The sequence below is a fragment of the Bradyrhizobium oropedii genome, assembly GCF_020889685.1.
GTDB classification, from domain to species: Bacteria; Pseudomonadota; Alphaproteobacteria; order Rhizobiales; family Xanthobacteraceae; genus Bradyrhizobium; species Bradyrhizobium oropedii.
The window spans coordinates 1-56,379 of the sequence record NZ_JACMYO010000028.1 but is presented as its reverse complement, the minus strand read 5'-3'; the positions used below and the strand labels follow the sequence as shown (position 1 = coordinate 56,379).

General features: G+C 65.1%; 55 protein-coding genes and 3 pseudogenes (1 of these 58 only partly in view). 19 read left to right on the top strand and 39 right to left on the bottom strand.

What is annotated here, in order from left to right:
- Together H8A95_RS10845 and H8A95_RS10840 are read right to left on the bottom strand one after the other, a co-directional pair.
- A protein-coding gene (locus H8A95_RS10845) for an alpha/beta fold hydrolase (RefSeq protein ID WP_229183162.1) crosses the window boundary here: on the bottom strand, positions 1-822 show its 5' portion. 27 nt of this gene lie to the left of the window's left edge; the window shows 822 of its 849 coding nt (coding positions 1-822); it begins with the start codon at positions 820-822; the stop codon falls past the left edge of the window.
- Positions 819-1,187, bottom strand: a complete 369-nt coding sequence (locus H8A95_RS10840) for a hypothetical protein (protein WP_229183161.1) — start codon at positions 1,185-1,187, stop codon at positions 819-821. Before H8A95_RS10840 ends, H8A95_RS10845 begins: the two co-directional genes overlap by 4 nt.
- A gap of 507 nt (positions 1,188-1,694) precedes the next feature.
- Between H8A95_RS10840 and H8A95_RS10835 the strand changes: the two genes are divergently transcribed.
- On the top strand, positions 1,695-1,946 hold the full coding sequence (locus H8A95_RS10835; RefSeq protein ID WP_229183160.1) for a hypothetical protein: 252 nt from the start codon (positions 1,695-1,697) through the stop codon (positions 1,944-1,946).
- 62 nt (positions 1,947-2,008) lie between these two features.
- On the opposite strand, the gene H8A95_RS10830 is transcribed toward H8A95_RS10835, so the two are convergent.
- From H8A95_RS10830 to H8A95_RS10815, 4 genes are all read right to left on the bottom strand, one after another.
- Positions 2,009-2,332 carry a DUF6719 family protein gene (locus H8A95_RS10830; protein WP_229183159.1) on the bottom strand — a complete coding sequence of 108 codons (324 nt, stop codon included), beginning with the start codon at positions 2,330-2,332 and terminating at the stop codon, positions 2,009-2,011.
- Positions 2,333-2,453: 121 nt separating this feature from the next.
- Entirely contained in the window at positions 2,454-3,173 is a 720-nt protein-coding gene (locus H8A95_RS10825) for an outer membrane protein (RefSeq protein ID WP_229183158.1), read from the bottom strand.
- A 307-nt stretch (positions 3,174-3,480) separates the two neighbouring features.
- The gene (locus tag H8A95_RS10820; RefSeq protein ID WP_229183157.1) at positions 3,481-3,921 is read right to left on the bottom strand and encodes a hypothetical protein; all 441 of its coding nucleotides are present in this window, start codon (positions 3,919-3,921) and stop codon (positions 3,481-3,483) included.
- A 197-nt stretch (positions 3,922-4,118) separates the two neighbouring features.
- Complete coding sequence (locus H8A95_RS10815; protein ID WP_229183156.1) at positions 4,119-4,466, bottom strand: His-rich protein BRANT; 348 nt, start codon at positions 4,464-4,466, stop codon at positions 4,119-4,121.
- A 283-nt stretch (positions 4,467-4,749) separates the two neighbouring features.
- On the opposite strand from H8A95_RS10815, the gene H8A95_RS10810 reads away from it, so the two are divergent.
- The gene (locus H8A95_RS10810; protein WP_229183155.1) at positions 4,750-5,301 is read left to right on the top strand and encodes a tetratricopeptide repeat protein; all 552 of its coding nucleotides are present in this window, start codon (positions 4,750-4,752) and stop codon (positions 5,299-5,301) included.
- Positions 5,302-5,448: 147 nt separating this feature from the next.
- Here the strand turns inward: H8A95_RS10810 and H8A95_RS10805 are convergent, their stop codons facing one another.
- The 13 genes and pseudogenes from H8A95_RS10805 to H8A95_RS10745 all read right to left on the bottom strand — a co-directional run bounded on the left by H8A95_RS10805 (position 5,449) and on the right by H8A95_RS10745 (position 18,835).
- Positions 5,449-5,727: a hypothetical protein gene (locus tag H8A95_RS10805; RefSeq protein WP_229183154.1), complete on the bottom strand. Its 279-nt coding sequence runs from the start codon at positions 5,725-5,727 to the stop codon at positions 5,449-5,451.
- A gap of 197 nt (positions 5,728-5,924) precedes the next feature.
- Complete coding sequence (locus H8A95_RS10800; RefSeq protein WP_163160784.1) at positions 5,925-6,227, bottom strand: copper-binding protein; 303 nt, start codon at positions 6,225-6,227, stop codon at positions 5,925-5,927.
- A 29-nt stretch (positions 6,228-6,256) separates the two neighbouring features.
- On the bottom strand, positions 6,257-6,718 hold the full coding sequence (locus H8A95_RS10795) for a cupredoxin domain-containing protein (RefSeq protein WP_229183153.1): 462 nt from the start codon (positions 6,716-6,718) through the stop codon (positions 6,257-6,259).
- Between the two features lie 56 nt (positions 6,719-6,774).
- Positions 6,775-8,127 carry a multicopper oxidase family protein gene (locus tag H8A95_RS10790; RefSeq protein WP_229183152.1) on the bottom strand — a complete coding sequence of 451 codons (1,353 nt, stop codon included), beginning with the start codon at positions 8,125-8,127 and terminating at the stop codon, positions 6,775-6,777.
- A 13-nt stretch (positions 8,128-8,140) separates the two neighbouring features.
- Complete coding sequence (locus H8A95_RS10785; RefSeq protein WP_229183151.1) at positions 8,141-9,562, bottom strand: TolC family protein; 1,422 nt, start codon at positions 9,560-9,562, stop codon at positions 8,141-8,143.
- Between the two features lie 9 nt (positions 9,563-9,571).
- Positions 9,572-9,883 (bottom strand): hypothetical protein, encoded by a 312-nt coding sequence (locus H8A95_RS10780; RefSeq protein ID WP_229183150.1) that lies wholly within the window; start codon positions 9,881-9,883, stop codon positions 9,572-9,574.
- Between the two features lie 76 nt (positions 9,884-9,959).
- Complete coding sequence (locus tag H8A95_RS10775; protein WP_229183149.1) at positions 9,960-10,385, bottom strand: hypothetical protein; 426 nt, start codon at positions 10,383-10,385, stop codon at positions 9,960-9,962.
- Positions 10,386-10,547: 162 nt separating this feature from the next.
- Positions 10,548-13,716, bottom strand: a pseudogene (locus tag H8A95_RS10770) (efflux RND transporter permease subunit).
- Positions 13,713-15,164: an efflux RND transporter periplasmic adaptor subunit gene (locus H8A95_RS10765; RefSeq protein WP_229183148.1), complete on the bottom strand. Its 1,452-nt coding sequence runs from the start codon at positions 15,162-15,164 to the stop codon at positions 13,713-13,715. The pseudogene H8A95_RS10770 and the gene H8A95_RS10765 overlap by 4 nt, the downstream one beginning before the upstream one ends.
- Positions 15,165-15,175: 11 nt before the next feature.
- Positions 15,176-15,577 carry a FixH family protein gene (locus H8A95_RS10760; RefSeq protein WP_229183147.1) on the bottom strand — a complete coding sequence of 134 codons (402 nt, stop codon included), beginning with the start codon at positions 15,575-15,577 and terminating at the stop codon, positions 15,176-15,178.
- Positions 15,578-15,678: 101 nt separating this feature from the next.
- Complete coding sequence (locus H8A95_RS10755) at positions 15,679-16,110, bottom strand: hypothetical protein (protein WP_229183146.1); 432 nt, start codon at positions 16,108-16,110, stop codon at positions 15,679-15,681.
- Positions 16,111-16,192: 82 nt separating this feature from the next.
- A complete protein-coding gene (locus H8A95_RS10750; protein WP_229183145.1) occupies positions 16,193-18,370 on the bottom strand; it encodes a xanthine dehydrogenase family protein molybdopterin-binding subunit in 2,178 nt (725 codons plus the stop codon).
- Between the two features lie 3 nt (positions 18,371-18,373).
- The gene (locus tag H8A95_RS10745; RefSeq protein ID WP_229183144.1) at positions 18,374-18,835 is read right to left on the bottom strand and encodes a (2Fe-2S)-binding protein; all 462 of its coding nucleotides are present in this window, start codon (positions 18,833-18,835) and stop codon (positions 18,374-18,376) included.
- Positions 18,836-19,018: 183 nt separating this feature from the next.
- Here H8A95_RS10745 and H8A95_RS10740 point away from each other — a divergent pair, with 183 nt between their 5' ends.
- On the top strand, positions 19,019-19,900 hold the full coding sequence (locus tag H8A95_RS10740; RefSeq protein ID WP_229183143.1) for a LysR substrate-binding domain-containing protein: 882 nt from the start codon (positions 19,019-19,021) through the stop codon (positions 19,898-19,900).
- A 239-nt stretch (positions 19,901-20,139) separates the two neighbouring features.
- Here the strand turns inward: H8A95_RS10740 and H8A95_RS10735 are convergent, their stop codons facing one another.
- On the bottom strand, positions 20,140-21,714 hold the full coding sequence (locus H8A95_RS10735) for a S10 family peptidase (protein ID WP_229183142.1): 1,575 nt from the start codon (positions 21,712-21,714) through the stop codon (positions 20,140-20,142).
- A gap of 162 nt (positions 21,715-21,876) precedes the next feature.
- Here H8A95_RS10735 and H8A95_RS10730 point away from each other — a divergent pair, with 162 nt between their 5' ends.
- From H8A95_RS10730 to H8A95_RS10720, 3 genes are all read left to right on the top strand, one after another.
- Entirely contained in the window at positions 21,877-22,656 is a 780-nt protein-coding gene (locus tag H8A95_RS10730; protein WP_229183141.1) for an NAD kinase, read from the top strand.
- Positions 22,657-22,770: 114 nt separating this feature from the next.
- Positions 22,771-23,316 carry a response regulator gene (locus H8A95_RS10725; RefSeq protein WP_163162672.1) on the top strand — a complete coding sequence of 182 codons (546 nt, stop codon included), beginning with the start codon at positions 22,771-22,773 and terminating at the stop codon, positions 23,314-23,316.
- 9 nt (positions 23,317-23,325) lie between these two features.
- Positions 23,326-23,904 carry an Hpt domain-containing protein gene (locus H8A95_RS10720; RefSeq protein WP_229183140.1) on the top strand — a complete coding sequence of 193 codons (579 nt, stop codon included), beginning with the start codon at positions 23,326-23,328 and terminating at the stop codon, positions 23,902-23,904.
- Positions 23,905-23,972: 68 nt separating this feature from the next.
- Here the strand turns inward: H8A95_RS10720 and H8A95_RS10715 are convergent, their stop codons facing one another.
- From H8A95_RS10715 to folE, 10 genes are all read right to left on the bottom strand, one after another.
- Positions 23,973-25,154, bottom strand: a complete 1,182-nt coding sequence (locus H8A95_RS10715) for a DUF2336 domain-containing protein (RefSeq protein ID WP_229183139.1) — start codon at positions 25,152-25,154, stop codon at positions 23,973-23,975.
- Positions 25,155-25,317: 163 nt separating this feature from the next.
- Entirely contained in the window at positions 25,318-26,322 is a 1,005-nt protein-coding gene (locus tag H8A95_RS10710; RefSeq protein ID WP_229183138.1) for a transglycosylase SLT domain-containing protein, read from the bottom strand.
- A 90-nt stretch (positions 26,323-26,412) separates the two neighbouring features.
- Positions 26,413-27,204 (bottom strand): c-type cytochrome, encoded by a 792-nt coding sequence (locus tag H8A95_RS10705; RefSeq protein ID WP_229183137.1) that lies wholly within the window; start codon positions 27,202-27,204, stop codon positions 26,413-26,415.
- Positions 27,201-28,826 (bottom strand): cbb3-type cytochrome c oxidase subunit I, encoded by a 1,626-nt coding sequence (locus tag H8A95_RS10700; protein WP_229183136.1) that lies wholly within the window; start codon positions 28,824-28,826, stop codon positions 27,201-27,203. Before H8A95_RS10700 ends, H8A95_RS10705 begins: the two co-directional genes overlap by 4 nt.
- On the bottom strand, positions 28,816-29,379 hold the full coding sequence (locus H8A95_RS10695) for a cupredoxin domain-containing protein (RefSeq protein WP_229183135.1): 564 nt from the start codon (positions 29,377-29,379) through the stop codon (positions 28,816-28,818). Before H8A95_RS10695 ends, H8A95_RS10700 begins: the two co-directional genes overlap by 11 nt.
- Positions 29,379-29,558: a hypothetical protein gene (locus tag H8A95_RS10690; RefSeq protein WP_229183134.1), complete on the bottom strand. Its 180-nt coding sequence runs from the start codon at positions 29,556-29,558 to the stop codon at positions 29,379-29,381. The genes H8A95_RS10695 and H8A95_RS10690 overlap by 1 nt, the downstream gene beginning before the upstream one ends.
- Before the next feature lie 9 nt (positions 29,559-29,567).
- On the bottom strand, positions 29,568-30,818 hold the full coding sequence (locus H8A95_RS10685; RefSeq protein WP_229183133.1) for a c-type cytochrome: 1,251 nt from the start codon (positions 30,816-30,818) through the stop codon (positions 29,568-29,570).
- A gap of 13 nt (positions 30,819-30,831) precedes the next feature.
- Complete coding sequence (locus tag H8A95_RS10680) at positions 30,832-31,443, bottom strand: c-type cytochrome (protein ID WP_229183132.1); 612 nt, start codon at positions 31,441-31,443, stop codon at positions 30,832-30,834.
- Positions 31,444-31,648: 205 nt separating this feature from the next.
- Positions 31,649-32,077, bottom strand: coding sequence for a phosphoribosyl-AMP cyclohydrolase (gene hisI / locus H8A95_RS10675; RefSeq protein ID WP_229183131.1), 429 nt, complete (start codon positions 32,075-32,077; stop codon positions 31,649-31,651).
- Between the two features lie 28 nt (positions 32,078-32,105).
- Positions 32,106-32,801: a GTP cyclohydrolase I FolE gene (gene folE, locus H8A95_RS10670; protein WP_229183130.1), complete on the bottom strand. Its 696-nt coding sequence runs from the start codon at positions 32,799-32,801 to the stop codon at positions 32,106-32,108.
- 239 nt (positions 32,802-33,040) lie between these two features.
- Between folE and H8A95_RS10665 the strand changes: the two genes are divergently transcribed.
- The gene (locus H8A95_RS10665) at positions 33,041-33,487 is read left to right on the top strand and encodes an iron-sulfur cluster assembly scaffold protein (protein WP_163155998.1); all 447 of its coding nucleotides are present in this window, start codon (positions 33,041-33,043) and stop codon (positions 33,485-33,487) included.
- 20 nt (positions 33,488-33,507) lie between these two features.
- On the opposite strand, the gene H8A95_RS10660 is transcribed toward H8A95_RS10665, so the two are convergent.
- Positions 33,508-34,425, bottom strand: a complete 918-nt coding sequence (locus H8A95_RS10660; RefSeq protein WP_229183129.1) for a COG3904 family protein — start codon at positions 34,423-34,425, stop codon at positions 33,508-33,510.
- A gap of 282 nt (positions 34,426-34,707) precedes the next feature.
- On the opposite strand from H8A95_RS10660, the gene yidD reads away from it, so the two are divergent.
- Complete coding sequence (gene yidD, locus H8A95_RS10655; protein ID WP_163156002.1) at positions 34,708-35,019, top strand: membrane protein insertion efficiency factor YidD; 312 nt, start codon at positions 34,708-34,710, stop codon at positions 35,017-35,019.
- A gap of 115 nt (positions 35,020-35,134) precedes the next feature.
- Complete coding sequence (locus H8A95_RS10650) at positions 35,135-35,302, top strand: hypothetical protein (protein WP_229183128.1); 168 nt, start codon at positions 35,135-35,137, stop codon at positions 35,300-35,302.
- A 9-nt stretch (positions 35,303-35,311) separates the two neighbouring features.
- Here H8A95_RS10650 and H8A95_RS10645 read toward each other — a convergent pair whose 3' ends face one another.
- Both H8A95_RS10645 and H8A95_RS10640 read right to left on the bottom strand, forming a co-directional pair.
- Complete coding sequence (locus H8A95_RS10645) at positions 35,312-36,445, bottom strand: MFS transporter (RefSeq protein WP_229183166.1); 1,134 nt, start codon at positions 36,443-36,445, stop codon at positions 35,312-35,314.
- Between the two features lie 106 nt (positions 36,446-36,551).
- The gene (locus tag H8A95_RS10640) at positions 36,552-37,853 is read right to left on the bottom strand and encodes a COG3904 family protein (protein ID WP_229183127.1); all 1,302 of its coding nucleotides are present in this window, start codon (positions 37,851-37,853) and stop codon (positions 36,552-36,554) included.
- 227 nt (positions 37,854-38,080) lie between these two features.
- On the opposite strand from H8A95_RS10640, the gene thrS reads away from it, so the two are divergent.
- Both thrS and H8A95_RS10630 read left to right on the top strand, forming a co-directional pair.
- Complete coding sequence (gene thrS, locus H8A95_RS10635; RefSeq protein WP_229183126.1) at positions 38,081-40,129, top strand: threonine--tRNA ligase; 2,049 nt, start codon at positions 38,081-38,083, stop codon at positions 40,127-40,129.
- A gap of 84 nt (positions 40,130-40,213) precedes the next feature.
- Positions 40,214-40,776: pseudogene (locus tag H8A95_RS10630) on the top strand (nitroreductase family protein).
- Positions 40,777-40,925: 149 nt separating this feature from the next.
- On the opposite strand, the gene H8A95_RS10625 reads toward H8A95_RS10630, so the two are convergent.
- Positions 40,926-43,424, bottom strand: a complete 2,499-nt coding sequence (locus H8A95_RS10625) for a putative bifunctional diguanylate cyclase/phosphodiesterase (RefSeq protein WP_229183125.1) — start codon at positions 43,422-43,424, stop codon at positions 40,926-40,928.
- A gap of 281 nt (positions 43,425-43,705) precedes the next feature.
- A complete protein-coding gene (locus H8A95_RS10620; protein ID WP_229183124.1) occupies positions 43,706-44,776 on the bottom strand; it encodes a hypothetical protein in 1,071 nt (356 codons plus the stop codon).
- Positions 44,777-45,044: 268 nt separating this feature from the next.
- Here H8A95_RS10620 and H8A95_RS10615 point away from each other — a divergent pair, with 268 nt between their 5' ends.
- Positions 45,045-46,091 carry a patatin-like phospholipase family protein gene (locus H8A95_RS10615; protein WP_229183123.1) on the top strand — a complete coding sequence of 349 codons (1,047 nt, stop codon included), beginning with the start codon at positions 45,045-45,047 and terminating at the stop codon, positions 46,089-46,091.
- Positions 46,092-46,094: 3 nt separating this feature from the next.
- Here the strand turns inward: H8A95_RS10615 and H8A95_RS10610 are convergent, their stop codons facing one another.
- Both H8A95_RS10610 and H8A95_RS10605 read right to left on the bottom strand, forming a co-directional pair.
- Positions 46,095-46,523, bottom strand: coding sequence for a CBS domain-containing protein (locus H8A95_RS10610; RefSeq protein WP_092115142.1), 429 nt, complete (start codon positions 46,521-46,523; stop codon positions 46,095-46,097).
- Positions 46,524-46,712: 189 nt separating this feature from the next.
- Positions 46,713-47,510: a rhomboid family intramembrane serine protease gene (locus H8A95_RS10605; protein ID WP_229183122.1), complete on the bottom strand. Its 798-nt coding sequence runs from the start codon at positions 47,508-47,510 to the stop codon at positions 46,713-46,715.
- Positions 47,511-48,000: 490 nt separating this feature from the next.
- On the opposite strand from H8A95_RS10605, the gene H8A95_RS10600 reads away from it, so the two are divergent.
- The 5 genes and pseudogenes from H8A95_RS10600 to H8A95_RS10580 all read left to right on the top strand — a co-directional run bounded on the left by H8A95_RS10600 (position 48,001) and on the right by H8A95_RS10580 (position 54,558).
- Positions 48,001-48,555, top strand: coding sequence for a PAS domain-containing protein (locus tag H8A95_RS10600; RefSeq protein ID WP_229183121.1), 555 nt, complete (start codon positions 48,001-48,003; stop codon positions 48,553-48,555).
- Positions 48,556-48,684: 129 nt separating this feature from the next.
- Positions 48,685-50,417 (top strand): annotated as a pseudogene (locus H8A95_RS10595) (adenylate/guanylate cyclase domain-containing protein).
- Between the two features lie 346 nt (positions 50,418-50,763).
- The gene (locus H8A95_RS10590; protein WP_229183120.1) at positions 50,764-51,369 is read left to right on the top strand and encodes a tetratricopeptide repeat protein; all 606 of its coding nucleotides are present in this window, start codon (positions 50,764-50,766) and stop codon (positions 51,367-51,369) included.
- Positions 51,370-51,621: 252 nt separating this feature from the next.
- Positions 51,622-53,979, top strand: coding sequence for an Orn/Lys/Arg family decarboxylase (locus H8A95_RS10585; RefSeq protein ID WP_229183119.1), 2,358 nt, complete (start codon positions 51,622-51,624; stop codon positions 53,977-53,979).
- Positions 53,980-53,997: 18 nt separating this feature from the next.
- On the top strand, positions 53,998-54,558 hold the full coding sequence (locus H8A95_RS10580) for a GNAT family N-acetyltransferase (protein WP_229183118.1): 561 nt from the start codon (positions 53,998-54,000) through the stop codon (positions 54,556-54,558).
- A 242-nt stretch (positions 54,559-54,800) separates the two neighbouring features.
- Here H8A95_RS10580 and H8A95_RS10575 read toward each other — a convergent pair whose 3' ends face one another.
- Positions 54,801-55,022 (bottom strand): dodecin, encoded by a 222-nt coding sequence (locus H8A95_RS10575; RefSeq protein ID WP_163156030.1) that lies wholly within the window; start codon positions 55,020-55,022, stop codon positions 54,801-54,803.
- Between the two features lie 238 nt (positions 55,023-55,260).
- Here H8A95_RS10575 and H8A95_RS10570 point away from each other — a divergent pair, with 238 nt between their 5' ends.
- Complete coding sequence (locus H8A95_RS10570) at positions 55,261-55,842, top strand: HdeD family acid-resistance protein (protein ID WP_229183117.1); 582 nt, start codon at positions 55,261-55,263, stop codon at positions 55,840-55,842.
- 77 nt (positions 55,843-55,919) lie between these two features.
- On the opposite strand, the gene H8A95_RS10565 is transcribed toward H8A95_RS10570, so the two are convergent.
- Complete coding sequence (locus H8A95_RS10565) at positions 55,920-56,126, bottom strand: hypothetical protein (protein ID WP_229183168.1); 207 nt, start codon at positions 56,124-56,126, stop codon at positions 55,920-55,922.
- On the opposite strand from H8A95_RS10565, the gene H8A95_RS10560 reads away from it, so the two are divergent.
- On the top strand, positions 56,116-56,379 hold a 264-nt coding region (locus tag H8A95_RS10560; RefSeq protein WP_338027821.1), incomplete at its 3' end, for a hypothetical protein. The genes H8A95_RS10565 and H8A95_RS10560 overlap by 11 nt on opposite strands.

Below are 56,379 nucleotides of genomic sequence, written 5' to 3'. Positions count from 1 at the left end.
CGGCAGCAGATGCCTTGCGAACTCGCCGGGGTTCTCGCTCATCGGAAAATGACCGAGACCTTTCATGATGGTGGCCTTGGCTCCGGCGATGCTGTTCGCCACCGCGAGCGTCTCCTCCGGCGTGCAGGAATAATCGTACTCGCCGGACAGCAGGAACAGCGGGCAGCGTTTGGTGTCGATCTCGGCGACGCGGGCGCGGATATCGCCGTCGATCTTGTAGAAATAGAGGTCGCCCTTGAACACGCCGGGCCCGCCTTGCATGTAGTGCCAGAGCGTTTCCCATCTCTCCTTGTCGGGCGCATCGGGCCCGACGAGGCCCGAGACGATGGCGGCTGCGACCTCGCCGCCATGCACGTCCGGCCGGTGCAGGAAATTCAGGTCGTAATAGGGATCGACATGCGCGCCGGCCTGCAGGCCGATGATGGCGCGGAAGCGCTCGGGGTGCTCGAGCGCAAGATGCAGCGCGATCCGGCCGCCGATCGAGCAGCCGATCACGATCGGCTTGTCGAGGTCGAGCGCGTCGACCACGGCCAGGATCATCGCGGTGTATTGCGCCGAGGTGAGCTGGTACTCCTCGTCGTGCCAGCCTTGCGGCGGCGACGACTTGCCGTGCCAGGGCATGTCGAAGGCAATGACGCGATGGTTGCGGGTGATGCGCTCATCGTTCATCAGGCCGCGATATTGCCGCCCGTCGGCGCCCGCGGTGTGCAGGCAGAGCAGCGGCGTGCCCTCGCCCGCCTCCTCGACATAGACGCGATGCGGACGGCCCGACAGTTCGAGATGCATGTAACGGCCGATGATCGGCTCGAACCTGGCGCTCATGCGGCCGCTCCCTCGCGACGCAGCTTGCCGAGCGCCTCCTTGAAGTAACGCAGGTTCGCCATAAAGATTTGCAGCTCGCCCTCAGCCTTCAGCACGCGGCGCTTGATCAGCGCCATCAGGTCGTTGGAGCCCGGCGGCGGCCGCCGTTCACAGAACTTGTCCCACTCCTCATCCGAGGTGCGCAGCGCGAACGACGACGACGGCATCACGAACGGGCCCTTGGTCACCGCGACGATCCGGCCCTCATGGATCGCAATCAGCCAGGAAGCCTTGCCGATCTCGAGCAGGAATGTCGTTGTGAGATAGCGGCCGCGCCGCACCAGGCCGGCGTCGCAATTGACCCGTTCCTTCAGCATCTCGATCATATCGGCTCCGCCCGGTAGCAGCCCGTCCGCCGGCGCAGCGGGCATTTGTTCTACCGGCAATGATGGAAGGAATGCGGGTGCCGTCAATCGGTGCCGGCGTCGCGCGGCCACGGCGTTTTCGCGCGGGCCGCCACATACAGATTTTGGCTGGAGCCGGGAGATCTAAAGCCAGGACCAGACCAGCGCCACGTTGGCGGCGCAGGCCGCGAGCAGCACAACCGCAAGCGCGAGCTGCACGCGTTCGTAGGGGGGCTGGTGGATCGCTCTCATAGGCCGGAGCATCCGGCGATTCTACCCGGAGAGTCCCGGGGATTCTTTTTTCCGGGATTTACCACCCGTTAAAGACTCAGGCCCCTCCGCTAAAGGGCCGAAATGACTCATATTTTCAGATGCTTGCTCCGGATGCTTGCCTGGAGCTTGCTCACGGTTCCGTGATTGGAACGGCGAATTCGCAGGAAACCCGGAACCGGTGCCGGCGTTGTCGTCGGTTGTTTGGGGAAACGACGAATGCCGTACGCACTGTTCTATCAAGACGCCAAGCTCAGCAAGGCGTATCCGACCGAGGCCGATGTCTGGAAGCTCGCCAGGAAATCCGGGCTGGTGGTGGATACCATCTCGGAAGAGGAAAACTCCTCGCCCCGTCCGGTGCTGGACAATGATTATGAGATCCGCGCCTGCCAGCTCGAACCCAACGAGGACCCGGTCAAGAACAAGGCCGATGCCGATCGGGAGGCGCGCCTTGAGCCGCGGTTGAATTAGCGACGCTGGTCCGGCCCGGCCCGCGTGGCGGGCCGGGTGCCGATAATACGATCACCCCTTGCCTACGGCGTCGCCGTCGCCAGCGAGGCCTGTTCGGCGGCGAGCGAAACGCAAATCTTCCGCCGATGCAGACCCCGGATCGACCCCGTCACCTTGAGCACCTTGCCGGCAGAGCAGGACGCGTCCTGCACCAGCACGACTTCATACGGCGCGAGAACCAAGGGTTCGGATTTGAGGATCGTCTGGGCAACGCACGGCACAGCGACCGCAGAGAGGATCAGCCCTAACGCAAAGCTACGCATGTTTGTTTGTCCACCAGCCCCGGCGTTCCCATAATAACGCATCACGATGAAAGTTCCGTGCGATGCAGGAATTATTTTTTGCATTGCACGATCAGGCGTGAATGCCGGCTGAACAAGCAAACGTCAGGCCAACAAAAACATCAGGCCAACGAAAAAGGCCGACCCGAAGGCCGGCCTTTCGATGTCGCCGTTATAGCGATCTGGATCAGTAGCGGGAGCCGACCGGACCGCCCCAGCCGAAGCGGTAGTTGACCCCGAGCTTGACGGTATGCTCGTCGTTCCGGAAGCTCGTGCCGACAAGGTCGGCGGGGCCGCTGGTGAAGTTGGTCTTGCCGAAATTGTAGTACTGGTACTCGGCCTTGGCCGACCAATTCGGGGCGAACATGTATTCCAGGCCCGCGCCGACCGTGTAGCCGTCCTTGTGGCCACCATCGGTGGTGAATGCCGCCGGCACGCCGCCGACCGTCGCCGTGATGTTGTTGTTGTCGCGCCAGGCATAGCCGCCCTTGGCGTAGAGCAGCGCCGGACCCCAGGTGTAGCCAAGGCGGCCGGTCACCGAACCGAGCTGGTCGGTGTTGCCGTTGACCAGCGTTCCGCCGGGGAGCAGCACGCCATTGCTCGAGGAGCTCGGCAGCCAGGAGTACTGCGCCTCGACACCCGTCACCCAGTTGGGAGCGAACTGATAGTCGAAGCCACCCTGCACGCCACCCATGAAGCGCGCATCGCTGCCCATCAGGTTGTTGCCGTCGGTGAACGCGCCGCCGACATGGCCGCCGATATAGAAACCGGTCCAGTTGTAGACGAGCGCCGGTGCAGTATAGGGCGGCGGTGCCTTGGTATAGGTCCGCGCCGGGATGTCAGCCGCAAACGCCGGGCCCGCAATAAAGGCGGCCAGCGCGGCTGTGCCGAGCAAAAACTTCTTCATCTCTGATCCCCGTTACGAACGCTGCGCTGTTAAACCAAACAACGTGACGCCAATTAGGTTGCTTTGGGGCAGTGCCGGACCCGTGATGTTTCTGAGCTGTGACGGGGTCGCAACAACGCCCGTTTGTTCCCTGGCACAGAAGGTTTTTTCACCGGTTAAGCAGCCGCATTTCGGCTGGATGTATGTCGCAAACGGCAAAGTTGAAGTTCAATGCTCCGCGAAAAGTGATCGGATTTCGCTAAGGATTCGATCAGGCTGCCAGTCAGGCCCGCTGGACAAGCCGCCGCGCCCTTTTCCGGATCATGCCTTAACGCGACATCTTCTCCAGATCCGGAAATGCCGCGTAGGACGCACCGGCGCAGGACTCGGCGGCGTTGTCGAGGATGCGGTCGAGCCGGCCGTCGACGAACATGACGCCCCGCTCCCGGGCCGGGCGGTAGTTGCCGTCGGTTTCCTTCGCGCTGTAGCGCAGGCACACCACGTAGCGCAGCCGGCCGCCGACCGTGCGCTGCACCGGCTCGGCGATCCCGGCCTCGCGGACCCCAACCGGGTTGTTCAGATAGGTCCGCATGAAGGCAAGGATCTGGTCGCGGTACCTGTCCGGGAACGGCTGGTTGGCGACGCCGCGATCATCGGTGAAGGTGGTCGGCCCGCCGCCGTCATCGCTGGTGAGGCAGCCGGCGAGCGGGATCGAGAGCAGCGCGATCGCCGCCAGTTTTGATGAAGTCCGCAAAGTCAGCTGTTTCATGTTGCCCCGGCCGCGTCTCATAGACCGACAGGCCGCGAAAGGGAATTCGCAACTCGGTTATTCCCGCGGGTCACAACTGAAGCCCGGACGCACTCCGGCCCGCCGCCATTGGGGAAGCAATGGACGGGCGGGCCGGTTCTGCATCCAAGGAACGCAGCGGGGCAATGTGGATCGAAACTGAGCCCCTCGGATCAGGTTCAGCCGCGCTTGGCCGGCACGACGTGCTTGGTCGCGATCTTCGCCGACACGTGCTTGGAGGCGTGCTTGGTCGCATGCTTCGGCGACTTCACCTTCAGCATGCCCATGTGCTTGTGGTGGCGATGATGGCGATAGTGCTCGTGGTGCATCTTGGCGTTGGCGTTGCGCACCTTCGAGGGCAGCTGCTCGCTCTTGATCACGGGGGCAGCCTTGGTCGCCGGAGCAGTCGTCGCCGGGGCGGTCGTGGTTGCCGGCGCGGGGGTTGCGGTCTTGCCGGTTTCGGCGGCGAGCGCGGGCGCTGCGATCACGGACATGGCGAGCAGCGCGGCGGAAATGGTCTTCAGCATGGTGGTCCTCCTCTGGGATCGAGAGGTCTCCGGCCGGATGGTCGGCCTCACCGATCAATGCACGCGACCTTAGGGGCCGCGCACTGAACCCGTTCTGAAGGGCGCTGACGGAATTCATTCATGTGAATGACATCTTGGTCATGTTGCCCGCCGCGCCGATCGATCGCGGGATCACGCAATCGTGGGACCGGGCGGGAATGTTCGGCAGCCCCGGGTGTTCAAGTCATCAGGCTTCGGTGTAGGATTACCGAGCACGATCAGGAACGATCAGGAGCAATCAGGAATGAGCAAGACGACGAAGTTTTTGGGCCTCGCAGTGCTCTCGATGACGCTCGCCGCCGGGCCGGTCATCTCGGCCTACGCCGCAGGCAGCGACAATCCCTCGCCGCCGGCTTCCGACAGCGGCAGCAGCAAGGGCAAGAAGGCGGCCAAGAAGGACAAGAGCTCCGCGATCGACGATCAGAAGTTCCTGGCCGGCTATCACGCCGCCTATGCCACGATCTACGACAAGCACGACTACACCGCCGCGATCGAGCAGCTGAAGGCGCTCGGCCAGGACGACCGTGCCGACGTCGCCAACCTGATCGGCTACTCCTATCGCAAGCTCGGCGACTACAAGGTCTCGCAGATCTGGTACGAGCGTGCGCTGAAGGCCGACCCGGCCCATGTGCGCACCTGGCAGTATTACGGCCTCTGGCAGGTCGAACAGGGCAACCGCGATCAGGCGCAATACCACCTGAACCGCATCGCGCAGCTCGCCGGCACCAGCAGCGACGAATATCGCTCGCTCGCCGCGGCGCTGGAGAAGCCCCCGGGCACCGGCCTGGTTTACTGAGCAAAGCGAACCGTTCAAAACATCAAGCCGGCGCAGTCATCATGACGCGCCGGCTTTTTGCTGCTGCCGCGTCGCATGACGATATCAAGACTGACGCCGACCAAGCCGGCTCAGGACCTGCGGCATCCCCAGGATCGCGGGGCGGGCTTACGGGTAGTGCTCGAGGCGCCGGTCGGGCTTTTGCGTACGGTTGGCGCCGACCGTGTTGCCGGCCGCAGCTTCCCCCGGCTTCGCCCGGCGGACGGTCTTCTCGATCGGCGGTCCGCTGTCGCCGGTCTTCTTGCTGTTGTTCAGCGCCTGGCCGGTGGTGATCAGATTGGCGGCCTGCCCGCCCCCCGTCGAACCGGCCGACGGACCGGAGCTCTGCGCCAACACGGTTCCGGACAGCACCAATGCTGCCATCAGTATTGCCGCGTTGACTGTCATGGAGGGGGCCTTCTGCACACGAATGATGCACAGCAACGCGCCGCTGCCACAGACGTTCCTCCGGCTCCATCATTTAAGGTAAATACGTGGCGAACTCCCGGGCCCTGCCCCGGCCTGCGGCAGGAACACACAGGCGGATTGCCGGGGCTGCCGGCCGCTTTCAACCGACAGCCCATCGTGCCCGGAATGGCGATCCCTTATTTCGCCTTCTGGATCGCCGTGACGGTGTAGCCGCCGTCGCCCTCCTGAGCCTCGAACCTGACCTTGTCGCCGACCTTCACCTGCTTCAGCAACGCGGGATCCTTGACCCGGTAGACCATCGTCATCGGCTCCTCCATGCCAAGGCTCTTGGCCGGACCATGCTTGAGCGTGATCTTGCCCGCGCCCTCGTCGATCTTCTTGACCTCGCCGTTGATATCAGCGGCCTGCGCGAGCGCTGCACCCAGGCTCAGAGCCAGTGTGAGCAGGCCGGCGCCTGCGAGGTGGATCATCCTGTTCATCGTTATCGTCCTTCTTCTTGTTGCTGGTTTCATTTCACGATGACGCGGCCGGTCATCCCGTAGTCGCGGTGATCGGGGATCAGGCACGAATATTCGAACGTGCCGGTCTTGGTGAATTTCCAGACGATCTCCGCGGTCTTCTTCGGCGCGAGCCGGACGCCGTTCGGATCGTCATGCTCCATATGCGGATGCTTCTTCATGACTTCGGCGTGCTTCAGATTCTCCTCGGTGGTCGCGAGCAGGAATTCATGATCCTCGGTGCCGGCATTCTTGATCACGAAGCGGATCTGTTCGCCGCGCTTGACCTCAATGCGGAACGGCGTGAACTCCATCTCCTTCATCTCGACCTCGACCGTGCGCGACGGCTTGCTCGGATCTCCGGGCTCGCCGGCCGAATAGGATTGGTGATCGTGTTTTTCGTGGCCGCGCGACGGCACTGCTGCGATCGACAGCGCAATCAGCGCGACGCCGATGCTGGTGAGGTGTTTCATTGGATTCTCCATTCTGTGATTGATGCGTGCTTGTCCTGGGATGGCGCGTTGATCCGCTACATCTTCATTCCCTTCATCGATGGCTTGGTCTTTCGCTCGGGAGCCGGCGGCTGACGCGCGGGCTCGGTCGCCGGCGCGTCGACCTCGTAGGCAACCGTGCCCGGCGGATAGTTGTAGGGACCGGGATCGGCGTAATCGTCGCGGCCGAGCCCCTCGCGAATCTTCATCACCGTGAACATGCCGCCCATCTCGATCGGGCCGAATTGTCCGGTACCCGTCATCATCGGCAGCGTGTTGTCGGGCGCGGGCATCTCCATGTTGCCCATTGCCATCCCGGTCGATCCCATCACCATGGCGTCGGGCGCGAGCTTGCCGACGGCCTTCGCCAGATCCTTTCGCGACACGCCGATGAAATTGCGCACGTCATGTCCCATCGCGTTCATGGTGTGGTGCGACTTGTGGCAGTGGAACGCCCAGTCGCCCGGATTGTCGGCGAGCATGTCGAAGGCCCTGACGGCGCCGACCGGCACGTCGGTCGTGGTCTCCGGATATTGCGCACTCTCCGGCACCCAGCCGCCGTCGGTGCAGGTCACCGCGAAATTGTGCCCGTGCACGTGGATCGGATGGTTGGTCATGGTCAGATTGCCGATCCGCACGCGGATCCTGTCGCCGAGCCGGACCGGCATCGGATCGATGCCGGGATAGACACGGCTGTTCCAGGTCCACATGTTGAAGTCGGTCATCTCGTTGACCTTCGGCAAGTAGGTGCCGGGGTCGATCAGGTAGCTGCTCATGATGAAGACGAAGTCGCGATCCACCGGACGGAATGCCGGATCGCGCGGGTGCACGATGAACATGCCCATCATGCCCATCGCCATCTGCACCATCTCGTCGGAATGCGGGTGGTACATGAAGGTCCCGCTGTGCTTCATCTCGAACTCGTAGACGAAGGTCTTGCCCGGCTTGATGTGTGGCTGGTTGAGCCCGCCGACGCCATCCATGCCTGCCGGCACGATCATGCCGTGCCAGTGCACCGTGGTATGTTCAGGCAATTTGTTGGTGACGAAGATGCGGACCTTGTCGCCCTCGACCGCCTCGATGGTCGGCCCCGGCGCCTGGCCGTTGTAGCCCCAGAGATTGGCCTTCATGCCGTCGGCGAATTCGCGCACCACGGGCTCGGCGACGAGATGGAATTCCTTCCAGTCGCCGTTCATCCGCCATGGCAGCGACCAGCCGTTGAGCGTGACGACGGGCCGGTAATCGGGCCCGCTGGTCGGATGCAGCGGCGGCTGCATCACCGCTTTGTCCATGGTCGGCGCCTCCGGAACGGCGGCGGCCTGCACCCGGCCGCTGACCGCGCTTGCCGTCACCAGCGCGGCGCTGCCCAGAAATCCTCGACGTGAAAACATTGGCCGTCTCCGTTCAGTGATCGCCGGCCGCGGGCTGTGCGGCCGAGGCGATGGAAGATGGTGTCGATGGCCCGCCCGCCGGGCCGCCGCCATTGATCGCGGTCTGCAAGTCGGATTGCGCCAGCCAGAAGTCGCGCTTGGCGTCGATCGCCGCGCGCAGCGAAGCGAGCCGCTGCCGCGCTTCGGTCAGCAGCGCGAATACGTCGACCTGCATGCTGGAGAAGCGCAGCTGCATCTCCTCGGTGATGATCTGCCGCAGTGGCAGCACCTCGCGCTGGTAGTGGCTGGCGATGTCCCAGGTCGAGCGGTAGACGCGGTAAGCATCGCGCGCCTCGGAGCGGACGTTGATCGCCTTTTCGGTCAGGCGGTTCATCGCCTGCCGGTAGGTCTCGGCCGCCTGACGTACCCGCACCTCGCCGCCGTCGAAGATCGGGATCTGGAACTGGACGTCGAAGCCGCGCTCCCTGAACGGCGGTCCTTCGGGATCCTGCGTCCGCCTGCCGATGCCGGCGACGTCGAGCAAGGTGACGAAGCGCGTCGCCTCGGTGAGATCGAGCGCCTTGGCGAGCGCTATGATCTCCATCCGTGCGATCTGCAGATCGACGCGATGACCGACCGCGGCGACCTCGATCGACGGCGCGTCCTGCGGCCGCTTCGGCAGCACTGGCAGCTTGCCCGGGATCCGGAAGCCGAGATCGCCGTCCCACAATCCGAGCAGTCGTGCCAGCCGCTCGCGCGAGCTCGCCGCATTCTGCCGCGCGCTGGCGAGATCGGCGGTGATCTCGGCGTAGAACACCTGCTCGCGGGCCTGGTCGAGCTTGTTCATCGCTCCGGTCTCGCCGAGCTTCCTGGCGAGCTGCGCGGTCGACTCGGCGGTCGCCTTCGCGTCCGTCAGCAGCGCGACCGTCTCGTTCGCGGCCACCGCCGCGACATGGCTGCGCCGCACCTCGGCAGCGAGCCGCAAGGTGGCGAGCGCGGCCTTGAGCTGCGCCTGGCGGAAGCGCTCGCGCGCGATCTCGGAGCGGACCGGCAGTGTCGCCAGCGCGAGGATGTCGCCGACCACCTGCCGCTCGACCTCGCTGGCGCCGTTTCCGGTGATGCGGGAGACCGAGAAGGTCGGGTTCGGCGGCAGGCTGTCGGCGACCAGATCCGTCTCCGCCAGCGCCAGCTCGTTATAGGCGGCCTGCAAGCCCTTGTCGTTCAGCAGCGCGACCTGCACGGCGGCATCCGCCGTCAGGTTGCGGGCGAGCAGCCGCTTCACTGCGGCGTCGGCGGTCGCGGCCTCGTCCGCGGTGCGAACGAAGGCAACGTCCTTGCCGATCGCCTTTCCGGTCACCTCGGAGACGACGCCCATGCCGGTGTCGGGCGAGAACGAAGCGCATCCCGCGAGCGCGGATGTCAGCAGCAGGATCGGCGCAATGGCCAGATGTCGCATGGCGCCCTCCTACCGGTCCGGTTTGGTTGGCGGCGTCACGCCGTCATTGCGCTCGCGCCAGGGCAGCGGCGTCGACGGACGCAGGCTCTCATAGGGCGCGATCGTCGAGCGATAGCCGACGCCGGCCGTGCGCGCCGACGGATTTGCAGGATCGCCTGCGACGGCGACCGGCCTTGCATCGGAGATGCAGCCGGCGAGCGGCGCGGTCGCGAGGATGGCAGCGGCCATCCGCGACAGGAATGTGGGGAGCGCGCGCCGGCCAAGCCTGTTGCCAAGCCTGTTGGCAACGGCGGCGAGCCTCGCCCCGAGATGCGAAAACATGGATCTATCCCGATCATCAATGAGTCACAGGCATGCGCACGCGAGCGCGCGGCGCAGCCACGATGTCAGCTGAGGATCAGGCGATGGGGGGACGATAGTGCCGCGCAGGCGCCTCGCTGCGCAGGTTCTGAATGACCTCGGCGAGACGGGTCGCAAGCGGATGCGTGGGGCCGGCGACGAACGGCAGATCGACTGGCAGCGCCGACACGCACATCAAGGCGCAGCACGGCCCGGGCGCACTCTTGCCGTCATGGCCGTGCTTTGCGGGTTGTGCACCATCGTCCGCGTGATGCATGTGCACGCCGCTATGATCGTTGGTGCCATGATCGTGCGCAGCATGCTCGGCATGCATCATCGGCATTGAGCCATCGTGCATATGCATCGCGACGGCCGGCTGGACCTCGTCGGTCAGGCATGGAAACGGTGCCCCGAATGCGAGCGCAAAGGACGGCGCGAGCACGCAAAACAGATAGGCCAGGATGATGGAACATCCCGCCCGCACCCGCCCTCGCCTGTTCAGTCGCACCAACACCCGCCCGATCACTCCCCACTCATCTCTGCTGCAAGCCAACCGCAAATCAGTTCGCCGCAACCGCTATCGTATATACCCCCTCAGGGTATCATTCAATCCAGTTTGAAGCCACAGGCAAACGCCCTGTTCCGATCACAACCGGGCCTCCTTGCGCATTGCGACCGCGGCGACCTCATGCCCCGACGCCTTCGCTCCGATCCCGAAGCCCTTCACCACGGCGAAGATCGCGGGAATCACGATCAGCGTCAGCAAGGTCGACGAGATCATGCCGCCGATCATCGGCACCGCGATGCGCTGCATGATCTCGGAGCCGGTGCCGGTGCTCCACATGATCGGCAACAGCCCGGCCATGATGGCGACCACCGTCATCATCTTCGGCCGGACGCGCTCGACCGCGCCCTCGATGATCGCGCGATTGAGATCGTCGCGGCCGATGGTGCGCCCCTCGGCGGCACGACGCGCCGTGATCTCGGCCAGCGCATGGTTGAGATAGATCAACATCACCACACCGGTCTCGGCGGCAACGCCGGCGAGCGCGATGAAGCCGACCGCGACCGCAACCGACAGATTGAAGCCGAGCGCCCACATCAGCCACAACCCGCCGACCAGCGCGAACGGCAGCGACAGCATCACGATCATGGTCTCGGCCACCGAGCGGAAGTTGAGGTAGAGCAGCAGGAAGATGATCGACAGCGTCACCGGCACGACGATCTTGAGCCGCGCGGTGGCGCGTTCGAGATATTCGTACTGCCCGCTCCAGACCACGTAGGTGCCGGGCGGAAACTGCACGCCGGCCTGCACCGCGCGCTGCGCGTCCGCGACGTAGCCGCCGAGATCGCGATCGCGGATGTCGACATAAATGTAGGTCGCGAGCTGCCCGTTCTCGGTCCGGATCGTGGTCGGCCCGCGCGCCGGCTTGATATCGGCGACCTCGCCGAGCGGCACCGCCCCGCCCGCCGGCATCGGCACCAGGATGTCGCTGGCGATCGCGCCGGGATTGTCGCGCAGGTCGCGCGGATAGCGCATGTTGACGGTGAAGCGCTGGCGTCCCTCCACCGTCGTGGTCACGCTCTGGCCGCCGAGTGCGGTCGCGATCGTGTCCTGCACATCCTGCACCGCGATGCCGTAGCGTGCGAGCGCCTCGCGGTTCGGCGTGATCTCGAGGTAGTAGCCGCCGAGGCTGCGCTCGGCATAGGCCGACGAGGTGCCGGGCACGCCCTTCACGACATGCTCGACCTGACGCGCGAGCTTGTCGATCACGGCAAGATCTGGACCGATCACCTTGACGCCGACCGGCGTCCGGATCCCGGTCGAAAGCATGTCGATGCGTGCCTTGATCGGCATGGTCCAGGCGTTGGAAACGCCGGGAAATTGCAGCGCCTTGTCCATCTCGGCGATCAGGCCGTCGACCGTGAGGCCGGCGCGCCACTGCTCTTTCGGCTTCAGATTGATGATGGTCTCGAACATCTCCGACGGCGCCGGGTCGGTCGCGGTGGCGGCACGTCCCGCCTTGCCGTAGACCGAGACCACTTCCGGAAAGCTCCGGATGATCCGGTCCTGCATCTGCAGCAGTTCGGCCGCCTTGGTCACCGAAATCCCCGGCAGCGTGGTCGGCATATAGAGCAGCGTGCCCTCGTTGAGGTCAGGCATGAACTCGGTGCCGAGTTGCCGGGCCGGCCAGATCGAGACGGCGATGGCGCCGAGCGCCAACACAATCACCAGCATCTTCGCCCGCAGCACGCCGTTGATCACAGGACGGTAGATCCAGATCAGGAAGCGATTGATCGGATTCTTGTGCTCGGGAATGACCCTGCCGCGGACGAAGATCACCATCAGCGCCGGCACCAGCGTCACCGACAGCAGCGCCGCTGCCGCCATCGCAAACGTCTTGGTGAAGGCCAGCGGCGAGAACAGCCGCCCCTCCTGCGACTCAAGCGTGAAGATCGGCATGAACGACACGGTGATGATGAGCAGGCTGAAGAACAGCGCCGGGCCGACTTCTGCCGCAGCCTCGATCAGGATCGCGACCCGCGACCGGCCGGGCTCGGCCCGCTCCAGATGCTTGTGCGCGTTCTCGATCATCACGATCGCCGCATCGATCATGGCGCCGATCGCGATCGCGATGCCGCCGAGGCTCATGATGTTGGAGCCGATCCCGAGCAGCTTCATCGCGCCGAACGCCATCAACACGCCGACCGGCAGCATCAGGATCGCGACCAGCGCGCTGCGGACGTGCAGCAGGAACACGATGCAGACCAGCGCGACCACGACGCTCTCCTCGAACAGCGTGCGCTTGAGCGTGTCGATCGCCGCATAAATCAGGTTGGACCGGTCATAGACCGGCACGATCTCGACCGATTTCGGCAGGCTGGTCGCGATCTCCTTGAAGCGCTTCTTGACGTTTTTCGATGACGTCGAGCGCATTGACGCCGAAGCGTTGCAGCACGATGCCGCTTGCCACCTCGCCCTCGCCGTTCAGCTCGGCGATGCCGCGCCGCTCGTCGGGGCCGAGCTCGACGCGGGCGACGTCGCGCAGCAGCACCGGCGTGCCGTTGTCGGCCTTCAGCACGATATTGCCGAGATCGTTGATGTCCTTCAAATAGCCCTTGCCGCGAATGACATATTCGAATTCGGAGAGCTCGACGGTGCGGCCGCCGACATCGGCATTGCTGGCGCGGATCGCATCGCGCATCCGTTGCATGGTGATGCCGCGATCGCGCATCCGCTGCGGATCGAGGATCACATTGTACTGCTTGACGAAGCCGCCGACGCTCGCAACCTCGGCGACGCCTTCCGCCCTCGCCAGCGCGAATTTCAGATTCCAGTCCTGAATGGTTCTGGTATCGGCGAGGTTCAACTGCTTCGACATCACGGCATACTGGTAGACCCAGCCGACGCCGGTCGCATCGGGGCCGATGGTCGGCGACACACCTGCCGGCAACCGCGATGCCGCACCATTGAGGAATTCCAGCACACGCGAGCGTGCCCAATAGATATCCGTGCCATCCTCGAAGATGACATAGACAAAGGAGACGCCGAAGAACGAGAAACCGCGCACGACCTTCGACTTCGGCACCGTCAGCATCGCCGTGGTCAGGGGATAGGTGACCTGGTCCTCGATCACCTGCGGCGCCTGGCCGGGATACTCGGTGTAGACGATGACCTGGGTGTCGGAGAGATCGGGAATCGCGTCGAGCGGCAGATGCACGAGCGCGTAGAGGCCCGCGGCTGCCGCAAAGCCGGTGCCGAACAGCACCAGCAGCAGATTGCGCGCCGACCAGGCGATGATGCGGGCGATCATGGCCGGCCTCCACCCGCGGTCTCGCCTTCTGCGGTTGCCGACGGCGCTGCGGCGGCATCGGCAAACCCCTTGATTGCCGCCTTCAGATTGCTTTCGGCATCGATCAGGAAAGTCGCTGACGTGACGACCGCATCGCCCGCCGCGATCCCGTCGCGGATTTCGACATAGCCCTCGCCTCGCCGCCCGAGCTTCACTTCGCGCGGCTCGAACCGGCCGTTGCCGCGATCGAGCAGCACGGTTTGGCGGCTCCCGGTGTCGAGGATGGAATTATCGGCCACCGCGAGCACCGGCGCAGCGCTGCCCGTATCGATCTCGGCGTCGACATACATGTCCGGAAGCAGCGCGAGATCGGCATTCTGCAACTCGATCCGCACCCGCGCAGTGCGCGTCTCCTTGTTGACCTGCGGATAGATCACGCTGATCTGGCCGGAGAAACTGTGGCCCGGATAGCTCCGCGCGTGCACCGTGACCTTCTGCCCGACCACGATGCTGCCGAGATCGCGCTCGGCGACATCGACGAGTGCCCACACCGTTGAGACGTCGGCGATCCGGAACAAGACGTCGCCGGGCTGGGCCCGCATGCCCTCGATCGCGGCACGTTGCAGCACGATGCCGTCGCGCGGCGACAGCCATTGGATCGCGATCGGAACGGTGCGGCTCTTTTCCATCTCGGCGATGACCGGCTCGGGAACGTCGAGATTGGTCAGCCGCTGCCTGGAGCCGCGACCGTAGGGCTCGATACCGGCGATCGCCTTCGAGGTGATGGTCGCAACATATTCGGCCGCAGCGGACGAGATCGCCGGGCTGTAGATCTCCATCAACGGCTGGCCTTTCGTCACCCGGCTTCCGGTCGTGACGTCGGCTACCCCCTGCACATAACTCTCGGCGCGCATCGCGATGACGGAGACGCGACGTTCGTCGAGCTGGATCGTGCCGGGCGCACGGACCAGCGTGCGGATGCGGCGCATCTGTGCGGCCTCGGACTTGACGCCGGTGCGCTGGATCTTGCCAGATGACAGCGAAATCGAGCCGTCGTCGCTGTCTTCGCCGTCGTAGACGGCGATGTAATCCATCCCCATGGAGTCCTTCTTCGGCACCGGCGAGGTATCGGGAAGGCCCATCGGATTGCGATAATACTTGATCTTGCGCTCGCCTTTCGCAGCGGGCACGCTGATGTCGGTCGATCGCTCGGGCTCGCCAGCACCGGCATCATCATCCGCAGCCACAGGAAGATAGTCGCGCCCGTCAGGCGTCTGCTTCGGCGTCGCCGAGTAGAGCGGCTTGCCGTCGGGATCACGATAATAGATCGGGGCAGCGCTCTCCGCCGCATGCGCGGCGGAGACGATGGCAGCGGTCACCGGTCGCGGCGGCAGGCCGCGGCCGATCCATGCGACGCCTGCCGCTGCGGCGATCGCAGCGGCAGCGCCGGCCCATGTTAAGGGGCCCATTGCTCGGCGGCTCATTTCTCGGCCGTGACGACGAGCTTGTTCTCGACCGAGCCGGTCTCGCCTTGCACCTTGGCGCCGAGCGACAATTGCCAGCGGCCGGCCATGCCGAACGTCGCCTTGAACCGGTAGGTGCCCGGCTCGGTGCCCGGCATCGGCGTCACCTTGGTGGCCATCTCCTGCATGCCGTCGGGCGCCATGTCGAGCCGGGTCGAGAAGATGACGGCGTCGGGCACCGCCTTTCCGGTGGTCTTGTCGACCAGCCGCACCGTGACGATGCGATCGGCGCCGGCCTTGACCGTCGGCTGCACGAGCTGGAATTCGTAGTTCTTGATCTCGGCGTGGGCAGGAAGCCCAGTTACGACAACGCCGATCAGCGCGGCCGCAGCGGCGCGCGCAAGGTGGAAAGACTTCATGATTTTGATCCTCGATAGGTCTGATCGGCCGCGTCGGCGGCATGCGACGACACGCGCGCCATCAGGCGCACGCGTCAGCGATCAGGCGCTTTCAGCGCCCGTCAGACCAGGGTTCGAGGCGGATGGTCCGGTGGTTTGGCACCAAGGCCATCAAGCAGACGGTCGTCGCGCGCGGCGAAGGCGTTTTGCGACGGTTCGCGAGCGATCAGCGACATCGCTCCGCCAGGCGCGGGCAGCGAGACGCTGAGCATGCAGAGCGCGAGGAACGGACAGTCTTCGCAGCCCTTGCTCTTGGTCTGGTCCGGACAGCACGGCATGTTGTCCGCCATCGCCTGGTCAGACACGGCTTCGTCCGACATGACAATGCCGGACATGACGTGGTCCGACATCGACTCGTGACCGGACATCCCCTGCATGGCGGCGGCCGAGGCATCCGGCATCATCCGGGCAAACGCCGTCGCCACGGGCGCGAGCAGCAGACCGGCCGCGACGAGAAGCAGAATCCAGAGATTGGCGAGCCGCCTCAGATGCATGCCCGCTTGTCGCACGGATCAGCGGAACCTGCAAATCCGTGCGACTTCACGATCGCGCCAGTGGACGGCGTGCGCGGCCCCCTCACGTCTGCTTCAACACCATCGGATCGACCGGCATCTTGCGCAGCCGCTTGCCCGTTGCCGCGAAGATCGCGTTGCCGATCGCGGGCACGATGCCCGAGGTCCCGGTCTCGCCCATGCCGCCAGGCGGCTCGGTGCTCGGCACGATGTGGACCTCGATGGCCGGCGCCTGGTCGATGCGCAGCATCTGGTAGCTGTCGAAATTGCTCTGCTCGACGCGCCCGTCCTTCAGCGTGATCTCGCCGTAGAGCGCGGCGGTGACGCCGAAATTGATGCCGCTCTGCAACTGCGCCTGCACCGTGTCGGGATTGACCACCGTGCCGCAGTCCATCGCGCAGACGACGCGGTGGACGCGGACCGAGCCGTCCTTGGCCACCTCGACCTCGGCAATCTGCGCAAGGTAGCTGCCGAACACGAATTGCAGCGACACGCCGCGGCCGCGCCCGGCAGGCAGCTTGCCGCCCCAACCGGCCTTGGCTGCCGCAAGTTCGAGTGCCGCCCTGGCGCGCGGCGACTTGCCGAGCAGCGCCCTGCGATACTCGACCGGATCCTGCTTGGCGGCCGCCGCCATCTCGTCGATCACGCTCTCGGTGACGAACACGTTGTGCGAGGGCCCGACGCTGCGCCAGAACGCGGTCGGGATGCCCGGCGGTTCGACCCGGACGTATTCGACGTGGAAGTTCGGAATGTCGTAGACGAGATTGATCGCGCCTTCTGTCGTGTCGGGATCGAGGCCGTTGCGGAACGCCGGCGGCGCCCATCGCGCAATCACCGACGAGCCGGCGAAGCGGTTGTTCCAGGCGACCGGCTTGCCCGATGCATCAAGGCCGACCGAGATCCGGTCGAACCAGTAAGGCCGGTACATGTCGTGCTGGATGTCCTCCTCGCGCGTCCACACAACCTTGACCGGCGCATCGACCTGCTTGGCGATCTGCACCGCACGAATGACACCGTCGACCTCGAGCCTGCGGCCGAAGCCGCCGCCGAGCAGGTGATTGTGCACCACCACCTTCTCCGGCGGCAAATCCAGCATCTTCGCGGCCACCGCCTGCACCCGCGAGAGCGCCTGGTTGCCGACCCAGATCTCGCAACCGTCGGCGCGCACACGCACGGTGCAGTTCATCGGCTCCATCGTGGCATGGGCGAGGAACGGCAGCTGATAGCTCGCCTCGACCTTGGTCGCCGCGCCCGCCATGGCCTTGTCCGTGTCGCCGGTATTCTGCGCGACCGCGCCCGCCTTCGTGGTGGCGGCTTCGAGTTCGCGCGCGATGTCCGATGTCGCGAGCTTGGCGTGGGCCCCCTCGTCCCACTCGATCGTGAGCGCCGCGAGACCCTTCTTCGCCGCTCCCATATGATCGGCCACCACCGCGACGGCGTCATCGAGCTTCACGATCTGGCGCACGCCGTTGACCGCCTTTGCCGCCGCATCATCCACGCGCTTCACCCGCCCGCCGAACACCGGCGACTGCGCCAGTGTCGCGATCTTGACCCCGGGCGGCCGGGCGTCGATGCCATAGACCGCCGAGCCGTTGATCTTGGACGGCGTATCGAGCCGCTTGGCCGGCGTGCCGATCAGCTTGAAATCGGCCGGGCTCTTCAGCGTCACATTCTCCGGCACCGGCATCTGCGCCGCATCGGCCGCGAGCTCACCGTAGCTCAGCTTGCGGCCGGAGGCTGTGTGATGCACTTCGCCGCTCTCGGCGCGGCACGACGCCGGCTCGACGTTCCAGCGCTTAGCGGCGGCCGCGACCAGCATGGCTTTCGCGGTGGCGCCGGCTTTCCGCATTGGTTGCCAGGAACCACGCATCGCATTGGAATTGCCGGTGGCCTGCACGCCGAGCAGCGGGTTGGCATAGAGCTTGTCGCTCGGCGGCGCGTGCTCGAGCTGCACCTGCGTCAGGCCGATCTCGAGTTCCTCGGCGATCAGCATCGGGATCGAGGTGTAAGTGCCCTGCCCCATCTCGACATAGGGCATGGTCAGCACGACCTTGCCGTCGCCGCCGATCCGGATGAAGGCGTTCGGCGCAAAGTCACCGCCGGCCGCGGCCTCGCTCTCGCTTCTCGCGAATGGCAGGCTCACGCTGAGCAGCAGACCGCCACCGGCGATCGCGCCGGCGCGGAGGAAATTGCGCCGCGACAGATCGGCGGCGCGCTCGGTCACAGTGTGGGTCAGCGTCATGGCTCAACCTCCCGACTGCGCGGCTTGCTTGATGGCGTCGCGAATGCGGACGTACGTCCCGCAGCGGCAGATGTTGCCGGACATCGCCTCGTCGATATCCGCATCGGTCGGCTTTGGCTTGCTCGCGAGCAAGGCGGAGGCGGACATGATCTGCCCGGACTGGCAGTAGCCGCATTGCGGCACCTCGTGCGCGAGCCAGGCGTCCTGGATCTTCTTGCCCGCCGGCGTCTTGCCGACCGCCTCGATGGTCGTGATCCTGGAGTCGCCGATGCTGTCGATCGTCGTGATGCAGGAGCGCACCGCGGTGTCATCGAGATGCACCGTGCAGGCGCCGCACAGCGCCATGCCGCAGCCGAACTTGGTGCCGGTCATGCCGAGCACGTCGCGCAGCACCCACAGCAGCGGCGTATCGCCGTCGGCATCGACCGAATGACTGGTCCCATTGATGGTGATCTGGAAGGGCATCGTGACACTCCTGTCCTGGTTCGAGCCCTGAGCGGGATCGCGTCCCGCCGGGCGAAATCGGCAGCATTTCAAAGCGATCGGACACATCATCGCGCCGATTACTCACTTATGGTAATAAATCCAGTTCACGCGTCCTGAAAACATCGCAATGTTACGCATTGAAATGACCATTGGTTTATAATCATGGACCGACTGACCAGCATGTCCGTATTCGCCCGCGTCGCCGATCTCGGCTCCTTCACCGCGGCGGCCAAGGAGTTGCGGATGTCGCCGACCATGATCGGCAAGCATATCCGCTTTCTCGAGGACCGGCTCGGCTCACAATTGATCAACCGGTCCACCCGGCGGCAGGGCCTGACCGAGCTTGGCCGCAGCTATCTCGATCACTGCAAGCACTTGCTGGTAGAGGCGGAGGCCGGCGATGCGCTGGTCGAGGAAGCCTTGAGCGCGCCGCGCGGCAAGCTGCGCGTCGCGACCTCGGTCGCCTTCGGATCGTACAGCCTGGCGCCCGCGCTGGTCCGTTTCATGAAACGATATCCGGAAGTCTCGGTCGACCTCGTCCTCAGCGACAGGATGGTCGACCTGCTCGAGGAAGGGCTCGACGCCGCGATCCGGGTCGGCACGCTGACCGACTCCACGATGATGTCGCGTTCGCTGTCGCCCTACACCGGTGTGGTTTGCGCCGCGCCGCGCTATCTCGCCGAACGCGGCACGCCGCTTCACCCGGGAGATCTCATCCAACATGAATGCCTGCGCTATCCCGGATGGTCGGATGCGCGGAGATGGACTTTCTTCGGGCCGGAAGGCGAAGTCCATGTCGACGTCGGGAGTCGGTTGACGATCAACAACGCGTTCGGCATCCGCTATGCGGCGCTGGCCGGCGCCGGCATCGTGCTGATGCGGGACGAGCTGCTGGCCGACGATATCGCCGCGGGCCGGCTGCAGATCCTGCTGCCGAACTACACGACGCAAGCCCGCGCGCGCCAGATCCTGTGGCCAAAAAACCGCAAGATGACGCCGAAGCTGCGCGCCCTGATCGATTTCATCGTGGAGACGTATGGCTGATCATGTCGAGAGAATGCGAATGTACGCCCCGATGCCCGCAGCAAGATTCAGTGTCGTCCCGGGCGACCCGGGACCCATGACCACCAATGTTCGTTGTTGCACAATGCTGGGGCCACAGCTCGGTTCAACAACGGAAGCCTGTGGTTATGCGTCCCTGCTCCCGTACGCAATTGCGCACTAGGCAGGGACGACACTGTTATTGCGGCAATCGGAATAATCCAATTCGCAATCCACGCCTCTCACTTGATCAGCGCCTCGACTTCCTTGCGGAACGCCTGGCGGGAGCCGTCGCGGGAGTAGAACATATGGCCGCCGGGATAGACCGCGAGCCTGGTGCGGCTCGGACCCGCGAAGGCCGGCAGCTGATCGAGGATGATCTTCGAGGCGAAGTATGGCGTCGCGAGATCGAACATGCCGTGGCCGATCAAGAGCTTCAGCTTCGGATCGAGCGCCAGCATCTGACGCAGCTGCGTCACCGACTCCGGCGGGCTGATGCCGTGACCGAACTCCCAGGCCTTGTTCACGCTTTCGCTGAGCAGGTGATAGGAGCCGTCCGGCCGCCAGTTCAGTCTGCGCGTGGTGAGATCGACCGCGGCGCTGGTCAGCGGCGCCATCAGCGGATCGCCGGACGGATCGTTGAAGTGGAAGTAGCTCGAATCCGGATAGGGATCGAAGCCTTCGACCGAGGCATCGTAGCGGCCGGTCACCTTGCCGTTCTTGCGATCGAACTCGCGGCGGAATTCGCCGATGTCGAAGCGGCCGGCGAGCCGTCTGCTCACCGCCTGATCGATGCCGGTCAGGCTCGCGACCTTGTCGGCGAGCCGCGTGGTGGCCTCGGTATCGGCTTGCCCCTTGACCAGATCGAGCAGGAAATCGCCGCGCGCGTAGTTCTCGACGTCGGCGAGATCGTCGCGCGTCACCGGCCCCTTAGCCTGCCGCGCGACCGCCGTCATGGTCGGCAGGCTTGCTACATATTGCAGGATGCTGGTGCCGGTATAGTCGCGGAAATCCAGCACCGGCGAGATCAGGATCAGGCCGCGCACGCCGACGCCCTGCTGCATTTGCAGATTGCGCACCACCTTGGGTCCGCGAATGCCGCCATAGCTTTCGCCGGTGACATACTTCGGCGAGGTCAGCCGGTCGTATTTCTCCAGCCAGCGGCGGATCACCAGCGCGACCGAATTGGCGTCGCCGTCGACGGTGAAGAAGCGCTTGCGCGCATCCTCCGACGTGGTGACGAAACGGCTGTAGCCGGTGCCGACCGGATCGATGAAGACGAGATCGGTGAAATCGAGCCACGTGTCGGCGTTGGGTTGCAGCTCGGGCGAGGCCGAGGACACCGCGCCGTCGCCATCGAACGGCAGCCGCCACGGCCCCACATTGCCGAATTGCAGCCAGGCCGACGCGGAGCCCGGCCCGCCATTGAACAGGAACGTCACCGGACGGTTCGCCTTCTCGGCGCCGTCGAGCTGGTAGGAGGTGTAGGCGATGTCGGCGAGCGGCTCGCCCTTGTCGTCGAACACGCGGATCGAGCCTGCGGTGGCGCTGAAGTTCAGCGTGCGGCCCGGCAGCGCGACCGATTGCTTGGTCGTCGAATCCGGCGGCAGGCGATGCTGTTCGGCGGTCGATGCGTTGGCCGCAGCGTTGGCGCCGGAGCCGCTCTCGCCGCGCCCTGCCCGCCCCTTCTGGCCGCTCGGGGCCTGCGCGCTCGGCGACGGCGATGGCTGCGGGGTCTCGTCATCGGCCCGCGCCGCGGTTGCGAGGCAGGCCACCAGCAACGCCGCGGCGAGCCGTGTCGCAAAACTGTTAGCCATACCCTGCACTCCCTGGACCCGCCTTTAAGCAATCTTGCCGCAAACTGCGGTAGCTTGGCAGCACCCGCAAGGCATGCGGTCCGTTCCCGGACCATCTCGACAAGGCCGCCCGGGATGTATAGACGAGCGCGGCGTAATCCGGGCCAAAAGAGTTCGTGAGCGATGGCTACCCCCAAGCGGTATGACAAGATCGCCTTCGTCGCCAGTCCGAGCGCGGAAGCGCAGACGGCGCTCGAGCAACTGACCGCGATGTACGGCAACCATTCGGCCGCCGATGCCGACGTCGTGGTTGCGCTCGGCGGCGACGGGCTGATGCTGCAAACGCTGCACGCCAACATGCGCAGCGGCAAGCCGATCTACGGCATGCACCGCGGCACCGTCGGCTTCCTGATGAACGAATACTCGACGCATGATCTGCGCACGCGGCTGGCCGCATCGCGGGAATCGCTGATCAATCCGCTGCTGATGCGCGCGACCGACATCCACGGCGCCGTGCATCTGCATCACGCCATCAACGAGGTCGCGCTATTCCGGCAGACCTACCAGGTCGCCAAGCTGCGCATCCTGATCGACGAGCATGAGCGGATGCCCGAGCTGATGGCCGACGGCATCCTGGTGGCGACGCCGGCCGGATCGACCGCCTACAATCTCTCCGCCCAGGGTCCGATCCTGCCGATCAACGCGGCGCTGCTGGCGCTGACCCCGATCAGCGCGTTCCGGCCGCGGCGCTGGCGCGGCGCGCTGTTGCCGAACTCCGCCTTCGTGGTGATCGAGGTGATCGAGGGCGACAAGCGCCCGGTCGCCGCGGTCGCCGACCATGACGAGGTCCGCGACGTCCGCCGGGTCGAGGTGCTGTCCGACAAGACGATAGCCATGCGGATGCTGTTCGACCCCGGTCACTCGCTGGAAGAGCGCATCCTGCGTGAGCAGTTCGGCTACTGACGGCGGGCAGCCTCGCCGGGCCCCTGCCCGGCAACCAATCATTAACCCCGGGCAGGATATGGTTAACGCTGGGTAATACCGCATTGGCCCGGTATGCCCGTTCGGGACCGGACCATGTATCGCATCGATTTCAACAAGCTGCGATTTTTGATTTGCGACGACAATCCGCACATGCGCCGCATCCTGCGGACGCTGCTGCATTCGTTCGGCGCGCGCGAGGTGTATGAGTCCGAGGACGGCGCCACCGCGCTCGAGATGTACACCCATTACGTGCCCGACATCGTCATCACCGACTGGTCGATGCCGATCTTCGACGGGCTCGAACTCGCGCAGATGATCCGGCAGCCGGAATCCAAGGGCAATCCCTACGCGCCGATCATCATGCTGACCGGCCATTCCGAGAAGCGCCGCGTCACCGTCGCGCGCGATGCCGGCGTCACTGAATTCCTGGCCAAGCCGATCTCGGCCAAGGGCCTCTACCAGCGGATCATGAACGTGGTCGCCAATCCGCGTCCGTTCATCAAGACCAAGACCTATTTCGGCCCCGACCGCCGCCGCAACACCACCAACACCTATATCGGCCCCGAGCGCCGCGGCAGCGGCGAGGTCGAGGTGCTGCAACAGCCGTCGCTGCTCGAAAAGGCGCGCTCGACCATCTAGGACACCGCCATGGCGAAAGACAAAGCTGGGACGATCGAGGTCAAGAGTTTCGGCACCCACCATGTGATCACGCAGCCGAACCCGCTGCGCAAGATGCTGCTGCGGGTCCCCGAGAGCGATCTCGACGATCCCGTTGGCCGCGCCGAAAAGGCGCTCGCCGGGCTGTCCGGCGAGTTCAAGGAGTGGATGACGATCGAGGCCGACCGCCTCTCCGCCGCGCACGCCGCGGTGATGCGCGAAGGATTCAACGACAAGACGCGCGAGGAGCTGTTCCGGGCGGCGCACGACATCAAGGGCGATGCCGCAACATTCGGTTATCCCTCGGCGGCCGCGGCAGCCGAGAGCCTGTGCCGCATCATCGAGCACGCGCCTGATCTCGGCGCGGTGCCGCAACAGTTGATTGCCCATCACATCAACGCCGTGCAGGCGATCGTGCGCAACCGCACCAAGCTCGATACCGCAGTCGTGGCCGGCGTGCTGAGCAAGCAGCTCCGCGGCATCGCCGATGAATTCCTGACCCACGCCAACCGCGATCGCCCCGAGCATCTCGAGGCCATCCTCGCGCCGAGCATCGCCCCTGGCGAATAGCGGCAGGGTCGGCCGCCGCGTTGCGGCAGCCTCTCAAGCATCCATCGATCGCAGGAAACGCGGCTCTCTCAGGCCGCGATGAGATCGTCGTCGTAAGGCAGCACCGAGATCGCGTCTTCCGCGGCGAGCTCCTCGCAGAACATCCGCGCATCCTCGCGGGCCGACTCGGTCGCAAAGCGGCGCAGCAGGATCAAGAGCGGCTCGGCGGCCGACTGATCGGTCTCGCAATGGGTCAGCACGCGCTCCACCATGCGGCGATGCAGCCGCGCGGCGCCGTCGCCGCTGTCGACATAGCCGACCTCGTGGCTGGCCTCGAGCGCGACGCGGAACGCGGCATAGGTGGATTCCGGCAAGCCTGCGCGACGCAGCAGCGCCTGCAGGCCGTTGCCGCCGCGGTCGTTCAGCAGCGCGGAGACGCGGCCATAGGGCAGCCCGGACAGTTCGGCGAGCGCCGCCCCGAACAAATCGAGATTGCCGGACAGCAGCGCACGCAGGATCAGCCCGGCGGTCAGTTGTCCGGTGGCGCGCAGATGCGTGATCAGGTTCTGCATGTCGTCGCCAAAGGCGCGCGCGGCGATGTTCACCGTCGAGCGCTCTTTCGCCTCGCCGGCGATCCGGTCGGCCCGGTCGGCGCCGAGCCAGTTTCGCGCGACGACGAATTGCGCCAGCGTGTCGGAGAGCTTTGCGACCAGCGCCAGCCGCGTGGCGGACGGCAGGTCTTCCAGCGCCAGCATCGATTCGCGGATCGCCGCGAGATGGCCATGGCGCTCGACGATGCGATCCCAGGAGAACGGTGCAAGGCCGGCATATGGATTCTCGATCAGCTCGAGCGCGGCCGCCGCCGATCCAACCTCGGCGATCGCAGCCGCAACGGAGGCCGGAAGATTGACGCGGCGCGCGATCGCGCACTGCATTTCGTCGGAGCCGGTCGCGACGATGTCGACGAGATCGGCATCGATCAAGAGCGGTGAATGTTCCAGCACCGGCAGCGCGATCGCCGGCTGGTCGGCCGACAGCGCCTGCACGATTGCTGCAGGCGCCTCCGCGCTGTGGGCGAACACCTCGGCCATCGCCTGCCGAACCAGCGGCGATGGATCGTCGAGCAGCATCAGCAGCGCGCCTTCGGCTGCGATGCGGTCGTCCTCGGTGAGATCTGAAATGAGCAAGGCCCGGGCCAACGCCCGTGTCGCCTCTGCCCGCTCGCCTGCTGGAGCGGTCCTAATCCAACTAATGAACTGCCGAACGATCATGGTCCTGCCGGCTTACGCAACGAGACGGCATCGACATACGACGCCACTACAAGGAAAAATAAACCATGACGCTTAACAAAGGGTTCACCATAAACGTTTGGGATTATTGACGTTTCGTTAAGACGGCCATGGCGCGCCGCTTCGCACGCGCAGTAAGGAAGCGCTAGCCGTTGCTGTAGGTTCCGTTCGGATCGCTGAACAGATCAAGCCGCCCGGGCGCGCGGACCTTCGGCGTGGCCGAAGCAGTCAGCGAAGCGGAATTGCCCCACAGCTCCTGCACCGCCGGCGAGATCGGCTGCGGACGATCGCCGCCCTGGTAGAGCGAGCGGAACGCCGGCGCCGGCTGCGCCGATGCGACGGCCGAGGTCGCGCCGACTGATGAGGCCGCGCCGGCATTCGGGAAGGTCGACAGATAGGACGCGGTGTCCATGGCCACCGCTTGTGTCGGCGTAGTGCTTGCGATCGCATAAGGCGACATGGTGTCGCCGCCCGCCGCCGCAAAGGCGGTGCGCGTGTCCTTCGAATTCGCCGCCGCGGCGTAGCGTGTCGTCAACACCGAATAGACCTGGCTGACGCTGCGCGCGCTGCCCGACTTGTCGTAGAATATCGACTGGTTCGCCGCAGCCGCCTTCGGAAACATCGTGGCGGCGCTGGCGCTTGGACTGTCCTCGGCGCTCGAGATCAGCTTGCCGGCACCGCCGACGCCCATGAAATGCGCCATATAGAGCTCGGCATCGGTCGGGCGCCGGCCGAGCGTGCCGGTGAGCTTGAAGCTGTTGGATTGCGTCAGCACCGCCGCCATCGACGAAGCGGCATCGGGATCGTCGCGCAGCTTCATGACCGCGTTGCGCGCGGAGGGATCGCTGACCGAATAGCTGCCGTCGGAATTCTTGGTGATGGCGTCGGCATACTGGCCATAGCCGAGCTGGCTTCCGGCCTCCTTGACGGTGCCGAGCCAGGTCTGGTCGATGAACTGATAGAGTCCATGCGCCGACGAAGTCGTGGCGCCCGCCCGCGGATTGAAATTGGATTCCATCTTCGCGGTCGTGAGCAAATATTCGAAGCTCGTGCCGGTGGTGGCGGCCGCCTGCTTGATCGAGCCGGCGACCTTCAGGCGCGAAGCATCGACACCTGCCGAAGCCGTCGCGTTGAAGAGGTCGACCGCCATTGATCCGGTGCCTTGCCCGGGCGCCGGCAATCGGCACCCATGTCCTGTCAACCTGCCGTAATTATGGTTAACGGCAGGTTAAAACCCGGCTCAGGGCTGTGCCTCGTAGTAATGCGCAACCTGGTCGATCTCCTCGGCCGTCATCTGGCGGGCGATGTTACGCATCTGCTGGCTGATGTCGTTGCGGCGGGCCCCGGACGCAAAGGCCTCGAGTTGCGCCTTGATGTAGACCACCGACTGGCCGCCGAGCCAGGGGCTTCCCGCCTTGTTGTCGATATCGCCGTGGCAAGACCCGCAAGGCGGGATGTTGCGCATCGGAGCGCCCGTCACCACGACCGCCGGCGCGGGACGCCCGGTATCCAGATTGTTCGAAGGCACCCGCGGCAGATAGGCGTAATAGGCCGCGACATCCTTCATGTCCTGGTCGCTCATGGCCGCAGCGAACGGGCTCATCACGACGCTGACCCGCGCGCCGGTCTTGAAGTCGTTGAGCTCCTTGTACGTCACCGCGGCAAACTGCCCGGCGAGGTTCGGAGAATGGGCGTCGCTGACGCCCTGCGGTCCGTGGCAGATCGCGCAGCGCTGGGCCAACGTCGCGCCGCGCCCGATCGAGACCTGGTCCGCCTTGGTCAGCATCTCCGAGGTCATGACGACATTGGAGGTCTTGAAATCCGGCTTGACGGCCGTCTCCTGTACCGCCGCGCGGGGAACGCCGGCCGCGCTGCAGATCGCATCCCAGACGCCGGTAAGCTGAAGGTGAGGCTGGAGCAGCGGCAGCCAGATCAGGCCGACGACCGCCGACAGTACGGCAACGCCGGCCGTGATGCCGACGCTGATGCCGAACCAGGGATTGCGCGTGGAGAACAGCGGATGATCGCTCATCGGCCAGCTCCGACATAAACCGCGGGAACGTTGGTCTCGCTCAGCGCCATCAACTGCGCGATCGGGAAGCCGTAGTTCACCACGGTGAGACCGACCATCAATGCGAGCCACAGGCCGAACGAGTTGAGCGCGACCGGAATCCGCGCCGGCATGTGCAGCGGCACGGCGAAACGGTAAGCAGCCGCCTCGTCTCGCGCACCGAACTGCCCGCGGATCAATACCAGCAGGAACAGCACGCCCGACAGCAGCAGGATGAAGCCGCCGATCGCCGACATCGTCACCGAGAAGGCCTGCGGCGCGATCGCGGGGTTGGCATAGTCATAGAACGCCATGCGGCGCGGCATGCCGAGGATGCCGACATAGTGCCACGGGAACGTGGTCACGATCATGCCGATGAACCACAGCCAGAGCTGCGTGCGCATCATCCCAAAACTGTCCAGCGCACGGCCGGTCAGATGCGGCCACAGATCATAAGCGATGGCAAAATACATAATGACGATGGCACCGCCGAAGATCAGGTGGAAATGGCCGGTGATCCACTGCGTGTTGTGCACGGTGGCGTCGAGCTGATAGCTCATGTTGATCAGCCCGCCGGCGCCGCCGAAGCCGAGCATGACCAGCGACAGCGCCGTCGCCAGCATGATCGGATTGGACCATGGCAGCGACCTGATCCAGCCGAACGCGCCCTGCCCGCCGCGCAGGCGGCTGGCGATCTCCGCCGAGGCGCAGATCGTGAACACCGTGAGCAACGTCGGCAGCGCGACGAGGCCGGTGAACACCGAGTGCATGAACTTGATCCCGGCGCCGACCTGTGGATCGGCAAACAGGTGATGCACGCCGATCGGCATCGCCACCACGACGAACAGGATGAACGAGATCCGCGCCATCGCATCGCTGTAGAGCCGGCCGCCGATCGCACGCGGAAAGATCGTGTAATAGGCGATGTAGGTCGGGATCAGCCAGAAATAGACAATGGCATGCAGGGTCCAGGAAAAGAACACGCGCGCCAGCCCGGCGTCGATCGTCGACCTGAGCCCGAGCGCGACGGGCAGGATCAGGAACAGGATCTCAAGCGCCGCACCGACCGCAGTCCAGCCCCAGAGCAGGCATCCCGCGACATTGGCGTACATCGCAAGCGGCACCGGCTTGTCCGGGTTGTCGCGCTTCCAGATCACGAAGTTGATCACCATCAGCGCGACCCAGATCCATGATCCGACCACGACCATGACGACGCCGATGTAATAGAAGGGATTACCGACCATCGGCGGATAGAAGGTGTAGAGCACCGAGGCGAGCCCGAGCGAGACCGGGATCATCGCGACGACGGCACCGACGGCAACCAGGAAGAAGCCCGCCCAGGCCCAGCGCCGTCCGACCAACTCTTTCCCGAGCGACGCTTCGGTGATCGCATAGCCGAATCCCATCGCGATCAGCGTCGGGAACACATACCCCATCGCCGAGCCATGCGCGGTGACCGAGCGATAGTAGAACTCCGGATTGAAATGCCAGGTGTTCAGCGGGCTGCGCACGAACATCTGCCAGGCGCCGAGCACCAGCGCCGCACCGAACACGATGAAGGCGAGCCAGAAGTGAGAGAGGATGAGCCGCTTGTTAGTCAACACAGGTCAGCCTCCGCTTCGCTGCCGCCATGTCGCGGAACGCGGTCTTGTCGACCACCTTGACCTTGCCCCACATGCCCTGGTGGCCGATGCCGCAGAATTCCTGGCACGGCATCACATGATCGCCCGGCGCCTTGAAGCGTACCGGCAGGTCCGTGATGTAGCCCGGCACCAGCATGGTGTTGATGTTGGTGCCCTCGATCAGGAAGCCGTGCACGACATCGGCGCTGGTGGCGCGCAAGTTGATCGGCGTGTCCGCCGGCACCACGATGCATTGCGGCGTGAAGGAATATTGTTGGCCGATGGCGCGCACGGTGACCGAGCCGTCGGCCGCCATTTCACTGCCGAGATTGCTCTCGGTGAACTCGCCGGACAGATGCAGCGTCTTGGGATCGGCGATTTCGACCCGGCCCTGCGGCATCGTCGCCTGATGGATGCCGATAAAGGCGGCCATGCCGACCAGCACGCCGACGATGACGATCGACAGCGTCGCCCAGCGCCGCTCGATCCGCGCCGCGACGGCCTCGCCCGGGCTATGGTCCGTCTCGGTCGCCATCAGGGAACGCTCCGCGGCAGGAAGACCAGCAGATAGAATGCAAACCACAATCCGACCACGATCGCCGTCGCAATGCCTGCGATCGCGACCGCACCGCTTGGGCCGCTGCGCACGATGGTCTCGACGGCCTCGTCCTCTGAGACGGATGTGCTCGGTTGCGGCGAAGATGAGTTGATCATGATCGCCCCCTAGTTCAGCGTTGCTGCACGCAGTTCGTTGGCCTGCCGCGCCGATACCGGCTCGCCGCGGTTGCCCCAAGCCGTTCGAATGTAGGTCACGACGGCCGCGACCTCGTCGTCCGACAGCTTCTGCGCAAACGGCGGCATGCCGTGGGGCATCGGATTGCCTGACGTGCCCGGCGGGTAACCGCCATTGAGCACCATGCGGATGGGGTTGACGGCGGAAACCATCTGGATCGACTGGTTGCCGGCGAGCGGCGGATAGTCCGGCGGCATGCCCTGCCCGGTCGCGCCATGGCAGCTTGCGCAGTCGCGGTCATAGATCGACTTGCCAAGGGACAGCAGCAGACTGCTCTCGGCCGACGGCAGCGAGGTCGACGCCTTTTCCGGCGGACCGCCCTGCGCAAGGCCCTTCAGGTAGACCGCCATCGCACGCACATCGTCATCGTTGAGATATTGCAGGCTGTTGTAGACAACCTCGGCCATCGGTCCGTACACGGCGCCCTTCGCGGACACGCCCTTGCGCAGATAGTCGACGATCTCCTCGATCGTCCAGTCGCCGAGCCCTGTCTCCTTGTTGGAGGTCAGCGACGGCGCGTACCAGTTCTGCATCGGGATCAGGCCGCCCTCGAAGGCCTGCGACTGCTTGCTGCCGCCGAGCGCATTGATCGGGGTGTGACACATCCCGCAATGACCCAGCCCCTCGACCAGATAATTGCCTCTATTCCACTCTGCCGACTTCGTCGGATCAGGCTTGAACTCGCCTTCCCTGAAGAACAGCGTGCGCCATCCGAGGATCAGGGAGCGGTTGTTGAACGGGAACGTCAGGTCATGCGGCTTGTTGAGCTGCCTGACCGGCGGCACGGTACGCAAATAGGCGTAGATCGCGTCGCTGTCCTCGCGCGTCACCTGGGTATAGGAGGCAAACGGCATCGCCGGATAGACCAAGCCGCCATCGGGAAAGCGGCCACTGTGCATCATCTGGTAGAATTGATCCGACGTCCACGTGCCGATCCCGGTCTGCGGGTCAGGCGTGATGTTCGACGTGTAGAGCGTGCCGAACGGCGTTTTCATCGGAAGGCCGCCGGCGAAGGTCCTGCCTTCGCGCGCGGTGTGGCAGGCGATGCAATCGCCGGCGCGCGCGAGATATTCGCCCTTGGCGACGACGGCCGGATCGGCCGCCTTCTGTTGCGCCAGCGCGGTGATGGGCAACAGCGCCAGCGCCAACCCGACAAGCAGTCCTGTTGAGGTTCGCGACATCGGTACGATCCCCTCAGTGCGGTTCGCTGCCGCATTCGAGCGGCATCGGAAGGCTGCCTCGCGGCGCGAAGGATGGATCGGCCGGCGCCGGACGCGAGGACAGGTAGGCGGCCACCGCCTTGACGTCGTCCTCCGTCAGCAGGCTCGCGACCACCTGCATGCAATCGGGGGCGAGCGCAGTGCGCGTGCCGTAGCGCCAGCCGCCGAGCTGGCCGCTGATGTAGGCCGCGCGCAGGCCGAGCAGCCCGGGAATGCCGGGCTCCATGCCGCCCAACGTGGGACCATGACAGGCCGAACAGGGCGGAATGCCGTGCTGCGGATCGCCGTTCTTCACGATCGCTTCGCCGCGCGCCAGGATCTCCTTGCTGTCGACCGGCGGAACCGGCGGCGGAAACGCCGGCCGGAGCGAAGCGAAATACTCGGCGATCTTCTTCAAGTAATCGTCAGTCTGAAACTCCAGCAGGTAGTTCATCGGCGGATATTTCCGCCGTCCATCCCTGAACGCGATCAGCTGGTTATAGAGGTAGCCGGCCGGTTTGCCGGCAAGACGGGGAAAATAGACGTCGCGGGTGCCCTCGCCTTCGGCGCCGTGGCAGGGCGCGCAGGCGAGGACGCGCGCGGCCATCGTATCGGGTGCACGCTCTCCGGTTTGCGATTGCGCCGCGCCGATCGGCAATACAATCGAGGCAAGAAACCCAAGAAGCGGTATCAGGCGATGCGCCACAACTCACCCCCAGCGCGACGACGATGTGCAATTACTTGCACACAGCCGAACGGGAGGCAACGAAGTGCACCACTTCGACGCATTGCATTTGATTTAGATCAACGCTCTATTTGCGATAGAGCTGCGCCGGATCGAACAGTCGCTCGGCATCGACGAATGACAGGCTGACGTCGCCGCCCTCGCCCTTCACGGCGCGATAGAAGCAGGATCGCCGTCCGGTGTGGCAGGCGGCGCCGATCTGCTCGACCTTGATCCACACCGCGTCCTGATCGCAATCCATCCGGATCTCGACCACGCGCTGGGTCTGGCCCGAACTCTCGCCTTTGCGCCACAACGCATTGCGCGAGCGGCTGAAGTACCAGCCTTCGCCGGTCGCGATCGTCTTGCGCAGGGCTTCGTCGTTCATATGCGCGACCATCAGCACGTCGCCGGTCGCGGCATCGGTCGCGACGCAGGTCACGAGACCTGCCGCGTCGAATTTGGGCTGGAAGACCAGCCCTTCTTCGCGGTCGTGATCGTGGGTCGATGCGGACACGGAAAACCTCGCTTAGGGAATTGCGAGGTTACCGGTTCGGTCCTCGCACCAGGGACAGGAAGCGCTGCTGCTCCGCCGGATTGTCGCGGAACATGCCGGTGAAGCGGCTGGTGAAGGTCGATGCACCGTGCTTGGCGACGCCGCGCACCGACATGCAGGTATGCTCCGCCTCGATCAGTATCGCAACGCCGCGGGGCTTCAGCACCTCGTCGATCGCGGCTGCGATCTGCGCGGTGAGATGCTCCTGGGTCTGCAGGCGGCGGGCGAAGATGTCGGTCAGCCGCGCCAGCTTGGACAGGCCCACGACGCGCTCCACCGGCGTATAGGCGATATGCGCCTTGCCGTAGAACGGCATCATGTGATGCTCGCACTGCGAGGTGAATTCGATGTCGCGGACCAGGACGAAGTCGTCGTAGCCGGCGGTCTCACCGAAGGTGCGGTTCAGCACTTCGGCCGGGCACTGATGATAGCCTTGATAGAGCTCGTCATAGGCCTCGACGACGCGGCGCGGCGTGTCGAGCAGACCTTCGCGGAAGGTGTTCTCGCCGATATAGGCGAGCAGCGTCTTCACGGCGTCCTCGGCTTCCGCACGCGACGGGCGCGGCTGGTCGGCACGGACGGCCGCCGCCATGAATTCTGACGGATCGAGCTCGCTGGACTTAACGTCAGATGTCTTGGCGTCGGCTGGCTTGTTGGGGCGAATCGGTTTGATCAAGGCGTCCATGTCGTCTCCGTTCGACCGGCCCTGGCATTGCCCTCAGGCCGGATGTGTCACCGGGCAGACGGGGCGGACTGTCGAACCGCCGGACGCCTGAGTCCCCATCTTGTAGCACCACAACGGCGAATGTGGTCCGCGGTGGCCGCATGGCCGGGCTATGTTTCCGGCGCTGCCGCTCATATATAGGACGGTGAAACCCAGCCGCCAAGAGCGCCCGGCGTCGCCGGAACCAGGCATCTGTCCCCATGCTGAACGACATTTACAACAAGCGGATCATCGAGTTGGCCGGCAATATTCCGCGCCTCGGACGGCTGGCCGAGCCGGACGCCAGCGCCACCGCCCACTCCAAATTGTGCGGTTCGACCGTCAAGGTCGACCTCAAGATGGACGGCCCGGTGGTGACCGACTTCGCCCATGACGTGAAGGCCTGCGCGCTCGGCCAGGCCTCCTCCTCGATCATGGCGAGCCATGTGGTGGGTTCGACTGCGGACGAGCTGCGCGACTTGCGCGAGACCGTCCGCAAGATGCTGAAGGAAAACGGCCTGCCCCCGCAGGGCGGCAAATGGGCCGACATCGCGCTGCTCGAGCCGGTGCGCGACTACAAGGCCCGCCATGCCTCGACGCTCCTGACCTTCGATGCCGTGGTCGATGCGATCGGCCAGATCGAGGCCAAGGCCAAACAGCCGGCGTAGGCCCTGCTTCCAGCGAAGACCTACTGGGACGGCTGGACCGGCGCCGGCGCTGCGGTGCCGCCGGTCGGCACCACGGCCTCGGCGGTCTTGGTCGCCTTCGCGGCCTGCGGTGGCGCCTCACCCTCCATCGCGCTGCTCACGAAGCGATCGGTGTTCTTCGGCTTCGCTTCGGCAACGGGAATTGCATTGTCCAGCCGCGGCAGCACATCGGCGACCGCATCCGTGGTGACGAGATTGGTCAGCCGCAATTCGGCCGCCGACAATTCGTGCAGGTCTTCCCACGGCGGCACGCTGAGTGCGAGCGACAGCAGCTCACCTCCCCCGCCCATGTCGAAGGTGTACTTGGCGAGACGGCCGATATCGCGCTCGACGATCATCAGGTCCTGCGCGGTGTAGCTCGCGGCCTTGGCGTCGTCGGCGCGGTCGCCCATCCAGATCTGATGCACGCGGACGTGGGCGGCCGGCGGCACGTAGCGCGTCTTGCCCGACAGCAGCAGGAATACGCACATCGACTCGCAATAGGCATCCGGCAGTACGCTGGCGCGGTCACCGGTCGCGGCCTGATTGGCGACGCTGATGCCAACCGTGGTCAGCGCGCCGAGGCCGCGGAATCGGCGGCCGAGCGCGATCGCGTCGTTGACCGAGCCGCCGCTGGAGTCGAGCACGATGGTGGCGCCGTTGAGCGGGCGGCTGCGCGCGAACTCGTCGAATTCCTTGGGGCTGTCAGCCGTGATGATGCCGACCGCCGACACCCAGCCCCGGCAATTCGGCTGGCAAGCGATCCAGCTGAACTTCATCGGCAGCTTGCGCTCTTCGAGGGTCGAGCTCGCCCGTGCGGAACTGCCCGCCGTCGTGACCGTGCCGGAAACTGCGAAGCAAAGGGCAACGGCGCCGGTGAGCACCCAACTGCGCAACGAGAGCGACTTGACGAGCCTCAATTTGGTTCCTTCCCCCAAGCCCTTGGTGATGCGAGCGGTGGCAATGGCCCCATGGCAACGCGCCACGATTCTGTCATCGGCGCGTTATGGGAACGGTAGCCTTGCTGACCTGGACCGTCCATAGGACCCTTGCTGCAGCGCCATTTGCGCTGTGCAATAGTTGCGAACTGTGGCGTAAATATCTGCAATTGAACAGTTCCTTGGCTTGGAACCCCCGCAAGACTACGTACATACTTGCGTATGCCGTCGACAGATCATTCAACATCACACCATCCGCGATGCATGGACTGTGCCACCACTGCGCGTCGATTGCCGCGCAACTTCGGCCGCGCCCTGATCTGGATCTACCGGCACACGCTGTCACCGCTGGTGGGCTACAACTGCCGGCACCTGCCGACCTGCTCGGTCTATGGCGACGAGGCGATCGAGCGCTTCGGGCTTTGGGCCGGCGGGTGGATGACGCTGGCGCGGCTGCTGCGCTGCCAGCCCTGGGGCACGTCGGGGATCGACAACGTGCCGGCGGTCAAGCCGCCGGGCGCGCAGTGGTACTTGCCATGGCGCTACGGCCGCTGGCGCGGCGTCAACGACACCTGATCAATTGCTGCGGCGCTTCCAAGCGCAGCGCGCATTGCTGGTTCGGCGGAACTGTGGCGATAGTTTCTGCATTGTTTCGTTGCCCGCCTGGGATCCCCTCGGGGAGGAAACAACAATGCGCTGGAAAATCAGCCACAACGGTCACGATCCCCGGCAGATCGATTTGTTGGCCGTGCTTGCCCTGCTGGTCGTGATCATTGCCGCCAAGGGCTACTTCACCCACAATTCCAACAGGCCGAGCACGACGGCGTTCATCGTGCCGAGCCAGAGCGTCAAGTGGTGAGGCACATACCTACTCGGCTGGAGCAGTGCGCACCGGGCGCGGCCGCGTGATGACCACGACCACCAGGGCCGCCGCGACGAAGGCCGTCGCCACGTAGCCCGCGCTATGCAGCCATTCTCGCGCGAACAGCAATCCGCCGATCGCCGAGCCGATGGCCTGGCCGATATACAGCACCGAGGTGTTGAGCGAGACCGACGCCGACGCGAGCGCCGGCGCCGCGCCGACCAGACGCACCTGCTGCATCGAATTGGTCGAGGCAAAGCCCAGGCCCCACACCGCAACGGAGGCGGCCATCAATGCATAGGCGCCCGCGCTCAACGCCCAGCCGGCCACGCCGGCGAGCAGCAGCACGGTGAACAGGACCGACGTCTTCCAGGCGCCCCAGGAATCCACGATGCGGGTTGCGATCGCGATGCCGACGAAGCCGAAGATGCCGTAGAGCGCAAACACGATCCCGACGGCGTCGGCATTGGCGCCGGTCAGCTTGGCGAGCAGCGGCCCCATGAAGGTGAACACCACGAACTGACCCGACATCTGCAACGTCGTGATCGACAGCAGCAGGATGACGGTCGGATTACGGCCGAGATCGGCCCACGTCCTCAAATCGACCGGCACGCCATGCAATCCGCCGGGCAGCCGCCACCACAGCAGCAGCGAGCTCACGAGCCCGGTCAGCGCGATCGCGCCATAGGTCACGCGAAAACCGTAACGGCTTGCGATGAAGGTGATCAACGGCAGCCCGATCGCGGCGGCGAGCGACCAGCCGAGGAAGATATAGGCGATCGTGCTGCCGCGCTTCTCCACCGGCACGATCAGCGCCGCGGTGCCGGCCGCCTGCGGTGTGTAGAGCACGCCGACCGCAAGCATCACGAGGCGGATGACCAGCAGACTGTCGTAGTCCGGTGCGAAAGCCGATGCCGCGTTGGTCAGCGTCAGCACCAGCAGCGTCGCCGTCAGCAAGGCGCGCCGTTCGAACCGGCTGGTCAGCCACGCCGTCACCGGCGAGCCCACGCACAGCACGATCGCGCCGAATGTGATCAGGAGACCCGCGGTGTGGATCGTGACGCCGAGGCCATCAGACAATTCGGCCAGCATGCCGGCCGGCGCCAGTACCGAGCAGCCGGTGACGATGTTGCCGAGCATCAGTGCGGTAGGAGCGAAGCGTTTCACGCCGCGGTGTTAGCAGACTCCGAGATCAATGCAACTGCATCTAAATGCATGGCACTTGATCGCTTGGCGCCTCTTGCGCTCACGGCGCCGGCGATGCCGTCGGCGCCGCGTTGACGCTCGGCGAAACGACAAGGGGAATCGGAGCCGCGGGCTTCGGACCTGCCGTCGCCGCCGGACACGATGCCAGAAGCTGCGTCCATCCCTGATCCAGCCCGGTCGTGTCGATGTCGAATGTCGCATAGCCGGGCTTCAGGTCGGACTTTGCATCGGACCTGACGTCGGATCTGGCATCGGACGACGGCGTGCTCTCGCCGACCTGAAGATGGGGGACCGCCAGCATCGCCTGCACGCTGTCCGAGCTCACCGGGTCGCTCCAGACCTCGTATTTTCCGAACCGCGCCGGCGATCTGCCGAACGCGATGGTCTTGGTGGCGCCGGCCATCATCACCACCGTGCTTTTGCCGGCGACGCCTTCATCGAACTCGCGCACGAACATCAGCCGCCCGCGATCCCTGTTCTCGCAGAACAGGCGCCACTCCATCATGCGGAACGAACTGCCGTCGCCCTTTTTCTCCTGCGCGATCTTGCGCACATAGGGCCGCGTTTCCTTCTCCACCGCCCACAGGGTTTCCGGCAACGGCCGCGTATCGATTCCGAAGCGATAGAGTTCCGGCCGCGTCAGCACGTGCAGGCTCTCGAACTTCACAGTCCGGATCAGTTCGCTGAGCTCATGGCTGATCCCCATCGCCGCCAGGAACAGGTTGCGGTCGCGATCGGCGCTCACCATCTCGCGCCGCCTGAAGTCCGCGACAGCCTGGGGCGGAGGATGCCCATGGACCACGAACATCAGCTTGGAATTGTGCACCCCGAGCACCGAATCGGGTGCCACTTCGCGGGTGGTCGCGCCCAGGAACAGATAGGCGCAGGCCGAAACGCACATCGCATTTCGGGTGGTGAGTTCGGCCTCGACCTCCCCCTTCGCAGCCTTGATCTTGAGGCAGGCGGCGTCGACCTGCGTGCCGGTGGAACAGGCCGGCACGTTGGTGCGGCCGACACGGGCAACCGCCTTGCGCGCGCGCAGAAACCGCGCAATCGCATAGGACTGCTCGACGTTTCCGCCGGGCGAGTGAAGGTAGATCGGAAGCTGCGTGTCCTTCGTGGCAAGCAGGAAGCTGCGAATGCGCGCCGCCGCATCCCGATCGATCTCGCCTTCGATCGCAATCCAGCGATCGCAACCGGCGCCGCAGGCGTTCGCCGGTCCCTTGGCGAGGTAGATCGTCAGCCGTTTCGCAAATCCGACCTTCTCGACCGGTGTTTCTTCCGCCCGCAAGACGCCGGGGACCAGAAGCAGCGCCACGAAAAACAGGACACGGGAAAGCATGAATTTGGCGGATCGCACGATGTCGGGAAGGTGGACGTTCGACGTTAGACGATGATCGGCAGCGTCGCAACGCTCGGTGCCGTCAGGTGCGGCGAGCTTGCCTCAATTCCCTGCCGCTGGAGCCCCATTTTCTTGATATTGCCGGATTGCAGGCGTCAAATCCCCTGCTATACCGCTGCTTTCCGCTTACCTGCGCTCGTTCGCAGGAGTGAGCTACAGGAGACATCATGGCAGACACGCCACCCAAATCCGAATCCGGATTCCAGTACAGCCTCTCCAACCTCAAACCCGCAGAACCCGTGGACAAGATCGCCCTCACCTTCCCTGATGGAGCGAGGCGCGAATTCCCGAGAGGGACCACCGGTCTCGACATCGCCAAAGGCATTTCGCCCTCACTCGCCAAGCGCACTGTCGCGATGGCGCTCGACGGCACGCTTGCCGACCTCAACGATCCCATTGAAGCCGACGCCAGGATCGAGCTGGTCGGCCGCGACGACCCGCGCGCGCTGGAACTGATCCGGCACGATGCCGCGCATGTGCTCGCCGAAGCCGTGCAGTCGTTGTGGCCGGGCACCCAGGTCACGATCGGCCCGGTGATCGAGAACGGCTTCTACTACGACTTCTTCCGCAACGAGCCGTTCACCCCGGAAGATTTTGCCGCGATCGAGAAGCGGATGCGCGAGATCGTCGCGCGCGACAAGCCGTTCACCAAGGAGGTCTGGGATCGCGAGAAGACCAAGCAGGTGTTCCGCGACAAGGGCGAGGCCTTCAAGGTCGAGCTGGTCGACGCCATTCCCGGCAACGAGCCGATCAAGATCTATTTCCAGGGCGACTGGTTCGATCTCTGCCGCGGCCCGCACATGACCTCGACCGGGAAGATCGGCAACGCCTTCAAGCTGATGAAGGTTGCCGGCGCCTATTGGCGCGGCGATTCCAACAATCCGATGTTGACCCGCATCTACGGCACGGCATTCGCGAAGCAGGAAGACCTCGACGCGTACCTCAAGCAGATCGAGGAGGCCGAGAAGCGCGACCACCGCAAGCTCGGCCGCGAGCTCGACCTGTTCCACTTCCAGGAGGAAGGCCCCGGCGTGGTGTTCTGGCACCCGAAGGGCTGGACCATCTTCCAGCAGCTGATCGCCTATATGCGGCGCCGACTGCTCGGCGACTACAACGAGGTCAATGCCCCGCAGATCCTCGACAAGGTGCTGTGGGAGACCTCGGGCCACTGGGACTGGTACCGCGAGAACATGTTCGCGGCGCAATCCGCCGGCGACGAGGCCGAGGACAAGCGCTGGTTTGCGCTGAAGCCGATGAACTGCCCGGGCCATGTGCAGATCTTCAAGCACGGGCTGAAGAGCTACCGCGACCTGCCGCTGCGGCTCGCCGAGTTCGGCGTCGTGCATCGCTACGAGCCGTCGGGCGCGATGCACGGCCTGATGCGGGTGCGCGGCTTCACCCAGGACGACGCCCATGTGTTCTGCACCGAACAGCAGCTCGCCGAGGAATGCCTCAAGATCAACGACCTGATCCTGTCGACCTACGCCGATTTCGGCTTTGACGGCGAGCTCACGGTCAAGCTCTCGACGCGGCCCGAGAAGCGGGTCGGCACCGACGAGATGTGGGATCACGCCGAGCGCGTGATGGCGACCGTGCTGTCGGAGATCAAGGCCAAGGGCAGCAATCGGATCCGCACCGAGATTAATCCGGGCGAAGGCGCGTTCTACGGGCCGAAGTTCGAATATGTGCTGCGCGACGCCATCGGCCGCGACTGGCAGTGCGGCACGACCCAGGTCGACTTCAACCTGCCGGAGCGGTTCGGCGCGTTCTACATCGATCACGACGGCTCGAAGAAGGCACCGGTCATGGTGCACCGCGCGATCTGCGGCTCGATGGAACGCTTCATCGGCATCCTGATCGAGCATTATGCCGGCAACTTCCCGCTCTGGCTGGCGCCGACGCAGCTCGTGGTCACGACCATCACCTCCGAAGGCGACGAGTACGCCAAGGTGGTGGCGGCAGCGGCGCGCCGCGCCGGGCTGCGGGTCGAGATCGACCTGCGCAACGAGAAGATCAACTACAAGGTCCGCGAGCACTCGCTGGCCAAGATCCCGGCCCTGCTCGTCGTCGGCAAGAAGGAAGCCGAGACGCATTCGGTCTCGGTCCGCCGCCTCGGCAGCGAGCGCCAGGTCGTGATGCCGACCGATGAGGCGATTGCCGCGCTGGTCGATGAAGCAACGCCGCCGGACGTGAAGCGGGCGCGATCCGCCGCCTGATCTTCACAATCGGTCTAAACTGGCTTTCGCCGGCTCCGTCGTGCCCCCATCTTGGGAGCACGACTCCCCTTGAAGGACATTTCCGTGCCCGATGCCATTGAACTCCTGAAGACACGCCGCTCGATGAAACCGCGCGAGATGACCGGCCCCGGCCCGTCCGCGGCGAGCTCGAGACCATTTTGACGATCGGTACGCGCGTGCCCGACCACGGCAAGCTGGCGCCCTGGCGCTTCATCGTGTTCGAGGGCGATGCCCGCGCGCGCGCCGGTGACGTGATCGCAAAGGTCTTCGCCCGCAAGAATCCGGGCGCGCCGGCCACCGATATCGAGGTCGAGAAGAAACGCCTGACCGATGCGCCGCTGGTGATCGGCGTGGTCTCCTTCACCAAGCCGCACCCGAAGGTGCCGCCGTGGGAGCAGGAATTGTCGGCGGGCGCGAGCGCGATGAACATCGTGACCGCGGCGACCGCGCTCGGCTACGGCGCCTGCTGGCTGACCGGCTGGTTCGCGTTCGACCGCGACGTGCTCGACGGTCTCGGCCTGAAGCCGGACGAGAAACTCGCCGGCCTGATCCACATCGGCACGCCGACCAAGCCGAGCGAGGACCGCCCGCGCCCGGCGCTGTCGGATATCGTGACGCGGTTCTGAAACCGTAGATCTGTCATGGCCGGGCTTGACCCGGCAGCCTTGTGGCCCGCATGAGCGCAGCGATATGCGGGTCCCTCGTCCCGGGTGTCGCGTTGCTCACCCGGGCCACGAAAGCCGTAGCCGTAACCGGCTTGACGCCTCGAACGCGACTAAGCCGCCTTCGACGCGCGCTCCGCGAAGCCGCTCAGCAAGGCTGCGATCTCGTGCCCCGGCCTCGCGGCGCTGAACAGGAATCCCTGCACCTCGTTGCAGCCTTCGGCTCGCAGCCAGTCGAGCTGATCCGTCGTCTCGACGCCTTCCGCGGTCGTGGTGATCTTGAGGCTGCGGCCGAGGCCGGAGATCGCACGCACGATCGCGACGCAGTCGGAGCGCCGCGCCAGATCCTTCACAAAGGAGCGGTCGATCTTGATCTTGTCGAACGGGAAGCTGCGCAGATAGCTCAGGCTGGAATAGCCGGTGCCGAAATCGTCCATCGAGATGCTGACGCCGAGCTCGCGCAGCTGATGCAGGATCGCGAGATTGGCCTCCGTCTCCGCCAAAAACACCGACTCGGTGATCTCGAGCTCGAGCCGGCGCGCCGACAGGCCGGAATGCGCCAGCGCCGAGATCACGGCCTGGACCAGATTACGGCTGCGGAACTGCACCGGCGACAGATTGACCGCGACCTTCACGTCGGCAGGCCACTTCATAGCCTCGGCGCAGGCCTCGCGCAGCACCCATTCGCCTAGGGCCACGATCAGGCCGATGTCTTCGGCAACCGGGATGAACTCCGCGGGCGACACCATGCCCTTCTGCGGATGCCGCCAGCGCAGCAGCGACTCGAAGCCTGAGATGCGGTCGGCGGCGATGTCGACCAGCGGCTGGTAGTGCAGCTCGAATTCGCCGTTGCTGAAGGCCGCGCGCAGATCGCGCTCCATGTCGCGGCGCTTCTGCGCCTGCTGATCCATCTCCGGCTCGAAGAAATGATGCACGCCGCCGCCCTCGGACTTGGCGCGATACAACGCCATGTCGGCATTGCGCATCAGGTCCTCCGACGTCGTGCCGTCGCCCGGCGACAGCGCGATCCCGACGCTGGCGCCGACCACGACCTCGAGCCCGTCGATCTTGTAGGGCGCGCTCAGGGCATCGATCAGCCGCTCGGCGAAAGCGCTAGCTTCGTTCGGCGAGACATCCGCGGCAAGCGCGATCGCGAACTCGTCGCCACCGAGACGGGCCGCGACATTGTCGTCGCGGACCACCTCGCGCAGCCGCTCCGCCACCAGCTTGAGCAGCCGGTCGCCCATCGGATGCCCGAAGGAATCGTTGACGTTCTTGAACAGATCGAGATCGATGCACATCACTGCGACGCGCCGATTGCCGGACCGGCTGCGCTCCAGCGCCTCGCGCAGGCGCTCCTGGTAGAAGTCGCGGTTCGGCAAGTTGGTCAGACCGTCATGGTGCGCCATGTGCGCGATCCGCGCTTCGGCGGCACGGCGTTCGGTGATGTCGACCACCGCGACCAGATAGCCGTCGCGGCCTTCGAACGCCACCCTGCGTCCGAAGGTCAGCACATGGATCTCGGTGCCATCAGCCTTGATGTGCCGCCAGTCGCGGCTCGATTGATAGACGTCGCCGACCTCGCGCAAGGCGGCGCTGTGCATGGCCCACTCATCCTCCGGCCAGATCTGGCGCAGCGTCATGCCGAGAAATCGCTCCCGGCTGTACCCATAGTGCTGAACGGCAGCGTCGTTGACACTGAGGAACTCCATCGTGCCGGCGTCGAATACCCACATCGGCATCGGGTTGTTCTCGAACAGCAGGCGGAACGACTGCTCGCGCTGCTTCAGCGCGGTGACGTCGGAGACGGTCAGCGACAGCATGTCGCCGAACGCCGTGACACCGAGGCGCAGGCAGCGATCGCCGCTGTCGATCTCGAACTGGCCGCCAGGACCGTTGCCGACGAATCCGCTGCCGACGAATCCGCGCAGGCGGTCCATCACCGCCGGCGCCGCCAGCGGATTGCCGCCGGCGCTGAGCCGGCGCCACAGCAATTCGGTTGCCGGCCGCATCAGCAGCTTTGCAGCACCCTGGTTGAGATGCACGACCTGGAAATCGGCCGGCTCGCCCCGCGCATCGCGGATCGCGGCGAGCGACAGCACCCCCTCGTCGGTGGCCGAGAAAATCGTATCGAGCAGATTGTACTGCGCATTGCGCTCGTTGACATAGACGCCGACCAGGATGCCGCCCCAGCGCGACCGCGTCGGCAGCGCCAGCACGTCGAAGGTCCGCACCAGGCCGTCGCGCACGCAATGCGCCGATGCGAGATAGGGCCGGCAGTTCTCGCGCGCGTTTGCGGCGGCTTCGGTCAACGCGGTGGCGCAGTCCGGCGGCAACGCGCTGAGCGGAATGTCCCAGCGCTCGTCGTTCAGCCAGGTCTGGACATAGCGGCCGGTGTGCGAGACGCTGAGCACGCCGTCGACGTTCCGCAGCAGCACGATATGATCGGCGAGCCGACCGAGACTGCCGAGCATCACGTCTTCATAGTGCGGCAGCTTTTCGCCGGGGCGAACCGCGGCCTGCCACTTGCGTTGCAGAACCGGAACGTCGGCGAACATCTCGGAATTGAACTTGACCGATGTCTTAGCTGAATTCTTGTTGGCCATGACCATGGCACGCCCCGTTCACGCAAACGCCAGAGCATGATCCGGAAAATGTGCGAAGCGGTTTTCCGAAAGGATCATGCTCAAAAAAAGCCAAAGCGCGATGACGCCTCAACGTGAACCCATCGCGCCGTGGTCCCCGTGGCATCCAAGTCATGCCGCGGCTTAACGCCATGTAAAAATAGCGATGCTGCGCGTCGCCGCCAGCGATTATGACAGCTCAAATTCGCGCGATGGTTAGTTCGCGTTAGAAACTATGACAGTTGCATGAAATGCAGCGCGGTCAGGCGTCAGCGCGCCACGACCTCGACTTCGCCATCGACGCCGTTGACGACGTTGAAGGGACGCTCGAACACCTTGCCCTCGTTCTTGGCGATTGCACGATACTCGCCTTCCGAGAGCACGACGCGCGGGAACGCGCCGATCGATTCCTTAATCACGTCGCCGCCCGGCGTAATCACCGACCATGCGGTGTTGGCGAGCGCCTCGCCGCCCTTCTCGCTGACCAGCTTCAGCGTGATGACGGCCGCGCGATGCGTGACGGTGACGTCGGTCAGCTTGCCCGCCGCGACGCGAATGTCGGAGCGCACCACCGAGTTGGCGTCACCATAGTTGGAGACGATGTAGTAGGTGCCCTCGGGCAGCAGCGCGACATCGCCGGCGGAGACGTTGGGCACCAGCGGGCCGCGGTCCGAGCCGTCGAACTGGCTGCCCTTGTAGATCGCGAACGAGATCTGGTTGGCCGGGATCTTGCTGGAGCCGACCCGGCCTTCGATCCGCAGGCCGCCGGCCGGCAGCACGAACGACTCGCGGTCGGTCTCCGACTTCAGGCTGACGGCACGCACCGCGCTGACGAGGCCGAGCGCGACATGGACGACGTAATTGCCGGGCGGCAGCACGACGTTCGGCGTCGCCCCGCGTTCCTCGCGGACCAGCTTGTACGTGCCGTTGTCGTCCGGCTTGTCGGCGAACACCCGCCACACCAGCCCGGCATTGATGACCGGCAGGTCCTTGCCGTAGCGCGCCGTCAGCGACAGCACAGCCTGCCCGGCGGTCGGGGAGCCGGCCGGCGGCGTCACCGGAGGCACGGTCGCGATCGATGGCTGGACGATGGTCGGTTGGGTCAGTGGACCGGGCAGAACGGGCCCGGAACCGGCCCCGGACGGTGGGGCCAGATTGAGGGCCGGGCCGGACGGTACATCTGGCACCGAAGCAGGCGGGATCGGCGGCGGCCGGTCGCTGAAAAACTGGGCCGACACGGAGGTGGGGACCAGGGCGAGCAAAAATGCGGCAAGCGCCACTAGCGGAAGGAGCCGCATGCCCCGCCCGCATCCGCCGATGCCGTTGCCCCTCGAAGTCATCCCCATGCTTTTCAACGAAAACGCGGCAAATTCAAGCCTTCGTGCAGGGGGCGTCCAAGGCTTTGTCGCAGTCCGGACGGCGCCGTCCCCCTCTTTGGAACCGGTCGATCAAGCCGATGTTAGCCATATCGTCGCGGTCCAGTCACATTCCCTGCCTACCGCGGTTCAGCCGGGCATGAATCATGCCTGCTCGGAATAACCATGAAGACGGACGACGCTGGCGCCGCCATGCCGCGCGGCCTAGTCTCGCGCTGGCAGGAGATTTGTCGTGTTGGATAGCTGGATGGGCCGAGGCCACAAGAGCTCCGACGGCCCCGACAAGGTAGGACTTGGACCGGTTCGCCGGCCGGTGATCGGGCTTGCGCTCGGCGGCGGCGCGGCGCGCGGCTTTGCCCATATCGGCATCATCAAGACCCTGCTCGCCCATGGCATCGTCCCCAATGTCGTCGTCGGCACCTCGATCGGGTCCGTGGTCGGCGGCGCCTATGCGGCCGGCCATATCGACAAGCTGGAACAGTGGGCCCGCAGCCTGCAGCCGCGCAGCGTGCTCGGCTACCTCGACATCCGCCTCAACGGCTCCGGCCTGATCGGCGGCGCCAAGCTCGCCGCCGAGATCGAGGCGGCGCTGGGCCAGGTCATGATCGAGGACCTCACGGTCAAGTTCGCCAGCGTCGCAACCGAAGTCCGCACCGGGCACGAGATCTGGCTGACCCAGGGTCGCGTGGTCGACGCCATGCGCGCCTCCTACGCCCTGCCCGGCATCTTCGCGCCGGTGCTGATCGGCGACCGCTGGCTGGTCGACGGCGCGCTGGTCAACCCGGTGCCGGTTTCGGCCGCGCGCGCGCTCGGCGCCGAGATCGTCATTGCGGCGAACCTCTCCAGCGACGTGTTCGCGCACTCGACCACGATCTACAATCACGGACCGTCCGCCGCGCCCGAGGTGACGGTCGCGGTGACTGCCGAGGCCGAGATCGAGCCAGAACCGCCGAAGCGCCGGTTCGGCCGTTTCTTCTCCGCCGAACGCACCGTGAAGCGGGAGTTTTTCGGCAGCGCCAGCCGGCCCGGAATCTCCAGCGTCATGGTCGACGCCTTCAACATCATGCAGGACCGCATCACCCGCGCGCGCCTCGCCGGCGATCCGCCTGATATGCTGATCTCGCCGCGCGTCGGTCAGATCGGCTGGTTCGACTTCCACCGCGCCGACGACCTGATCGCGCACGGCATCCGCGCGGCCGAACGCGCCATCGGCGCGATCGAGGAAGCCATCGATATCCTGGTGCCGCCGTCCAACGGCGCGGGCACCACCGGGAAGTAGCGCTCAGGCGGTCTTGATGTAGTCGCGCAGCGCTTCCTGCTCGTGCTCATATTCCTGCACGCGGCGCTTGACGACGTCGCCGATCGAGATCAGCCCGACCACCTTGCCGTCCTCGACGACCGGGAGATGGCGGAACTTGCCGGTGGTCATCATCTCCATCAGGCCGCTGACGGTATCGGACTCGCGGCAACTCACGACCTTCTTGGTCATCACCGCGCTCACCGGTTCCTCCAGCACGCCCGCGCCGCGCTCTGAGAGCACGCGCACGATGTCGCGCTCCGACAGGATGCCTTCCATCCGGCCCTGCTCCATCACCAGCACGGCGCCGATCTTGCGCTCGCCGAGCAGTTTGACCGCGGCCGAAAGCTTCGCGCCGGGCGCGACGCTCATGACCTGATGGCCCTTTGCATCGAGAATGGAACGTACCGTCATTGTCGTCTCCCTGAATCCGTTCGCTCCCCGCATCAGCGGGGTCGAGCCTGTTCGCCAGAGTCTTCAATCAACAGTTCCGCGCAGATTTCGGTTTCGGGGCGCGGTCGGTAGCTGGGCTCGATGTGTCGGCCCGCTTTGTTCTGTGTCGCAAAGATGATGGAGGAATTCGAACCGAGCCGCAAGCGGCGATCAGACGCGGCCGGACTGGTCCAGCGACGACGCATCCGCAGCATCATCTCGCGCACGCGGAATCGGATCGAACAGCGAGAACAGCAACAACCCGGCGAGGAAGCCGCCGATATGAGCCTGCCAGGCGACGATCGTGTCCTCACCGCCGAGCGACAGCGACGTGGCGCCGAACAGGATATTGACGCCGAACCAGATCGCCAGGAAACCGAGCACCCGTCCATTGCGCAGCGCCCGCCACAGCGACAGCGCGGGCACCTTGGCGGCCGCCTCGGCGTCGCCCCGGTTGAACGACAGGAAGCTGCCCTTGACGAAGGCGAAGCGGATCGCCGCCGCCATCGTCCCCGACACCGAAGCCGACGCGCCGATCATTGGCGCGATCGCGTGCTCATGGGTCAACAGATGTGCGAGCGCGCCGGCGGCCGCCGTCACCGCCATGAAGACAAAGAAGCGAACCGCGCCGAAGCGGCGTGCCAGCGCGCTGCCGAACGGCAACAGCCACAGCACGTTGAAGCCGATATGGGTGAGATTGGCGTGCAGCAGCGAATAGGTGACGAAGGTCCAGACCTTGGCACCGTCCCCGCCCGGAAAGGTGATGTCGAGCAGCGTCGAATCGTAGCGCTTCGGGATGAAGCCGAAAACGTCGATGGTCCAGTTCTCCATCTCCGGTGGCAGCAGCACCCGCAGATGGATCACCGCGATCAGCACGACGTAGGCGGTGAGCGCCGGTGGCAAGGTCAGGATTGGCTCGCGCGGCGCCTCCGGCGGCGGCGCGAGCGGGGATTCGGGATGGGAGTCCAAGGGGTCAGCGACCTCGAATGCGGCTGTGAATCAGAGATAGGCGGCTTTCGCACCGCTGTGCAAGTGCACAATCCCGAAATCGGACAGCCGGCGGCGCGCGGCGCCGGAATCGAGAGAAAGAAAAGGGAGGGCGCTGAGAACACCCTCCCTGATCGGCTGGTCTTGTCGTGCCCCAGGAGGACCGGGAGAACATCCCCACCCCTCCCCGCACGATGACCAAACTGTTTGACGCTGCCTGTGTACCAACCGCGCCGGCGCTTGGGGCAGCCGGCGCGAACGGGAACGCGCGAACCCTACGCACAGGTTCCGCCCACGCCAAGGACATAGTTAAATTTACGTTAACAACACAAAGCTGCCGATAAGCCGCCCAAACCGCGGCCACGGCATGGACGCTGCACAGCCTTCCCTGCACAACAGAGAAGGGAAGGCGCCTGAGCAAAACCGGGACAGATGTGTCCCGCCGAGACAGGAGCCGGGCAAGGTTCTTTAGATGAAACACAGCTCCAGCCGCGAGTTCTTCGCCTATTGGAATGCGAAGCGCGGCACCGCACGTGCACCTGACCGGAGTGAGTTCGAGCCGTCCGCGGTGCGCGAGTTGCTGTCCGACATCTTCGTGCTGTCCTATGACGGCGAGACCCGCTTTCCCTTCCGCGTCGCCGGCACCCGGACCTCCGCCCTGCTCGGCTGCGACCTCAAGAACCGCAGCTTCTCGGCCCTCTTCACCGGCGAAAGCCGCGGCGAGATCGAAGACATCATCACCTGCGTCGTCGAAGAGACCCTGCCGGCCATCGCCGGCATCACCGCGACGACCGAAACCGGCTCCAAGGCGCATCTCGAGCTACTGCTGCTGCCGTTTACGGCCCGCGTCCATGTGCCGGCGAGCCTCACCGGCCTGCTCGCCCCGTTCGAGGACGACGTCATGAGGCTACACGACCTGGTGCTGACCTCGTGGCGCTACCTGCATCCCCAGGAGCGGTTTGTGCCGCGGACCCTGCGCAAGCTCGCGATCGCGCGCGGCCTGATGGTCTACGAAGGCATCCGCTAGCCGCCCCCGCCCGTCGTGCCACGGGATGGCCGGAGCCGGTCGCTTGCGCCGCGAGCTGTGGAACTCTATTAGCTGTTGTGCCGCCACAGCGGGGACAACCCGCGCATTGCAGCTGCGGCGGGGCTCGGCATGTTTCGAAATTCGATCAGGCAGAAGATCGTCGGCATCGCCGCGGGACTGATCGTCCTCGCGGTGATCACCTCGCTGCTGTCCATGGTGATGGCGGGACAGGTCGGCCATCTCCTCGACGAGCTCACCAACCGCTACATCCCCGCCTACGGCCACCTCGCCCGCGTCAACATCCGTTCGCTGGAGCGGTCGTTGGCGATGCGCCGGATGATGATGGCGAAGATGCAGGCGCCGGGCGGAGACAGCGGCTACGCGGCGGCGCGCAAGACCTTCGACGAGATCGAGCCGACGCTCAAGCGCGAGGCCGACGCCGCGCGCGCGCTGATCGATGCGATCATCGCCGATCCCTCGACCCCCTCCGACAACGCCGCGCTCGGGCGCCTCGATGACCGCATCGACAATGCCGTCAACGATCTCCTGATGCGCCTGAACGCAGAGAACAAGACGCTGCTCGAGCAGCTCGATGCCCAGGAGTTCGCGGCCGCGAAAGCGACCACGCTCCGCGCCGACGCCCTGCGCGACGATTTCAGCAACCGGATCGAAGGCATCCGCGCCGACATGCTGGCGCAGGTCGCCTCTGCCGCGGCGAAGGTGATGGGTGCCCAGCAGCGGGCGATCATCATCTCCGGCGTCGTGACCGCGATTGCCGCGATCCTCGGCTTCGTGTTCGCGATGCTGGTCGGCAGCGGCATCACGCGCCCGGTGATGCGGCTGCTGGAGAGCACCCGCGAGGTCGAGGCGGGCCGCCTCGACGGCGCCATCGCCATCACGACCCAGGACGAAATCGGCCAGCTCTCCGCCGCCTTCAACCGCATGATCGAGACGCTGCGCCACAACCAGCGCATCCGCGAGACGTTCGGCCGCTATATCAATCCGCGGATCGCGGAGGGCCTGCTCGAACAGCCGGCGGTCGCCGCCACCGAAGGACAGCGCCGGATCATGACGGTGATGTTCTGCGACATGAAGGGCTTCACCAGCCTGAGCGAAGGCGTGACGCCGCGCGGCCTCGTCAAGATCATGAACCTCTATCTGTCGACCATGTCCGCGCCGGTCCATGCGCATCGCGGCATCATCGACAAATACATCGGCGACGCCATCATGGCCTATTGGGGGCCCCCTTCGTCGAGGAGGCCGAGCAGACCCATCTGGCCGCGCTGGCCGCCATCGACATGATGGGCCAGGTCAACCAGCTGCGCAAGGATCTGCCCGAGCTGCTCGGCGTGCGCGCGATCCCGGCCGACTGCGACATCAGGATCGGGATCGCCACCGGCGAGGCGCTGGTCGGCAGCATCGGCTCCGAATTCATGATGAGCTACACCGTGCTCGGCGATACCGTGAACCTCGCCTCGCGGCTTGAAGGCGCCAACAAGTTCTACGGCAGCCGCAGCCTGATCTCGGAGGCCACCGCGAGCGCCTGCGCCGCGTCCATCGAACTGCGCGAGATCGACCGCCTCGTCGTGGTCGGCCAGACCCAGCCGGTCGCCGTGTTCGAGATCATCGGCAAGAAGGACGAGCTGACGCCGGCGCAGGCCGAGTTGCGGCAGCATTATGCGGACGGTCTCGCCGCCTATCGTGCGCAGCGCTGGGACGACGCCGAGCAAGCCTTCACCGCGGCGCTGGCTGCGGCGCCGGGCGACGGCCCGTCGATCGCCATGAAAGCGCGCGTCGCGAGCTTCAGGCAGCATCCGCCGGCGGCGGATTGGGACGGCGCCTGGCACCTGGAGCAGAAGTAGAGACGATTGTAGCCCGCACGCACGCAGCGATATGCGGGAGCAGAGCATATCGCTGCGATCATCCGGCCTACACGCGCTCACATCAATCTGCTCTGCGCGTTGATCTCGCGCGAACGAGATCAGGCACCGCACGATTCTGACACCGATGTTAGTTTCGGCTCCGCCGTTCGATCGTGCGGACAAGACGCGCGACCAGCACGCAGGTGCAAACGAACCGCCTCGAAGAGACAGTGCGACGACCGCATCGGTTGCCACCAACAAATTTTCAGTTCGACGGGAATGTCTCCTGCAACCGGGAGTTAATCCTTCAGGCCAGCGACTGGCTTGTTCGAATCAGGAGGTTTGCATGATCAGGTCACCGACGAAGCTCGCAGCACTCGTGACAGCTCTCGCAGCGCCGTTCATCCTGTTCCCGCCGCAGAACGCGGTCGCGGCTGGAGGTGGCGGGGGCGGCGGAGGTGGTGGAGACCCCTACGGGTCGAGCTACAGCACTCCCGCGCCGTCCTATCCCCAGGACAAGGGCAAGAGGACCACGCAGAAGTCCAGGAAGCCGGTCAAGCAGTCCAGCTTCGAGGATCCCGCGTTCCGCGACGGCTATCGCGCGGCCTATTCGACAATCTACGAGCAAAACGACTACGCCGCCGCGATCGAGCAGCTGCATGCGCTCGGCAACGACGATCATCCGAACGTCGCCAATCTGATCGGCTACTCCTACCGCAAGCTCGGCGACTACAAGCAGTCACAGGTCTGGTACGAGCGCGCGCTGAAGGCTGATCCGAACCATGTCCTGACCTGGAACTACTACGGCCTGTGGCAGATCGAACAGGGCAACCGCGATGCCGCGCAGTATCACCTGAGCCGGATCGCCGCGATCTGCGGGACCGACTGCGAGGAGTATCGCTCGCTGGCGGCCGCCCTCGATAAACCGCCAGGGACGAGCCTCGTCTACTGAGCGAGCTTGCGGCCCGCGTGCGCGCAAGCGATATGCGGGGGAAAGCCGGGCCCGGATGTCGTTGTCGCTCGTCCGGGCTACGCCTTTGGGCCGCGCTTGTCGCCCGCGCCCGGTTCGATCTGGATGTTCGCAGAGGCCGCGCCGTGAGGGCCGAGGCTCCAAAAGCCAATTCGATGCGTTGCGCTCCCCATTGTCATCTGTTTGTCATGAATTGTGCCGACACGTCAGCGCCGGTACAGTTCGGGGACACGCATGGACTATTTCAAACGCTTCAACTTCCTGTTCGCCGCGCCGGTTTTCGAGGCCGACGACCTCGAAGGCATCCGGTTCAACCAGATCATCGCCGAAATCGAGCGTTCCGGCTTCGAGGTGGTCCGCGCCCGCAAGCTGGAAGATGCCGAGATCGCGGTGCAGACGGATGCCGCGATCGGCTGCATGGTGGTCGACTGGGGCAAGAAGGGTCTTGAGGGCAAGACCGCGGCGCTGATCAACCTGATGCGCCGGCGGGGGCTGGACTTCCCGATCCTCCTGCTGATCCGGCGCAAGCGGTTCGAGGACCTGCCGGTCGAGGTGCTCGATTTCATCGACGGCTATGTGTTCCTGTCCGAGGAAACCCCGTCCTTCATCGCCAAGAACCTGATCTCCAGGCTGAAGCAATATGCCGAGAACCTGAAGACGCCGTTCTTCGGCGCGCTGGTCGACTATGCCGAGGAAGGCAACCAGCTCTGGACCTGCCCGGGCCACAATGGCGGCGTGTTCTACAGCCGCAGCCCGATCGGCCGGGTGTTCGTCGAGCATCTCGGCGAGGCCGTGTTCCGCGACGACCTCGACAATTCGGTGCTCGACCTCGGCGACCTCCTCACCCATGAGGGGCCGGCGCTGCGGGCGCAGAAGGAAGCGGCAAAGATTTTCGGCGCCGAGAAGACCTATTTCGTGCTCAACGGCACCTCGACCTCCAACAAGGTCGCGCTCGGCTCGCTGGTCACCGACGGCGACCTCGTGCTGTTCGACCGCAACAACCACAAGGCAGCCCATCACGGCGCGCTGCTGATCGGCGGCGGCATCCCGGTCTATGTACCGACCGTGCGCAACGCCTGGGGCCTGATCGGCCCGATGCGCTGGGACCTGCTCGATGAGGGCACGCTGCGCGACCACATCCGCAAGCACCCGCTGGTCAAGGACGAGAATGCCTGGAAGAAGGAGCGCCCGTTCCGCGTCGCCGTGGTCGAGCAGTGCACCTATGACGGCACCATCCACTCCGCCGAAATGATCCTGAAGCGGATCGGCCATCTCTGCGACTACATCCTGTTCGACGAGGCCTGGGCCGGCTTCATGAAGTTCCACCCGATCTATGCCGGCCGGTTCGCGATGGGGCTCGCCAATCTCGGCCCCGAGGCGCCCGGCATCATCGCGACGCAATCGACCCACAAGCAACTCGCGAGCTTCTCGCAGGCCTCGCAGATCCACGTCCGCGACCGCCACATCAAGGGCCAGAAGCGCCGGGTCGAGCACCGCCGCTTCAACGAAAGCTTCATGCAGCACGCCTCGACCTCGCCGTTCTATCCGATCTTCGCCTCGCTCGACGTCGGTGCGCAGATGATGAAGGGCCGCTCCGGCGAAGTCTTGTGGGACGACACGATCCGGCTCGGCATCGAGTTGCGCAAGAAGATCCGCGCCGTCAAACGCGAGTTCGAGGAGAAGGAGACGCGCGCGGAGCGGCGCTGGTTTTTCGAGCCGTTCGTGCCGGACCGCGTGATGATTCCGGACGTCGCCCGCGAAGGCGGCGTGCACAACGTCGCCTGGGAGACGATCTCGACCGATCAGCTCGCGACCAATCCGTCCTACTGGCAGCTCAGTCCGGGCCAGACCTGGCATGGCTTCCCCGAGCTGACGGAAGGCTTCGCCATGACCGACCCGAACAAGCTCACTCTGCTGACGCCGGGCTTCGATCACGCCACCGGCGCCTATGCCGATCACGGCATCCCCGCGCCCGTGGTGGCCCAATATCTGCGCGAGAACCAGATCGTCGCCGAGAAGAACGACCTCAACTCCCTGCTCTTCCTGCTGACACCAGGCGTCGAGGCCAGCAAGGCCGGCACGCTGGTGTCCGGGCTCGTCGCCTTCAAGAAGCTGCACGACGACAACGCGCTGGTCGAGGACGTCATCCCCGAATTCTTCCGCCGCCGCCCGCAACGCTACACCGGGGTGCGGCTGCGCGACCTCTGCGGGGACATGCACCGCTTCTTCCGCGACGGCGGCGTCAGCACGCTGCAGGCCAAGCAATTCCTGCCCGAGCATCTCCCCGAGATCGCGATGTCACCGCGGCAGGCGGCGCAATATCTGATCCGCAACGACGTCGACTATCTGCCGATCGACCAGATTTTCGGTCGCATCGCCGCGACGCCGTTCGTGGTCTATCCGCCCGGCATCGCCACCATCGTGCCCGGCGAACGGCTGTCGGAACGCAGCAAGCCGATGATCGATTATCTCAAGATGTTCGAGGCGAGCTTCAACGCCTTCCCCGGCTTCGAGGTCGAGGTCCAGGGCATCTACAAGGAGATCGACGAGGCCGGCCGCGTCCGCTTCTACACCTACGTCGTGTCCGAATAGGCGAACGGACGCAACACAATGGAGAATGATCACAAGATCACCGTCCGTCCTTCGCGCGACAGCGACGTCGACGCGATGCTGTCGATCTACCGCCACCACATCCGCCACGGCATCGAGGAGAGCGTCGACGACAGCGGCACGCCTGAGCCCGATGATCTGCGCGACCGCCGCAAGAACCTGCGCAGCACCCGCCTGCCCCATCTGGTCGCGGTGTGCGACGGCGAGGTGGTGGGCTACGCCTATGTCGTCCAGTTCCGCAAGCGCCCGGCCTATCGCTACACGGTGAAGCATTCGATCTATATTCACCACCGCTTCACCGGCAAGGGCGTCGGCGGCCGGCTGCTGCAGGAGCTGGTCGACACGTGCGCGGCAACCGGCTTCCGCCAGATGATCGGCTATATCGACAGCGATAATTCCGCATCGCTTGCGCTGCACGAGCGCTTCGGCTTCGCCCGCGTCGGCCATTTGCCGGGTGTCGCCTACCGCTACGGCCACTGGTCCGATACCGTGATGGTACAGCGCTCGCTCGCCGCCGGCGCCACCACCCCGCCCCCGCCCGCGCCGCTGTCGCGGCGGTGACGGGGGGGACGTTGTAGTCGCGCTGTTCGGGCGTGACACAAACACGGCTCCTCAATCACCGCTGTCGTCCCTGCGAAAGCAGGGACCCATACGCCGCGGCGGATGTGGCGAATGGGACTCGTCGGTCGGCTTCGCTCAACGATGATCATTCGTGGTTATGGGTCCCTGCTTTCGCAGGGACGACATCGAATGTGTTGCACGGTCCCGGGGTCACACATCCGCATTCTCGCGACCGCGCGCGCCTACTCCAGCGTGAAGCCGACCCGCAGCGTCACCTGGTAATGCGCGACCTTGCCGCCGTCGATATGGCCACGGGTCTGCACCACCTCGAACCATTTCATTTCCCGGATCGTCTTCGACGCGCGGCTGACCGCGTTCTCGATCGCCGCCTCGATGCTCTTGTCCGATGATCCGACCAGTTCGAGGATCTTGTAGACGTGATCCTTGTCGTGGGTGGCAGGCATGTCGACCTCCTCTGTGGATGCGCGATCCGGACAATTTGCGGGTCAATCCGGACAGTCTTCGTCTGATGCAAACCGGCTGTCGTCGAACGAATGCTGCGCGGCAACACACCGATTGATTTGAATCAACGTGTTGCGGCGGCTTGGGTGCCACCATGCATTTGATGCCAACCAAGAAGCCGCCTTGTCCGCGCCTTGACCTATGGTAGCATGGTTTGGTCCAGTATTCGGGAGCGATACGATGTCAACAACGTCCAGCTCACCCGCCACACCGCCTCACAGCCTCGGATCCGGGCTTGCCAGCCTTCGCTCGAAGTGGGGCTGGATCGTCGCCCTGGGCGTGATCTATCTGATCGCCGGCGTGCTCGCCTTCGGCAGCGTGCTGTTCGCCACCGTCGTCAGCGTGCTGTTCGTCGGCGCCATGATGATCGTCGCGGGCGCCGCCGAGATCGTGAACGCCTTCCAGTTCAAGACGTGGGGCAAGTTCCTGTTCTGGCTGCTGCTCGGCGCCCTCTACGTCGTCGCGGGCTTCATCACCTTCGAGAATCCCCTGCTCGCAGCGGCGACGCTGACACTGTTCCTCGGCATCGCCCTCGTGGTCTCCGGCATCGTCCGCATCTTCCTCGCCTTCGGCATGACCTCGGAAGCGCCGTGGGGCATGGTCGCGATATCAGGCCTGATCACGCTCGTGCTCGGCGCCATGATCCTGTCGCACTGGCCGGTATCCAGCCTTTACGTGCTCGGCATCTTCCTCAGCGTCGACCTGATCTGCGCCGGGGTGAGCTGGATCAGCATGGGCATGGCGCTGAAGCGCAAGGTGTGAATTCGCAGGCCGTGGGCGGCGCGGCCGACACGGCCTAAGGCGGCCTGGTGCGGCATGAGGCGCGAGCCGTCGCGCCTTCACGTTGTCGTGTACGGATCGCCAAATCGCGGTTTCCTTCTCGAACCCACTTCCATCAGGCCCCGTCCAATTCGCGAGCGGGCCATTCCGGTTTCGCCGAACCGAAGGATGGAATTTCCAATGTCGATGCGATCGAGATTTTCGTCAGCAACATTATTCACCGTCGCGAGCACCACCACGCTCGCGGCAACCGCGGTGCTGGCCACGACCGTCGCCACGACGGCGCTGACGACCACCGCGGCCCATGCATTTCAGCCGCGTATCGTTCCGCCCTGCAGCTTCTTCCTGTACACGGAAGGGTGCGGGCAGCCCGCCCCGCAGGCCGATCCGGACCGTGCGCGCAACCGCGACATCTCGCCGGCCTACATGAAACAGTCCGATCCGCGCTACAATCAAGGCCTGCTGAACGCAGGCGGAGGTGGTGGTGGCGGCGGAGGCGGCGGTGGCGGCGGCGGTCGC

Coding starts and splice junctions, on each gene's coding strand:
- H8A95_RS10840 (WP_229183161.1), bottom strand. CDS start 1,187: ATGATCGAGATGCTGAAGGAACGGGTCAATTGCGACGCCGGCCTGGTG.
- H8A95_RS10835 (WP_229183160.1), top strand. CDS start 1,695: ATGCCGTACGCACTGTTCTATCAAGACGCCAAGCTCAGCAAGGCGTAT.
- H8A95_RS10830 (WP_229183159.1), bottom strand. CDS start 2,332: ATGCAAAAAATAATTCCTGCATCGCACGGAACTTTCATCGTGATGCGT.
- H8A95_RS10825 (WP_229183158.1), bottom strand. CDS start 3,173: ATGAAGAAGTTTTTGCTCGGCACAGCCGCGCTGGCCGCCTTTATTGCG.
- H8A95_RS10820 (WP_229183157.1), bottom strand. CDS start 3,921: ATGAAACAGCTGACTTTGCGGACTTCATCAAAACTGGCGGCGATCGCG.
- H8A95_RS10815 (WP_229183156.1), bottom strand. CDS start 4,466: ATGCTGAAGACCATTTCCGCCGCGCTGCTCGCCATGTCCGTGATCGCA.
- H8A95_RS10810 (WP_229183155.1), top strand. CDS start 4,750: ATGAGCAAGACGACGAAGTTTTTGGGCCTCGCAGTGCTCTCGATGACG.
- H8A95_RS10805 (WP_229183154.1), bottom strand. CDS start 5,727: ATGACAGTCAACGCGGCAATACTGATGGCAGCATTGGTGCTGTCCGGA.
- H8A95_RS10800 (WP_163160784.1), bottom strand. CDS start 6,227: ATGAACAGGATGATCCACCTCGCAGGCGCCGGCCTGCTCACACTGGCT.
- H8A95_RS10795 (WP_229183153.1), bottom strand. CDS start 6,718: ATGAAACACCTCACCAGCATCGGCGTCGCGCTGATTGCGCTGTCGATC.
- H8A95_RS10790 (WP_229183152.1), bottom strand. CDS start 8,127: ATGTTTTCACGTCGAGGATTTCTGGGCAGCGCCGCGCTGGTGACGGCA.
- H8A95_RS10785 (WP_229183151.1), bottom strand. CDS start 9,562: ATGCGACATCTGGCCATTGCGCCGATCCTGCTGCTGACATCCGCGCTC.
- H8A95_RS10780 (WP_229183150.1), bottom strand. CDS start 9,883: ATGTTTTCGCATCTCGGGGCGAGGCTCGCCGCCGTTGCCAACAGGCTT.
- H8A95_RS10765 (WP_229183148.1), bottom strand. CDS start 15,164: ATGGGCCCCTTAACATGGGCCGGCGCTGCCGCTGCGATCGCCGCAGCG.
- H8A95_RS10760 (WP_229183147.1), bottom strand. CDS start 15,577: ATGAAGTCTTTCCACCTTGCGCGCGCCGCTGCGGCCGCGCTGATCGGC.
- H8A95_RS10755 (WP_229183146.1), bottom strand. CDS start 16,110: ATGCATCTGAGGCGGCTCGCCAATCTCTGGATTCTGCTTCTCGTCGCG.
- H8A95_RS10750 (WP_229183145.1), bottom strand. CDS start 18,370: ATGACGCTGACCCACACTGTGACCGAGCGCGCCGCCGATCTGTCGCGG.
- H8A95_RS10745 (WP_229183144.1), bottom strand. CDS start 18,835: ATGCCCTTCCAGATCACCATCAATGGGACCAGTCATTCGGTCGATGCC.
- H8A95_RS10740 (WP_229183143.1), top strand. CDS start 19,019: ATGGACCGACTGACCAGCATGTCCGTATTCGCCCGCGTCGCCGATCTC.
- H8A95_RS10735 (WP_229183142.1), bottom strand. CDS start 21,714: ATGGCTAACAGTTTTGCGACACGGCTCGCCGCGGCGTTGCTGGTGGCC.
- H8A95_RS10730 (WP_229183141.1), top strand. CDS start 21,877: ATGGCTACCCCCAAGCGGTATGACAAGATCGCCTTCGTCGCCAGTCCG.
- H8A95_RS10725 (WP_163162672.1), top strand. CDS start 22,771: ATGTATCGCATCGATTTCAACAAGCTGCGATTTTTGATTTGCGACGAC.
- H8A95_RS10720 (WP_229183140.1), top strand. CDS start 23,326: ATGGCGAAAGACAAAGCTGGGACGATCGAGGTCAAGAGTTTCGGCACC.
- H8A95_RS10715 (WP_229183139.1), bottom strand. CDS start 25,154: ATGATCGTTCGGCAGTTCATTAGTTGGATTAGGACCGCTCCAGCAGGC.
- H8A95_RS10710 (WP_229183138.1), bottom strand. CDS start 26,322: ATGGCGGTCGACCTCTTCAACGCGACGGCTTCGGCAGGTGTCGATGCT.
- H8A95_RS10705 (WP_229183137.1), bottom strand. CDS start 27,204: ATGAGCGATCATCCGCTGTTCTCCACGCGCAATCCCTGGTTCGGCATC.
- H8A95_RS10695 (WP_229183135.1), bottom strand. CDS start 29,379: ATGGCGACCGAGACGGACCATAGCCCGGGCGAGGCCGTCGCGGCGCGG.
- H8A95_RS10690 (WP_229183134.1), bottom strand. CDS start 29,558: ATGATCAACTCATCTTCGCCGCAACCGAGCACATCCGTCTCAGAGGAC.
- H8A95_RS10685 (WP_229183133.1), bottom strand. CDS start 30,818: ATGTCGCGAACCTCAACAGGACTGCTTGTCGGGTTGGCGCTGGCGCTG.
- H8A95_RS10680 (WP_229183132.1), bottom strand. CDS start 31,443: ATGGCCGCGCGCGTCCTCGCCTGCGCGCCCTGCCACGGCGCCGAAGGC.
- folE (WP_229183130.1), bottom strand. CDS start 32,801: ATGGACGCCTTGATCAAACCGATTCGCCCCAACAAGCCAGCCGACGCC.
- H8A95_RS10665 (WP_163155998.1), top strand. CDS start 33,041: ATGCTGAACGACATTTACAACAAGCGGATCATCGAGTTGGCCGGCAAT.
- yidD (WP_163156002.1), top strand. CDS start 34,708: ATGGACTGTGCCACCACTGCGCGTCGATTGCCGCGCAACTTCGGCCGC.
- H8A95_RS10650 (WP_229183128.1), top strand. CDS start 35,135: ATGCGCTGGAAAATCAGCCACAACGGTCACGATCCCCGGCAGATCGAT.
- H8A95_RS10645 (WP_229183166.1), bottom strand. CDS start 36,445: ATGCTCGGCAACATCGTCACCGGCTGCTCGGTACTGGCGCCGGCCGGC.
- H8A95_RS10640 (WP_229183127.1), bottom strand. CDS start 37,853: ATGCTTTCCCGTGTCCTGTTTTTCGTGGCGCTGCTTCTGGTCCCCGGC.
- thrS (WP_229183126.1), top strand. CDS start 38,081: ATGGCAGACACGCCACCCAAATCCGAATCCGGATTCCAGTACAGCCTC.
- H8A95_RS10625 (WP_229183125.1), bottom strand. CDS start 43,424: ATGGTCATGGCCAACAAGAATTCAGCTAAGACATCGGTCAAGTTCAAT.
- H8A95_RS10620 (WP_229183124.1), bottom strand. CDS start 44,776: ATGACTTCGAGGGGCAACGGCATCGGCGGATGCGGGCGGGGCATGCGG.
- H8A95_RS10610 (WP_092115142.1), bottom strand. CDS start 46,523: ATGACGGTACGTTCCATTCTCGATGCAAAGGGCCATCAGGTCATGAGC.
- H8A95_RS10600 (WP_229183121.1), top strand. CDS start 48,001: ATGAAACACAGCTCCAGCCGCGAGTTCTTCGCCTATTGGAATGCGAAG.
- H8A95_RS10590 (WP_229183120.1), top strand. CDS start 50,764: ATGATCAGGTCACCGACGAAGCTCGCAGCACTCGTGACAGCTCTCGCA.
- H8A95_RS10585 (WP_229183119.1), top strand. CDS start 51,622: ATGGACTATTTCAAACGCTTCAACTTCCTGTTCGCCGCGCCGGTTTTC.
- H8A95_RS10580 (WP_229183118.1), top strand. CDS start 53,998: ATGGAGAATGATCACAAGATCACCGTCCGTCCTTCGCGCGACAGCGAC.
- H8A95_RS10575 (WP_163156030.1), bottom strand. CDS start 55,022: ATGCCTGCCACCCACGACAAGGATCACGTCTACAAGATCCTCGAACTG.
- H8A95_RS10570 (WP_229183117.1), top strand. CDS start 55,261: ATGTCAACAACGTCCAGCTCACCCGCCACACCGCCTCACAGCCTCGGA.